At 61.3% G+C, this 56,258-nt stretch carries 54 protein-coding genes; 37 read left to right on the top strand and 17 right to left on the bottom strand.

The window, feature by feature from the left end; all coding sequences use genetic code 11:
* The first annotated feature begins 43 nt into the window (after positions 1-43).
* Complete coding sequence (locus BC360_RS08940) at positions 44-994, top strand: polysaccharide pyruvyl transferase family protein (protein WP_065794967.1); 951 nt, start codon at positions 44-46, stop codon at positions 992-994.
* Positions 995-1,041: 47 nt separating this feature from the next.
* Here the strand turns inward: BC360_RS08940 and BC360_RS08935 are convergent, their stop codons facing one another.
* A complete protein-coding gene (locus BC360_RS08935; RefSeq protein WP_065795028.1) occupies positions 1,042-2,061 on the bottom strand; it encodes a glycosyltransferase family 2 protein in 1,020 nt (339 codons plus the stop codon).
* Positions 2,062-2,213: 152 nt separating this feature from the next.
* Positions 2,214-2,498, bottom strand: coding sequence for an exopolysaccharide production repressor protein (locus BC360_RS08930; protein ID WP_065794966.1), 285 nt, complete (start codon positions 2,496-2,498; stop codon positions 2,214-2,216).
* 782 nt (positions 2,499-3,280) lie between these two features.
* On the opposite strand from BC360_RS08930, the gene BC360_RS08925 reads away from it, so the two are divergent.
* From BC360_RS08925 to BC360_RS08910, 4 genes are all read left to right on the top strand, one after another.
* Positions 3,281-3,961 carry a sugar transferase gene (locus BC360_RS08925; protein WP_065794965.1) on the top strand — a complete coding sequence of 227 codons (681 nt, stop codon included), beginning with the start codon at positions 3,281-3,283 and terminating at the stop codon, positions 3,959-3,961.
* A gap of 145 nt (positions 3,962-4,106) precedes the next feature.
* Complete coding sequence (locus tag BC360_RS08920; RefSeq protein ID WP_274533917.1) at positions 4,107-5,309, top strand: polysaccharide biosynthesis/export family protein; 1,203 nt, start codon at positions 4,107-4,109, stop codon at positions 5,307-5,309.
* A gap of 110 nt (positions 5,310-5,419) precedes the next feature.
* Entirely contained in the window at positions 5,420-6,703 is a 1,284-nt protein-coding gene (locus BC360_RS08915; RefSeq protein WP_065794963.1) for an O-antigen ligase family protein, read from the top strand.
* A 14-nt stretch (positions 6,704-6,717) separates the two neighbouring features.
* Positions 6,718-7,719, top strand: a complete 1,002-nt coding sequence (locus tag BC360_RS08910; protein WP_065795027.1) for an acyltransferase family protein — start codon at positions 6,718-6,720, stop codon at positions 7,717-7,719.
* Positions 7,720-7,759: 40 nt separating this feature from the next.
* Here BC360_RS08910 and galE read toward each other — a convergent pair whose 3' ends face one another.
* Complete coding sequence (galE, locus tag BC360_RS08905) at positions 7,760-8,746, bottom strand: UDP-glucose 4-epimerase GalE (protein WP_065783569.1); 987 nt, start codon at positions 8,744-8,746, stop codon at positions 7,760-7,762.
* A gap of 309 nt (positions 8,747-9,055) precedes the next feature.
* On the opposite strand from galE, the gene BC360_RS08900 reads away from it, so the two are divergent.
* The 7 genes from BC360_RS08900 to BC360_RS08870 all read left to right on the top strand — a co-directional run bounded on the left by BC360_RS08900 (position 9,056) and on the right by BC360_RS08870 (position 16,617).
* Positions 9,056-10,696 (top strand): TIGR04028 family ABC transporter substrate-binding protein, encoded by a 1,641-nt coding sequence (locus BC360_RS08900; protein WP_083222492.1) that lies wholly within the window; start codon positions 9,056-9,058, stop codon positions 10,694-10,696.
* A gap of 70 nt (positions 10,697-10,766) precedes the next feature.
* Complete coding sequence (locus tag BC360_RS08895; RefSeq protein ID WP_065794962.1) at positions 10,767-11,711, top strand: ABC transporter permease; 945 nt, start codon at positions 10,767-10,769, stop codon at positions 11,709-11,711.
* The gene (locus tag BC360_RS08890; RefSeq protein WP_065794961.1) at positions 11,708-12,592 is read left to right on the top strand and encodes an ABC transporter permease; all 885 of its coding nucleotides are present in this window, start codon (positions 11,708-11,710) and stop codon (positions 12,590-12,592) included. The genes BC360_RS08895 and BC360_RS08890 overlap by 4 nt, the downstream gene beginning before the upstream one ends.
* Complete coding sequence (locus tag BC360_RS08885) at positions 12,589-14,238, top strand: dipeptide ABC transporter ATP-binding protein (protein ID WP_065794960.1); 1,650 nt, start codon at positions 12,589-12,591, stop codon at positions 14,236-14,238. The genes BC360_RS08890 and BC360_RS08885 overlap by 4 nt, the downstream gene beginning before the upstream one ends.
* Before the next feature lie 29 nt (positions 14,239-14,267).
* Complete coding sequence (locus tag BC360_RS08880) at positions 14,268-15,314, top strand: putative FMN-dependent luciferase-like monooxygenase (RefSeq protein WP_065794959.1); 1,047 nt, start codon at positions 14,268-14,270, stop codon at positions 15,312-15,314.
* Between the two features lie 60 nt (positions 15,315-15,374).
* Positions 15,375-15,992 carry a CMD domain protein gene (locus tag BC360_RS08875; protein WP_065794958.1) on the top strand — a complete coding sequence of 206 codons (618 nt, stop codon included), beginning with the start codon at positions 15,375-15,377 and terminating at the stop codon, positions 15,990-15,992.
* Positions 15,993-16,011: 19 nt separating this feature from the next.
* Entirely contained in the window at positions 16,012-16,617 is a 606-nt protein-coding gene (locus BC360_RS08870) for an alkylhydroperoxidase domain protein (RefSeq protein WP_065794957.1), read from the top strand.
* A gap of 243 nt (positions 16,618-16,860) precedes the next feature.
* On the opposite strand, the gene BC360_RS08865 is transcribed toward BC360_RS08870, so the two are convergent.
* Both BC360_RS08865 and BC360_RS08860 read right to left on the bottom strand, forming a co-directional pair.
* The gene (locus BC360_RS08865) at positions 16,861-17,271 is read right to left on the bottom strand and encodes a DUF983 domain-containing protein (protein ID WP_053252046.1); all 411 of its coding nucleotides are present in this window, start codon (positions 17,269-17,271) and stop codon (positions 16,861-16,863) included.
* A gap of 187 nt (positions 17,272-17,458) precedes the next feature.
* Positions 17,459-18,856, bottom strand: coding sequence for a PLP-dependent aminotransferase family protein (locus BC360_RS08860; protein ID WP_065794956.1), 1,398 nt, complete (start codon positions 18,854-18,856; stop codon positions 17,459-17,461).
* A gap of 480 nt (positions 18,857-19,336) precedes the next feature.
* On the opposite strand from BC360_RS08860, the gene BC360_RS08855 reads away from it, so the two are divergent.
* On the top strand, positions 19,337-20,125 hold the full coding sequence (locus tag BC360_RS08855) for a pentapeptide repeat-containing protein (protein WP_083222491.1): 789 nt from the start codon (positions 19,337-19,339) through the stop codon (positions 20,123-20,125).
* A 15-nt stretch (positions 20,126-20,140) separates the two neighbouring features.
* Here the strand turns inward: BC360_RS08855 and BC360_RS08850 are convergent, their stop codons facing one another.
* Positions 20,141-20,716 (bottom strand): nucleoside 2-deoxyribosyltransferase, encoded by a 576-nt coding sequence (locus BC360_RS08850; RefSeq protein WP_065794955.1) that lies wholly within the window; start codon positions 20,714-20,716, stop codon positions 20,141-20,143.
* A gap of 223 nt (positions 20,717-20,939) precedes the next feature.
* Here BC360_RS08850 and BC360_RS08845 point away from each other — a divergent pair, with 223 nt between their 5' ends.
* Positions 20,940-21,359 carry an acyl-CoA thioesterase gene (locus BC360_RS08845; RefSeq protein ID WP_065794954.1) on the top strand — a complete coding sequence of 140 codons (420 nt, stop codon included), beginning with the start codon at positions 20,940-20,942 and terminating at the stop codon, positions 21,357-21,359.
* 22 nt (positions 21,360-21,381) lie between these two features.
* Here BC360_RS08845 and BC360_RS08840 read toward each other — a convergent pair whose 3' ends face one another.
* A complete protein-coding gene (locus tag BC360_RS08840) occupies positions 21,382-22,341 on the bottom strand; it encodes a LysR family transcriptional regulator (RefSeq protein WP_065783579.1) in 960 nt (319 codons plus the stop codon).
* A gap of 141 nt (positions 22,342-22,482) precedes the next feature.
* On the opposite strand from BC360_RS08840, the gene BC360_RS08835 reads away from it, so the two are divergent.
* From BC360_RS08835 to BC360_RS08795, 9 genes are all read left to right on the top strand, one after another.
* Complete coding sequence (locus BC360_RS08835) at positions 22,483-23,265, top strand: ABC transporter substrate-binding protein (RefSeq protein ID WP_065783580.1); 783 nt, start codon at positions 22,483-22,485, stop codon at positions 23,263-23,265.
* Between the two features lie 79 nt (positions 23,266-23,344).
* On the top strand, positions 23,345-23,992 hold the full coding sequence (locus BC360_RS08830; RefSeq protein ID WP_065794953.1) for an amino acid ABC transporter permease: 648 nt from the start codon (positions 23,345-23,347) through the stop codon (positions 23,990-23,992).
* Positions 23,993-24,005: 13 nt separating this feature from the next.
* Positions 24,006-24,665, top strand: coding sequence for an amino acid ABC transporter permease (locus BC360_RS08825; RefSeq protein WP_065794952.1), 660 nt, complete (start codon positions 24,006-24,008; stop codon positions 24,663-24,665).
* A complete protein-coding gene (locus tag BC360_RS08820) occupies positions 24,662-25,426 on the top strand; it encodes an amino acid ABC transporter ATP-binding protein (protein ID WP_065794951.1) in 765 nt (254 codons plus the stop codon). The genes BC360_RS08825 and BC360_RS08820 overlap by 4 nt, the downstream gene beginning before the upstream one ends.
* Positions 25,427-25,434: 8 nt before the next feature.
* Positions 25,435-27,072 carry a N,N-dimethylformamidase beta subunit family domain-containing protein gene (locus tag BC360_RS08815; protein ID WP_065795024.1) on the top strand — a complete coding sequence of 546 codons (1,638 nt, stop codon included), beginning with the start codon at positions 25,435-25,437 and terminating at the stop codon, positions 27,070-27,072.
* 12 nt (positions 27,073-27,084) lie between these two features.
* Positions 27,085-28,452, top strand: coding sequence for an aspartate aminotransferase family protein (locus BC360_RS08810; protein WP_065794950.1), 1,368 nt, complete (start codon positions 27,085-27,087; stop codon positions 28,450-28,452).
* 10 nt (positions 28,453-28,462) lie between these two features.
* A complete protein-coding gene (locus BC360_RS08805) occupies positions 28,463-29,410 on the top strand; it encodes a 3-keto-5-aminohexanoate cleavage protein (RefSeq protein ID WP_065794949.1) in 948 nt (315 codons plus the stop codon).
* A gap of 81 nt (positions 29,411-29,491) precedes the next feature.
* Positions 29,492-29,986, top strand: a complete 495-nt coding sequence (locus BC360_RS08800) for a GNAT family N-acetyltransferase (RefSeq protein ID WP_065794948.1) — start codon at positions 29,492-29,494, stop codon at positions 29,984-29,986.
* 22 nt (positions 29,987-30,008) lie between these two features.
* Positions 30,009-31,040 (top strand): histone deacetylase family protein, encoded by a 1,032-nt coding sequence (locus BC360_RS08795; protein ID WP_065794947.1) that lies wholly within the window; start codon positions 30,009-30,011, stop codon positions 31,038-31,040.
* A 159-nt stretch (positions 31,041-31,199) separates the two neighbouring features.
* Here the strand turns inward: BC360_RS08795 and BC360_RS32660 are convergent, their stop codons facing one another.
* A complete protein-coding gene (locus BC360_RS32660; protein ID WP_244512694.1) occupies positions 31,200-31,673 on the bottom strand; it encodes a hypothetical protein in 474 nt (157 codons plus the stop codon).
* 127 nt (positions 31,674-31,800) lie between these two features.
* Here BC360_RS32660 and BC360_RS32655 point away from each other — a divergent pair, with 127 nt between their 5' ends.
* From BC360_RS32655 to BC360_RS08755, 8 genes are all read left to right on the top strand, one after another.
* Complete coding sequence (locus BC360_RS32655; protein ID WP_244512693.1) at positions 31,801-32,226, top strand: HlyD family efflux transporter periplasmic adaptor subunit; 426 nt, start codon at positions 31,801-31,803, stop codon at positions 32,224-32,226.
* A 416-nt stretch (positions 32,227-32,642) separates the two neighbouring features.
* Positions 32,643-34,205, top strand: a complete 1,563-nt coding sequence (locus BC360_RS08785; RefSeq protein ID WP_065794946.1) for an ABC transporter substrate-binding protein — start codon at positions 32,643-32,645, stop codon at positions 34,203-34,205.
* 59 nt (positions 34,206-34,264) lie between these two features.
* Complete coding sequence (locus BC360_RS08780; RefSeq protein ID WP_065783587.1) at positions 34,265-35,236, top strand: ABC transporter permease; 972 nt, start codon at positions 34,265-34,267, stop codon at positions 35,234-35,236.
* 9 nt (positions 35,237-35,245) lie between these two features.
* Positions 35,246-36,196 carry an ABC transporter permease gene (locus tag BC360_RS08775; RefSeq protein WP_065794945.1) on the top strand — a complete coding sequence of 317 codons (951 nt, stop codon included), beginning with the start codon at positions 35,246-35,248 and terminating at the stop codon, positions 36,194-36,196.
* 3 nt (positions 36,197-36,199) lie between these two features.
* On the top strand, positions 36,200-37,393 hold the full coding sequence (locus BC360_RS08770) for an amidohydrolase family protein (protein WP_065794944.1): 1,194 nt from the start codon (positions 36,200-36,202) through the stop codon (positions 37,391-37,393).
* The gene (locus tag BC360_RS08765) at positions 37,390-38,880 is read left to right on the top strand and encodes an amidohydrolase family protein (protein ID WP_065794943.1); all 1,491 of its coding nucleotides are present in this window, start codon (positions 37,390-37,392) and stop codon (positions 38,878-38,880) included. Before BC360_RS08770 ends, BC360_RS08765 begins: the two co-directional genes overlap by 4 nt.
* Positions 38,873-39,859: an ABC transporter ATP-binding protein gene (locus tag BC360_RS08760; protein ID WP_065783591.1), complete on the top strand. Its 987-nt coding sequence runs from the start codon at positions 38,873-38,875 to the stop codon at positions 39,857-39,859. Before BC360_RS08765 ends, BC360_RS08760 begins: the two co-directional genes overlap by 8 nt.
* Entirely contained in the window at positions 39,856-40,848 is a 993-nt protein-coding gene (locus BC360_RS08755) for an ABC transporter ATP-binding protein (RefSeq protein WP_065794942.1), read from the top strand. The genes BC360_RS08760 and BC360_RS08755 overlap by 4 nt, the downstream gene beginning before the upstream one ends.
* 84 nt (positions 40,849-40,932) lie before the next feature.
* On the opposite strand, the gene BC360_RS08750 is transcribed toward BC360_RS08755, so the two are convergent.
* A complete protein-coding gene (locus BC360_RS08750) occupies positions 40,933-41,667 on the bottom strand; it encodes an aspartate/glutamate racemase family protein (RefSeq protein WP_065794941.1) in 735 nt (244 codons plus the stop codon).
* A gap of 3 nt (positions 41,668-41,670) precedes the next feature.
* The gene (locus BC360_RS08745) at positions 41,671-42,306 is read right to left on the bottom strand and encodes a flavin reductase family protein (RefSeq protein ID WP_065794940.1); all 636 of its coding nucleotides are present in this window, start codon (positions 42,304-42,306) and stop codon (positions 41,671-41,673) included.
* A gap of 192 nt (positions 42,307-42,498) precedes the next feature.
* Between BC360_RS08745 and BC360_RS08740 the strand changes: the two genes are divergently transcribed.
* Complete coding sequence (locus BC360_RS08740) at positions 42,499-43,185, top strand: GntR family transcriptional regulator (RefSeq protein WP_065783595.1); 687 nt, start codon at positions 42,499-42,501, stop codon at positions 43,183-43,185.
* 75 nt (positions 43,186-43,260) lie between these two features.
* On the top strand, positions 43,261-44,088 hold the full coding sequence (locus BC360_RS08735; RefSeq protein ID WP_065794939.1) for a bifunctional allantoicase/(S)-ureidoglycine aminohydrolase: 828 nt from the start codon (positions 43,261-43,263) through the stop codon (positions 44,086-44,088).
* 111 nt (positions 44,089-44,199) lie between these two features.
* On the opposite strand, the gene BC360_RS08730 is transcribed toward BC360_RS08735, so the two are convergent.
* Entirely contained in the window at positions 44,200-46,008 is a 1,809-nt protein-coding gene (locus tag BC360_RS08730; RefSeq protein WP_065795023.1) for an ABC transporter ATP-binding protein/permease, read from the bottom strand.
* 271 nt (positions 46,009-46,279) lie between these two features.
* Here BC360_RS08730 and BC360_RS08725 point away from each other — a divergent pair, with 271 nt between their 5' ends.
* Positions 46,280-47,764, top strand: a complete 1,485-nt coding sequence (locus BC360_RS08725; RefSeq protein ID WP_065794938.1) for a pyridoxal phosphate-dependent decarboxylase family protein — start codon at positions 46,280-46,282, stop codon at positions 47,762-47,764.
* Positions 47,765-47,799: 35 nt separating this feature from the next.
* Here the strand turns inward: BC360_RS08725 and BC360_RS08720 are convergent, their stop codons facing one another.
* Together BC360_RS08720 and BC360_RS08715 are read right to left on the bottom strand one after the other, a co-directional pair.
* A complete protein-coding gene (locus BC360_RS08720; RefSeq protein ID WP_065794937.1) occupies positions 47,800-49,098 on the bottom strand; it encodes a S41 family peptidase in 1,299 nt (432 codons plus the stop codon).
* Positions 49,099-49,301: 203 nt separating this feature from the next.
* Positions 49,302-50,198: a LysR family transcriptional regulator gene (locus BC360_RS08715; RefSeq protein ID WP_065794936.1), complete on the bottom strand. Its 897-nt coding sequence runs from the start codon at positions 50,196-50,198 to the stop codon at positions 49,302-49,304.
* Positions 50,199-50,313: 115 nt separating this feature from the next.
* Here BC360_RS08715 and BC360_RS08710 point away from each other — a divergent pair, with 115 nt between their 5' ends.
* Positions 50,314-51,300, top strand: a complete 987-nt coding sequence (locus tag BC360_RS08710) for a cyclase family protein (protein WP_083222488.1) — start codon at positions 50,314-50,316, stop codon at positions 51,298-51,300.
* 217 nt (positions 51,301-51,517) lie between these two features.
* Here BC360_RS08710 and BC360_RS08705 read toward each other — a convergent pair whose 3' ends face one another.
* Together BC360_RS08705 and BC360_RS08700 are read right to left on the bottom strand one after the other, a co-directional pair.
* Positions 51,518-51,835 carry a FliM/FliN family flagellar motor switch protein gene (locus tag BC360_RS08705; RefSeq protein WP_161491368.1) on the bottom strand — a complete coding sequence of 106 codons (318 nt, stop codon included), beginning with the start codon at positions 51,833-51,835 and terminating at the stop codon, positions 51,518-51,520.
* A 160-nt stretch (positions 51,836-51,995) separates the two neighbouring features.
* On the bottom strand, positions 51,996-52,352 hold the full coding sequence (locus tag BC360_RS08700) for a hypothetical protein (protein WP_065794934.1): 357 nt from the start codon (positions 52,350-52,352) through the stop codon (positions 51,996-51,998).
* A 905-nt stretch (positions 52,353-53,257) separates the two neighbouring features.
* Here BC360_RS08700 and BC360_RS08695 point away from each other — a divergent pair.
* Together BC360_RS08695 and BC360_RS08690 are read left to right on the top strand one after the other, a co-directional pair.
* Positions 53,258-53,695 carry an NUDIX domain-containing protein gene (locus BC360_RS08695; protein ID WP_065794933.1) on the top strand — a complete coding sequence of 146 codons (438 nt, stop codon included), beginning with the start codon at positions 53,258-53,260 and terminating at the stop codon, positions 53,693-53,695.
* 225 nt (positions 53,696-53,920) lie between these two features.
* On the top strand, positions 53,921-54,301 hold the full coding sequence (locus tag BC360_RS08690) for a DUF4440 domain-containing protein (protein ID WP_065795021.1): 381 nt from the start codon (positions 53,921-53,923) through the stop codon (positions 54,299-54,301).
* 145 nt (positions 54,302-54,446) lie between these two features.
* On the opposite strand, the gene BC360_RS08685 is transcribed toward BC360_RS08690, so the two are convergent.
* Both BC360_RS08685 and BC360_RS08680 read right to left on the bottom strand, forming a co-directional pair.
* The gene (locus tag BC360_RS08685) at positions 54,447-54,755 is read right to left on the bottom strand and encodes a hypothetical protein (RefSeq protein WP_065794932.1); all 309 of its coding nucleotides are present in this window, start codon (positions 54,753-54,755) and stop codon (positions 54,447-54,449) included.
* The gene (locus BC360_RS08680) at positions 54,752-55,963 is read right to left on the bottom strand and encodes a tyrosine-type recombinase/integrase (protein WP_065794931.1); all 1,212 of its coding nucleotides are present in this window, start codon (positions 55,961-55,963) and stop codon (positions 54,752-54,754) included. Before BC360_RS08680 ends, BC360_RS08685 begins: the two co-directional genes overlap by 4 nt.
* Positions 55,964-56,258: the final 295 nt, after the last annotated feature.

Genomic DNA, 56,258 nt, shown 5'->3' with positions numbered 1-56,258 from the left:
TTGCGGCGCCGGACACATTTTCATTTGAGAGAAGGGACCGCTTATGAAGCCCTATTACTGGGAATCACATCACGGAAATTTCGGAGACGACCTCAATCTTTGGCTCTGGGATTTCCTCTTGCCTGGTTTCCGCGACAGCCATGACGACATCCTGCTCGTCGGCGTCGGTACGGTGCTCAATCGAGCGTTATTACCCGATGGCATACGAAAGCTGGTGCTCGGCAGCGGCTTTGGCTATGGCACGCTTCCGGATATGCGCGATACCGCGGAATGGGACATTCGCAGTGTGCGCGGTCCGCTGACAGCCGAAAAGGTCGGCATCGAGCCCGAACGCGGTATTATCGATCCGGCCGTGATGGTTGCCGAGATGCCGGAGTTCCAGAACTTGCCCAAGATCCACAAGCGCAGCTTCGTGCCGCATTGGGAGAGTGCGATTGCCGGCATGTGGCCGACGACCTGCGGCACTGTCGGCCTGCACTATATCGACCCGCGCGGCGAGGCCGGAGCCGTGATCCGGGAGATCGCTCAGTCCGAGCTGATCGTGGCGGAATCGATGCACGGCGCCATCCTTGCGGACGCCTTTCGCGTCCCGTGGGTTGCGGTCTCGACCTCGAACAGCATCAACAGCTTCAAGTGGAACGATTGGGCCCGGACGGTCGGGGTGACCTATCGCCCCCGCCATGTCCCGGTTTCCAGCCGGGCCGAAGCGATGATCAAGGGCACCCGGTTCTGGGGCATGGGGTTCGACATACCGGAAACCTATGGCGAAGATCCGAACCGCCGGCAGATAGATGGAGGCCTGGTCGTCGACGCGAAGCAGCCTAGACAAACGTTTCTACGCGGAGCGGCCAAGCAGCTGTTGGCGGCGCCGTCGACGCTGGCATTGTGGCAGGCAAGCAGAGCGCAACCGCAACTGAGTGAAGACCGTGTTCTTGCCGAGCGCAAGGTGCGCTTCCGCGATGTCCTCGAGACGGTTCGTCGCGACTATCTCTGAAGGTAGAGGTGAAACGGCGCCCCCAGTGGGCGCCGTTTCACTGGCGATTAGCCCAATTCAGCGGAAGCCGGCAGCAGGTAACGCAGCCGTCCCGAGCCGCCGAGCGCCGCCAAGGCATCGGGCTTGCTCCGTGTCATGCGCTCGGTCTTATCAGCAAAGATCCCGCCGGCGACTGCCGGAACGGCTGCCGGTTTGCCGAGCAGGTAGGTGACGGCGGCGATCGGCCCGCCCTGGCGTTTCAGGTCGAGAAAATGGCGATGTTCGTAGCGCCCACGAATATGGCGTTCGTGCCGGCGGATCATGGCGGACGCCTCTGCACTCAATTGATTGTCCGCAAGGATCGCCCGGTCGGCCTCATAAAGCCTCTTCAGGTCTTCGGTGCGGTGACTGCCGCTCAGCGAATTGCCGCGTACGATGGCCGCATAACCGCAGCTGTGGATGATCTTGTAGCGCGCGCCTTTGGCAAGTGCTCGTAGATAGAGGTCGTAATCTTCGCCGAGACGAAGGGTCTCGTTGTAGGCGAGCTGATGGGTGGAAAGAAACTCACGCCGCATGAGGGGCTTGAGAAAACCGATCTCTCCCCGCCTGACGCCGCGGCGCGAGATGTTACCCTCGACGAAGCCGGCGAGATCGAGAAGGCGTGGCTCCGGTTGGAACCGGTCCACTTCGTCCGCTGCATCAGCGGCGGCCGCCTCGTCCATGAAGGCGATGTTGTCGGCGACGAAATCCCAATCAGAAACGTCCAGAAGCTGGCCAAGTCTGCCGGGCAGAAAGAAATCATCGGCATCGAGGATGGCGAGGATAGGTGAGCGGCTGATCGATATCGCGTGGTTTCGTGCTGCAGCCGGTCCTCTATTCTTCTCGAAGCGCACGATGTTCAGCCGTCCGGTATCGTCGGCAACGGACAGGGCGGCCGACGCGGTCGTGTCGGTCGAACCATCGTCGATGACGATGACCTCGGCGGTCTCGGGCTCGGCCAAGGCCGAGGCGACGGCCCTTGCAATCGTTTCGGCGGCATTTTTTGCGGCGATGATGACACAGACGTCCATCCTTGCAGCTGCGGTCATTGTGGCCTCCAGCGTTACCTCGGGCATGGCCGGCATCGGTGTTGCTTGCCGGTTTGCTGCACGATGCAACGGGATCATGTCGCAACCGCGTCAAAACGTTGACTTTTTTGTTGATGGTATCGCCAGCGGAGAGGGAGGCCGTCTTTCGCGCGTCAGGGGTTGATGTGGCCTGACCTGTTCAAGCGCCCCGTCGAAACCTTGCCGGGCTGCTTTTCGTCGGTCGTCGCGCGTGCGCTCTCGGCTGCCTGCCGCTCGCGCTCGCGGGCCTTCTTCCAGACGAGAAAAACGACAGCCAGGAAATAGCCGACCTGCATCAGGACGGCGCAGATCAAGGTTTGAATAAGGGTCGAGGTCAGCGAACCGTTCAGCAGATAGGTGACGATGGCAAACACCGTCAAAGCGCCAATCATGCTCGCAAAGACACGGGGTGCGAACATCGCTCTACCTAGCCATCGGGTCTGTTGTTGGTGTCTCCATCGGAGCTAAAGCCCTTCCAACCACGGAGTTTCAATATATTGGCGGTTATCCCTCGGTTCAACCGACAATAACCGCAGATGCAATATAAGCCGCTATAGCCCCGAAAATGTTTATGTCGCCTTTCGAACAGGCCGTCGCCGATCAAATTCCGTTGATTGGATGGGCCGGGGCGGATCGAGGGAATCGGTTTGCACCGCGGCCATATCGCGGCCAGTCGGGGCCTGACGGGCCGAAATGTGTTGCTCGATATTCCACCCTTCGTGGGTTTCGCCTTGTTTCGTTCGTCTCGAGGTTGGCCTCGCTCTCCTCTTGTTATCAACTTTTGTTACAAGATTCGCGTTTGTGAACGCTTTGCGCGTGCAATGCAAAAGATTGCTGCGCCGCAAAATACATCGGCGAATTTGACGGATCTCAATTTACAGAGCGGGAAAATCTTCGGACGCAAGACGAAGGCAAACATCACTAGTTCAAGGTAAGGTCAATTTTTTCATGAGTAATTTCGGTTTGCCCGGAAACTACATCGAAACCGACCGGAAGCCACTTGGCTCGCCATGAATAGATGATCTTCTGGATCAAGGAAATATTACATATTCGCGATCGATGATATACGTCAGTGAACCGCGGGCACGGCGCCGGTCATCATTTCGCCTTTAAAAAACAAATTCTAACCATACACTCATTCTTGGATACGAGTGCGCCCCAAGGGGACCGACCAATCGCCAACGTAAATGGAGTCTTCTCTATGAAGTCTGCGACTCGATCGGCCAATTCGCCGTTTTACAGTGCCGCAGAGTCGGGAGCATTTCGTCCGGTAGGAGGAATTTCGAAGCGTGGCTTCGATATCTTCACCGCTTCGCTAGCTCTCGCCTTTCTCAGTCCGCTCTTCCTGCTCTTGATGATGCTCGTCAAGTTTTCCGACGGCGGTTCCGTTTTTTACGGTCACCGCCGTATCGGCCATAATGGCCGTTCATTCCGCTGCCTGAAGTTCCGCACGATGCGGGCGGATGGGGATCGGCTCTTGCAGGAATATCTCCGCAACAATCCCGCCGCCTACGAGGAATGGCGTGCAACGCGCAAGCTGCAGGACGACCCGCGGGTGACCGTTGTCGGCAGCGTGTTGCGCAAACTCAGCCTCGACGAACTGCCGCAGCTCATCAACATCCTGCGCGGCGAAATGAGCATCGTCGGCCCGCGCCCCGTCGTCGAAGACGAACTCGAACTCTACGATGCTGCAGCTGTGTTCTACCTGCAGTCCCGCCCGGGCCTGACGGGTCTTTGGCAGATCAGCGGCAGGAATGACGTTTCCTATGCCGCTCGCGTCGCCTTCGACACGCATTATGTTCAGAACTGGTCGCTGATCCGCGACTTCTCCATCGTCGTCAAGACGATCCCCGCAGTCTGCTTTTCTCGCGGCAGCTATTGACGAACGCTGCGCCACGGAGCCTGACGGCCTCAGTCGTCGGACGCCGGCGCGGGCGACCAGCAACCGGGAAATTTTAATGAAACATCAAGTTACCAAAGGGAGATCGCGTATCTCCCTCCCCAAGCCGTATTCCCTAAGGGTCGCCATGCTGGCGGCCATAACAGTGTTCGGTGCGCTGCCGGCACATGCTGACGAGTACCATCTCGGTGTCATGGACAAGTTGAAGATCCGCGTGGCCGAATGGCAAACCGCCGAAGGCGCGGTGCGCGACTGGTCGGTGGTAAGCGGCGAATATACCGTTGGTGCCTCCGGCATGGTCTCCATCCCCTTCATCGGCGACTTGCCGGCGGCCGGCAAGACGACGAACGAGATGAGCGAGGCGATCGGCGTCAAGATGCAGACACTGTTCGGCCTGCGTGACCGGCCCTCGGCTTCCGTCGAACTCGCTCAGTACCGTCCGGTCTATCTTTCAGGCGAGATCCAGAAACCTGGCGAATATCCCTTTGCGCCGAATCTGACAGTGCTCAAGGCCATCAGCCTTGGTGGCGGCTTGAGGCGTTCGGAGAGCGGACAGCGTTTTGCACGCGACTATATCAATGCCCGTGGAGATTCGAGCGTGCAGGTTTCCGAGCGCAACCGGCTCTTGATCCGGCGCGCGCGCCTGCAGGCGGAGATCGCCGGCAAGGAAAAGATCGAACTGCCGAAGGAATTGAAGGATGCGCCTGACGTCGCCGGCTTGCTCGAAAGCGAGGCTGCATTGATGGTTTCGCGCGACAAGAGACAGAAGCGCCAGCTGGCGTCGCTGGCCGATCTCAAGTCACTGCTCGAAAGCGAAATCCAGGCGCTGGCGAAAAAGTCGGAAACGCAGAACCGTCAATTGGACCTGGTGACCGAAGACCGGGACAAGATCGAGGGGCTTGCCGAAAAGGGACTGGCGCTGAGTGCGCGCAAGCTCGCGCTGGAACAGCGCGTGGCGGAGCTGCAATCAGCCGTTCTTGATATCGACACGGCGTCTCTGAAGGCAAAACAGGATGTCAGCAAGGCGACCCAGGACGATACCAACCTGCGCAACGATTGGGATGCCCAGCTTGCCCAGGACCTGCAAAACACCGAGGCAGAGCTCGATACGCTTGCGATCAAGCTTGGCACCAGTCGCGACCTTATGACCGAGGCGCTATTGCAATCGGCCGAGGCGGCACAGACCAAGGACAACATGTCGGAGGCGGTCGTCAGCTATTCGATCGTCCGCGAGAAGGACGGCAAGGCACAGCAGATCGCGGCTGACGAGAACACGCCGGTTCTGCCCGGCGATGTCATCAAGGTCGAAGCCAACCTGGCCATGCGCTAGAGATTTCCAGGAAAAGTGCGAAGCGGTTTTCCGTCTGGAAATGCGTAGAAACAAGGAGATAGAGCGTTTCTGTGACTCCGTTTAACCCGGAAACGCTCTAAAGGATCGCGATGAGGATTTCCAAGGCAAGCCTCGTTTCTCCTGGTGGAAACCAGGCCTACGGTACGTTTGCGCTGGCGATATCGTTCTTCGTCTTTGCCTATTCCTCTCGGTTCGGGCAGGCGTCGATCCTCGTCTACTACGCGCTGTGGCTGCCGCTGGTCCTCGTCGACTATCGAAGGGTGCTCGGCAATTACGGCAAATACATCTGGATCCTCGCTTTTGCCGTCTTTGCCTGCCTGTCCGTCTTCTGGTCGGCAGTACCTGGGATGACCGCAAGGACCGGGGTTCAATATCTCTCGCATGTCATTTGCGCCCTGATTGCCATGCGCACGATCGACATCCGGACGCTCGTGCACGGCGCACTGGCGGGTGTCGGCATCGTGCTCACCTATTCGCTGCTGTTCGGCGTCTACCACCTCGATCCACTGGACGGAACTTTTAGCTTCGTCGGTGCCTTTGCGTCGAAGAACCAGCTTGGCTTTTATGCGTCCCTCGGGATTTACTTCGCCTTCATCGCTCCAGTCGCGCTCGGGGAACGCAGGCTTTGGCTCGGCGCCGCCGGGTTGGTTGGGCTGATATCCGCCTATTCGCTGTTTGCCTCGCAATCGGCGACGTCGGTCCTGACTGCCGTCGCCATCATCGGCTGCTGGCTCGGCATGCGCGCCGTCGGCATGCTGTCGCCCGGTCATCGCAAGGGTCTGTTCCTGGCCGCCGTCGTCGTAGGGGGCGTCACCGCTCTGGCCGCGGTCTATGGCGGTGGCGTCGATCTTGTTCTCGGTCTTTTCGGCAAGGATTCGACGCTCACCGGGCGGACCTACCTTTGGCAGCAGGGGATAGAGGCCGCGCTGTCATCGCCTCTCGTCGGCGTCGGCTACCAGGCCTATTGGGTCCAGGGCTTCTCGGAACCAGAGCGTCTCTGGGAGGAGTTCTTCATCGCGACCCGCTCGGGCTTCCATTTCCACAACACCTTCATCGAGGCGATGGTGGAGACTGGTGCGATTGGGCTCGTACTCCTTTGTACCGTGCTAATGGTCACCGTCTTCGGCCATATCAAACGGTTGCTGGCCTTCGACCATCACACGGAATCCTCGGTGCTCTTCGGTGTGGCCATGCTGCTTCTGGTGCGGGCCTTCGTCGAGATCGACATCATGAATCCCTATCACGTCGGCTCCTTCCTGCTCTACTTCGCTGCCGGCAAGCTGACGATCAGGCAAGGCCGGCGCATCGTCAGCGAGCGTCGCCTCGCAGAAGGCAGGGTCTTGGCGAGCCACCATCCGCAGTTGAGGTTCTGATGGCCCAGACGCCGATGAAAACCATCCACGGCATTCAGTATCTGCGTGCGCTTGCGGCGCTGGGGGTCGTGCTGTTTCATGCGGCCGAGCGGACAGGTCATCATTTCGCGATCGGTGCGGCCGGCGTCGATGTCTTCTTTGTCATCAGCGGCTTCATCATGTGGGTGATCAGCGACCGTCGCCCGGTCGCGCCGCTTTCCTTCCTTAAGGAGCGGCTGCGCCGGATCGCGCCGATCTATTGGCTCGCCACAATCGTGATGATCGGGGGAGGCGTTGCCGGCCTGTTCCCGAACCTCGTTCTGACGGTCGAGCATGTTCTGGCGTCACTGGCGTTTATCCCGGCGCGCTCGCCGAGCAGCGGCGAGGTCTGGCCGGTGCTCGTGCAAGGCTGGACGCTCAATTTCGAGATGTTCTTCTATGTCGTCTTCGCGGCATCGTTGCTGCTGCCGAGACATCGCCGGCTGCCGATGATGGCGGCATTGTTTCTGGTGCTGGTGTTGCTCGGCCTTGCGATCGATACCGAAAATCCGCTTCTCTTGACCTACACCCGCCCGGTCATCCTGGAATTCGTCGCCGGCATGATTGTCGCTGAATGCTGGTTGCGGGGCAGGGTCGTTGGACCGCGCGTCGGCATGGCGCTTTTCCTCGGGGCACTAGCCGGATTTGCAGCGCTTGCCGTGCTGCGCCTGCCGTTTGACGAAAGGATATTGGGCCCGCTGGCGGTCCTGCTCGTCGTCGCCACCCTTGCGCTTGAAGCCGGCGGCTGGTTTCAAAAATGGGCGTTGCCGACCCTGCTCGGCGATGCCTCCTACTCGATCTACCTCTGGCACACCTTCGCCATATCGGTCATCGTCAAGGCGGCTGCGATGATGGGTACGAATTCAGCGCTGACTCTCGTCTGCGCTTTCTCCGTCGGCACGATTGCCGGCGTCGTTGCCTATCTCATACTCGAGCGTCCGCTGCTTCGGCGTGCCCGCTCCAGATTGCCTCTGAACCGGGCGCGCCAGGCATCCTAGACATCTAAGCCAGGGATGCGGTCAGCCGAAGTGCCTGATGTCAACCGCCCTGGTTGCGGCGGGAATGCCAGTTCCAGGCGGTTCGCGTAATAGCCGCCAGGTCATATTGCGGCTCCCAGCCAAGCACTTCGCGGGCTTTGTCGTTATTAGCAACGAGTGTGGTCGAATCACCCTCGCGGCGATCGACATAGTCGATGCCGAAACTGCGGCCTGAGACTTCGGTGATCGCGCTCAGCAGTTCCTTCACCGTCGTGCCGGTGCCCGTGCCGAGATTGAGTTCGACGCTGTCGCCGCCTTCAAGCAGATATTCGACGGCGCGGACATGGGCATCGGCGAGGTCAAGCACGTGGATATAGTCGCGCACGCAGGTGCCGTCGCGGGTGTCGTAATCCGTCCCGAAGACCTTGAAGCCGTCACGGCGACCGAGGGCGGCATCGATCGCCAGCGGGATCGCATGGGTCTCAGGCTCGTGCCACTCGCCGATCCGCCCTTCCGGGTCAGCACCGGCGGCATTGAAGTAACGCAGGATGACCGAGCGCAAGCCCTTGTACTGCCCATAGTCCTTCAGCGCCTGTTCGCAGACCCATTTGGTGCGGCCATAGGGGTTGATCGGCGCCTGGCGGTGCTGTTCGTCGATCGGCACGCTTTCCGGCAAGCCGTAGGTGGCGCAGGTCGACGAAAACACGAAGGCCTCGATGCCGGCGGAAAGTGCTGCCGACAGAAGGGTCAAGGTCCCGATCACGTTGTTGTCATAGAACGAGACCGGATCCTTGACGGACTCCCCGACCTCGATCATCGCTGCAAAATGCAGGATCGCCCGCGGTTTGTGGCGCGCAAGCACCTCATCGAGCCGCTGCCGGTCCCGGATGTCACCCTTTTCCAGAACGCCCCATTTGACGAACTCCTCATGGCCGTTCGACAGATTGTCGTAGACCACGGGTTCGAACCCCTTGGACGCAAGCTGAAGGCAGGTGTGCGAGCCGATATAGCCGGCGCCGCCGACGACGAGAACCTTGTTGTTTGTCATGATTATCTCAATCTCGAGCTTGGAAGGAATTGGCAAAGTTTTCAATGAATAATGGCCAAATTGTCAATGGCTCGTGAAGCGTTTCGCGCATGGGAGGGCGTTCTATTTCCGCGCCCTGATCCGCAGGCAACTTGAGACCAGCAAAACAAGGCAAGGAAACGGCCTCGGGAGAAATATCTCCATCGGCTCGGAGGCGGAGATGCTTCTTTCGCTTCGCTCGAAACATATAGTATATTAATTTACTAGATTTAGTTGATAAGCCGACGATTGGTCGTACGATAGCCTTCAGACATCTAAAGGAAGGCTCCCATGACGACGAAACTGAAACGGCTCGCGCTGACGCTGGCGGCACTGAGCGCCTCCGGCTTTTTCCTGCCTAGCGCTTTTGCGGAGGGCGCGGGCGACCCGGTCAAGGGTGGGACGCTGATCTATCTCGAGCAGCAGGCCCATACCAATCTCTATCCGCCGGCCGGCGGCTTTTACCCGAATGGTGGCATCCTCAATCAGATCACCGACAAGCTGACCTACCAGAACCCGAAGACGCTCGAAATCGAGCCGTGGATCGCAGAATCCTGGACGGTCAATGCTGGTGCGACCGAGTACACATTCAAGATCCGTCCCGGCGTCACCTTCTCCGACGGCACGCCGCTCGATGCAGCCGCGGTCGCGAAGAACTACGACGTCTTCGGGCTCGGCAACAAGGAGCTGAAACAGCCGGTTTCTGAGGTCATCAACAACTACGAGCGCAGCGAAGTGATCGATCCGCTGACGGTCAAGTTCTACTTCAAGAAACCGTCGCCGGGCTTCCTGCAGGGCACGTCGGTGATCGGCTCCGGGCTCGTCGCCGCAAGCGCGCTGGCGCTTCCGTTCGAACAGCTGGGGGATGCCACCAAGATCATCGGCTCCGGTCCGTTCGTCGTCGACAGCGAGACCATCGGCAAGGAACTGAACCTGAAGGCGCGCGAAGAATACGCCTGGGGTCCGGCAAAGCTCACGCATCAGGGTCGCGCCTATCTCGATGGCATCAAATACATCATCACCGGTGAGGACAGCGTGCGTATCGGCGCTCTGCTGGCTGGCCAGGCAGACTTCATCCGGCAGGTCCAGGCCTATGACGAAAAGCAGGTCGAGGCACAGGCTTATCAGATCTACGCGCCCTCGACGCGTGGTGTGAACAACAGCGTCGTCTTCCGGCCGGACAATCCGTTGGTCGCCGACGTGAAGGTGCGCAAGGCGCTGCTGCACGCTACCGACGCGAAGGAAATCGTCACGACGCTGTTTTCCGCCAACTACCCAAAGGCGACGTCGATCATCGCCTCGACCGCTCTCGGCTACCGCGATATTTCGGCAAAGCTCGCCTTTGATCCCGAGAAGGCAAAGGCCCTTCTTGATGAAGCCGGCTGGACGATCGGTGGCAACGGTCTGCGGCAGAAGGATGGCAAGGAACTGGTGCTGATGGCCTACGAATCCCTGCCGCAGCCGCAGAACAAGGAAACGCTGCAACTGGTGGCGCAGCAGTGGGGCAAGCTTGGCGTCAAGCTGACCGTCCTTGCCGGTGACAGCGGCAGCAGGATCGTCGACGATCTCGACCCGTTGAAGACGCCGGTTTCGCCGGCCATGGTCGGCCGCGCCGATCCTGATGTGATCAAGAGCCAGTACTATCCGAAAAACCGCGACGTCCTGCGCCAGAAGGGCGGACAGAGCGACAAGGTGCAGAGCTTCGCCGACGACAAGCTGAACGGTCTGCTCGAGGCGCTTGCCTCGGAACCGGATCGTCAGAAGCGGCTGGCGATTGCCGGCGAGGTGCAGGACTACGTCGTCGACCAGGCCTATGCGATCCCGATCTTTGAAGAGCCGCAAGCCTTTGCCGGGGCGCCTTATGTCCAGGGTATCGCCTTCGAGGCGGTCGGCCGACCGAGCTTCTACAGCACCTGGCTTGCCGAACACTGACACTGGCCCAACCGGCCACGCGCATCGCCGTGGCCGGCTTTCGCAATGAGACCAAGCAGAGGAACGGCAAATGTCCGGATATTTGCTCAATCGCCTGGGGCAGGCATTGTTCGTCCTATGGGCGGCTTTCACCATCTCCTTCGTGTTGCTTCAGGCGATGCCCGGTGACGCCATCCTCATCAAGTTTCAGAACCCGGAACTCGGGCTCAACCCGCAGCAGATTGCCAATATCCGGGCTTCCTATGCCGCCGACAGTGCCATCTGGGTGCAGTATGTCCAGACGATCGGCCGGTTCTCCACCGGCAACTTCGGCTATTCCGTTCAAGCCGGCGTTCCCGTCAGCACGATGCTTGCGGCGCACCTGCCGGCGACGCTCAAACTCGCATCGCTTGGCTTCGTTCTTGCCGCTGTCCTTGCTGTTGCCATCGCCTTCGTATCGAGCCTCACGCCCTTCGCCTGGCTCCGTGGCGCGCTCCAGTCCGTGCCCTCGCTTTTCATCTCGATCCCGACTTTCTGGCTCGGAATCATGCTGATCCAGATCTTTTCCTTTCGCCTGAAACTCGTGCCGGTCATCAATCCCGGTCCCTGGCAGGAGCTCATCCTGCCCGTCGTCACCCTGGCCGTGCCGATCTCCGCGCCGCTTGCCCAGGTGCTGGTGCGCAACATCGACGACGTGCTCACACGCCCCTTCGTTGCGGTTGCTCGCGCCAAGGGGGCGACCCGCCACTGGGTTCTGTGGCGACACGTTGCCAAGAACGCGCTGCTGCCGACGCTGACCATCGCCGGCGTGCTCTTCGGCGAGCTCATCGCCGGCGCGGTCGTCACCGAAACGGTCTTCGGCCTCAACGGTATCGGAGGACTGACGGAAAGGGCCGTCGGCAGCCAGGACGCTGCCGTGCTCCAGGCAATCGTCGTGCTCTCGGCCCTAGCCTTCGTCGTCATCAATCTCATCGTGGATCTGCTCTTTCCTGTGCTCGATCCGCGTCTTCGGACAAAAGCAGGAGCCACGGCATGACTACCTTCGACACGATCCACGACGACGTCATCGCGTCAGGGCGCGGGCAGCGGACCGGCAGGCGCTTGTCGCTGCCCCTCCTCATGCGCCGGTTGCCGCCGGGCCTCGTTTTGTCCTGGCTGGTTCTGGGTATTGCCTTCCTCTGGGCGGTCGCCCCGTGGCTTTTCACCAGCTACAACCCGCTCGAAGGGGTCGGCGGTGAACAGCTGCGGCGGCCGGATGCGGGCCATCTGCTGGGCACCGACGCGCTCGGGCGCGATCTCTACGCCCGCATCGTCTATGGCGCTGTCCACTCGCTTGCCGGCGCCTTCGTCGCCGTTGCCCTTGGTCTTGTCATCGGCATCGGCCTCGGTGTGGTGGCTGGTTCGGTCCGGCGCCGGCTTGACGACGCGATCATGCGGCTTGTCGACGTGTTGCTGTCGATCCCGCCCTTGCTACTGTCGCTCAGCGTCATCATTTTGCTCGGCTTCGGCACGGTCAATGCGGCGATTGCCGTTGGCCTCACTTCGGTTGCCGGCTTCGCGCGCCTGGCACGCTCGGAAGTGGTGCGTGTCCGGCGCAGCGATTATGTCGAGGCGGCTTTCGGCAGCGGCGGCACATTCTCCGCTGTGCTCTGGCGGCATGTGTTGCCGAATTCGCTGACTTCTGTCCTTGGCATCGCGGCGTTGCAGTTCGGCTCGGCGGTGCTGCAGATCTCGACCCTTGGATTCCTAGGCTACGGCGCGCCGCCGCCGACACCGGAATGGGGGCTGCTGATTGCCGAGGGCCGCAACTACATCTCAACGGCCTGGTGGCTGACGACCGCGCCAGGCGTCGTCGTTGTCTTGGTGGTTCTGGCCGCCAATCGCGTCAGCCAATCCTTCGGCAAGGTGGCGGCATGAGTACGTCAGCCGCTGCATCCCCGCCGGTGCTCGAAGTCGAGAACCTGTCGATCTCCTACCATGACGGCATCGCCCATCACCGTGCCGTTCACGATGTTTCGTTTCGGATCGAGCCCGGCGAGGTTGTCGCGCTGGTCGGCGAGTCAGGCTCCGGCAAGACGACGACGGCGCAGTCGATCATCGGTCTGCTCCAGGCCAACGGCCGCATCGATGGCGGCAGCATCAAGCTCAACGGCACGGACATTGCGCGTTGGTCGGATCGCCAGCTCGATGTCGTGCGAGGCGCCAAGATCAGTCTGGTGCCGCAGGATCCGGCAAGCTCGCTCAATCCCGTCAAGACGATCGGGGCGCAGGTCAGCGAGATTCTTCGGATCCATGGCGCCGCAAGCGGTCATGCTCTGGAAGCGCAGGTGATTTCACTTCTGGAGCGCGTCGGGCTGAGCGAACCTGCGCTCAGGGTGCGGCAATATCCGCATGAGCTTTCGGGCGGCATGCGCCAGCGCGTGTTGATTGCCATCGCTGTCGCGCTGAAGCCACAGCTCATCATCGCCGACGAGCCGACAAGCGCGCTCGATGTCACGGTCCAGAGACGCATTCTCGACCTGATCGATGAATTGCGCACCGAATTCGGCACCTCGGTGCTGCTCGTGACGCACGACCTCGGTGTTGCCGCTGACCGCGCCGACCGGCTTGTCGTGTTGCAGGGCGGGCGGGTTCAGGAGCTCGGGGCGACCAAAATTGTCCTGGCCGCACCGCGCAGCGCGTACACCCGGCAGTTGATTGCCGACGCGCCGTCGTTCTCGGCCGTTGCCCGCAAAACTCCGGCGACCGCCCGCGAAAAGGCTGCGCCTTCGGACAACGACGTCGTCATCGTTGATGGCCTTGTGCAGGACTTCGTGCGGCCGGACGGCGATGGCAAACCGTTTCGTGCTGTCGACGGCCTCAGTTTCCGGGTCCGCCGCGGCACCACCCATGCCATCGTCGGTGAATCGGGTTCCGGCAAGACCACCAGCATTCGCGCCATCGTCGGGTTTCAGAAACCGACGGCGGGTCGCATCGAGATCGACGGCACCGATCTCTCGCAGCTTCGCGGCGAAACACTGCGTCAGTTCAGGCGCAAGATCCAGCTTGTCTACCAGAACCCCTATGGTTCGCTCGATCCACGCCAAACAGTGTTCGATATCGTTGCCGAGCCGTTGTTGAATTTTGGAAGGCTCGCCCGCCCGGCGCGCGAAGCGAAGGCCCGGGCGATCCTCAGCCGCGTTGGCCTGCCGGAAGCGGCCCTCAGTCGCCGTCCGCATGCACTTTCAGGCGGCCAACGGCAACGTGTGGCGATTGCGCGCGCACTCGTGCTCGACCCCGACGTTGTCGTTCTCGACGAGGCGGTCTCGGCCCTCGACGTGACGGTGCAGGCCCGCATCCTCGATCTTCTCGATGAACTCCAGCACGATCTCGGGCTGACCTACCTGTTCGTATCTCATGACCTCGCGGTCGTGCGGCAGATCTCGGACACGGTGTCCGTGCTGAAGGACGGCCGTCTGGTCGACGGAGGAGCGGTCGAGGATGTCTTCGAACGGCCGGGCAGCGACTACACCCGTGAACTCATCAACGCCATTCCCGGACAAAATCGAGCAGCCCTCGTCTGACGGCGCAGGAATGAATGACAGGACAAAAAATGACTAAGACGACGCCACGTAAGCGACTAGGGTTCTTCACGCGTCTCCTCGACGATGTGCCTGCCGGCGCGCGCTATCATTATGCGGCCGAGCAGATCGCCACCGCCGAGCGCTTCGGCTTTGATACGGCCTGGGTGGCCCAGCATCATTTCCATGCCGACGAAGGCGGCCTGCCGGCGCCGCTCGTCTTTCTGGCGCATGTGGCTGCGCAGACGTCGCGGATCAGGCTCGGCACAGGCGTCATAACCCTGCCGCTCGAAAATCCGATCCGCGTTGCCGAGGATGCGGCGGTGCTCGACCTTCTCTCCTGCGGGCGTGTCGAAATCGGCTTCGGTACCGGTGGTACGCCATCGTCCTTTACCGCCTTCGGTCTCGAGAGTGCCGAGCGCGGAGACATTTTTGCGCGACATCTGCGCGTGGTTCTCGATGCCTGGGCGGGGCGTAGCCTTGCGGGTGGAGACCAGCTTTATCCGACCGCACCGCAATTGCTCGACCGGATCTGGCAGGCGACATTCTCGGTCGCCGGCGGGGAGAGGGCAGGGCGCGCCGGAGACGGCCTCATGCTGTCCCGCACCCAGCCCCGGACCGTAGAACGCCCGGATGCGCCACTCGCCGAACTTCAGAATCCGATCATCGACGCCTATCTCGCCGGATTGCCGGCAGGTCAGACGCCGCGGATCCTGGGATCCCGTAGCCTCTTCGTGGCTGACAGCCGTGCTGAGGCACTGCGCCTGGCCGATATCGGTTTGCACCGCGGCGCGGAACGGCTGATTGCAGCGGGTCACAAACCTGCCGGCAACTCGCTCGCCGAGTTGATCGCCGCCTTCGACGTCCACGTCGGCACGCCCGACGACGTGATCGAAAGCCTTCGCGCCGACACGACCCTCGATCGGGTCACCGACCTCGTATTCCAGGTGCACTCCATCGATCCGCCACACCCGCTGATCCTGCGCTCGATCGAGCTGATCGCGACCAGGGTCGCGCCGGCGCTCGGATGGGCACGGGAGGAAAAGTTCGCACCGCGCCGTATCGGAGCCGTCGGCTGACCGCACCGATCGCAGCAGCGACGCCTGCAGCGCCACCCAATTGAAGGAAGGAGACTTACCATGACCACATCAACACCCGATATCATCGACCTGCTCGCCGGCATCAAGCCGGGCTCATCGCTCGATCGTATCCGCACCCAACGTCCGGAAACGCGCGAGCAGGCGCAGAAGAGCTATCTCGCACTTTTTGAACCCGACAATTTCGGCGATGTTTCGCTGGTCGAACGCCAGGCAATCGCCAGCTTCGTCGCCGGGCTGCATCGGCAAGCGGATATTTTCGAGCTCTACGTCAGTCCCTTGGAGGAAAGCGGAGCAAACCGCTGGCTGGTCGAGGTGTTGAAGGCCGAGATCGGCGCAGCGCAGGCCGTCGGGCCCTATGGGCAATATCCAGCCGGCCCTTTGAGCGTCGAGGATGCATCCGGCCCGATCTATCAGGTGTCGAATGCGGGCCGCGAAGCGCTCGGAGCAAAGCGCGCAGCAGCGCTCGAACATGCGCATCTGCTTGTCTTTCATCTGCGTGACGCGAGCCCGAAAGCGTTGCAGGTGCTCCTTGATGCCGGCTGGACGACGAACGGCATCGTGACGCTGTCGCAGCTTGTCGCATTCGTTGCGTTCCAGATCCGGGTGATCACCGGCCTTGGTTTGCTGGCTGCCTCCAACAGGCGTGCGGCCGCCTGAGCCTCTGAAGGAGTTTTTCATGACTGACCACATCATCACGCCCACGATCGAAAATCGCCCTGTCGAGTTCACGCAGGCGGAGATCGGCTGGACACCCTGGCTTGAGCCGCTTGCAGAGGACGAGCTGACGGAGGCGCATCTTGCCGGTCTCGTCGAGGCGTCGCGAGCCAAATCGCCTTACTTCCGCTTGCTCGTTCGCGATCCCGCGGTTCTCGAAGCCCGGACGAAGACCGACAAGGATATCTTCTACAACACGCGCACCGGCCTGCCGCGCGCCGACCGCGAACTCGCAGCGACGGCGGCGTCGCGGTCGAACGGCTGTATTTTCTGCGCGTCCGTACATTCGCGTTTCGCCTCGCACCATTCCAAGCGCGGCGACGACGTGCAGAAGCTGCTCGATGAGGGGGTGGAGGCCGATCTCGGCGAGCGCTGGAACGCGATCGTTGCAGCCTCGGTGGCGTTGACCGCGACGCCACCGACATTCGGCGATGATCATATCGAACGGCTTTCTGCAGCCGGCCTCGACGAACTCGAGATCGCCGACGTCATCCACGGCGCCGCCTTCTTCAACTGGGCAAACCGCCTGATGCTTTCGCTCGGCGAGCCGACAGCGGCGGTGCAATGATCTGAGATTGAGGGGCCGGGGGCCGGCATGGTGTACGGCCCAGCCAGATGCCCTCACGCGATCGTTCCGTGGCCAAAGGCTCAGCGCTGTGAAGAAGCTAATGGCTTTGACGGTATCGCGCAGCCTCTTTGAGGACCAACCGAACAAGGCGCGAGCATTGCCCGCGCCTTGTTGGTATTCGTTATTGGTCTCGACCACTGCGGCGGGCCATCTGATGCTTAACGTCAATCCGGCGAACGACGCCTATTGGGTCGGGGCGAGCGGTGGTTCGACCTGTCTGCGCACCAGCTTCCCTTCCTCTGCCTTGTAGAAGAACTGGCTCGAGACCAGCCATCCCTTCAGCGGCCGAAGAGGTGGAATGCACGTCAACAACATGAACGGACCGGTCACCAGAAGGTGCATCCAAAGCGGCGCGCTGTACTGTACCTCCAGCCATACGCCGAGCAGTACGCTCGGCACGCAGCCGAAGCAAATCACGAAGAAGGCGGGGCCGTCAGCGGGGTCGGCAAAGGAGTAATCGAGATCGCAGACCTCGCACTTCTTGCGCATCTTGAGGAAACCTTCGAACAGATGCCCCTGGCCGCAACGCGGACAACGGCCGCGCAGGCCGGTTTGCATCGGGGGAATGGGAGGCCAATCGTGATCCGAAGACATATGCGTTCCTTTCAGGCGTCTGCGGCGCAGCCTTTGCCTGTGCGCCTGCTGATATGCCTGGGTGCGGTCGACGGAAGTTCCGTGCCGCCTCAGGCCTGCAGGGATTAAAGCGCTCAAAACCATACATTGTCAATTTATTGTATGCATACATTGCTGCGACAATTTCGCCGACAGCAATCGGAACGGCTCACACAACGAGGCTCGATGCGGCTGGGGATTGCTCGATCAGGTCCGCAATCGTCATCAGGCTGCGCTGCAATTCCTCGTGCGTTCGCGCCGCGCCAAGGCCAAGGCGTACCGCCTCCGGGGCCGGACCGATCGCGAAGGCATCGCTGGCAACGACGCTGATGCCCGATGCCCGCAGCCGGCCGGAAAAATCGCCTCGCGTCCACGGCGGCGGCAGGTGTAGCCACAGGTGGAAGCCTTCCTGGTCCGTCTGAACAATGTCCTTTGGCAACAATCGGCTGACCATCGCCTGCCGGATTGTCACTTCGCGGCGGATGGCGCTAAGGACTTCACTTGCTGTGCCGTCCTCGATCCAGCGCGTCGCGACCGCGGCGTTGAAGGGGGGCGCCATGCCGCTCGTGGCGCGTATCGCGCCTTCGAGCCGGACGCTGCTCTGGCGATCCGGAACGACGAGATAGGCAATCCGCAACGCCGGCGACAGGCACTTGGCGAGACCTGCGATGTGGTAGACGAGGTCAGGCGCGAGCGCCGCCAATGGCGTCGGCGCAGAAACTGGAAGCGCGCCATAGGCGTCATCTTCGATGATCGTCACGTCATGGCTGCGCGCAATGGCGACGATCGCCGTGCGGCGCTCAAGCGACAGCGTCGATGTGGTCGGGTTGTGAAGCGTGGGATTACAATAAAGCACCTTTAATTTTCTGCTTCTGCAAACGGCCTCAAACTGCTCTGGCATCATGCCATTTCTGTCGACGGCAACACCGATGAGTTCGATGCCGAGATGGGCGGCGAGCGCCCGCAGGCCGGGATAGGCGATAGCCTCCGACGCGATCGCCTCGCCGGGCTTTGCAAGGCTGCTGATCGCTGCGAGCAGGGCGCTTTGCGCACCCGCGCAGATCAGCACGCGCTCGGGCGGGATTTCTCCGAGGCGCGGTCGCAGCCAGCCCGCGCCGACTGCGCGATTGTGCAGTGCGCCGCCTGCCGCCTGATACCGCATCAGCAGGTCGAGGCCGTGTTCGCCCTGCAGGCTGCTGATGTCGCCCCACAACCGCCTCGTCAGTGCGGCATCGTCGAAAAGCGGCGGCAGATTCATGCTCATGTCGACAAGGCCATCGGCTGCCGGCTGCAGACCCTTCATCCTTCGCGCCTTGACATAAGTACCCTGGCCGACGCGCCCTTCCACCAATCCGCGGTGCCGGGCCTCGTTGTAGGCCCGGCTCACCGTGGTGAAGTCGATGCCCAAGGCGCTGGCGAGCGCCCGCTGGGGCGGCAGCCGCGTGCCTTCGGACAGGCGACCTTCGGCGATATCTGCGGCGATGGCGTCGGCAATGGCGATATAGAGCGGTCCGTTTGCCTTCCTGATCGCCGGTAGCCAGGTTGTATCCGATGCGTCCGCAGTCATGGCACCACCTCAAATCAATATTGTATGGATATTGCATGTTTTCATACATTGGCGCAAGCTGCTGTATCTCGTAGCGGTGCCAGCTTGTTCGCCGCCTCCGCATCGGCGTGGAGAGCGGTAGAAACAGTTGCGCCGTTTCCGTTGTTGCGGAAACCCTGGGAGCTTCTGGACGTTCAACTTACCCGGAGACTTCAGAACCGGGCGCTGGTTGCAGACACGCGGTTGCAATTGTCTTGAGTGCGCACCCGGTGACCAATGTCCCATCGTGGCGCGCGTTGCCGTCGAGACAGGTAGGTTTCAGTCTCTTGTCATCAGCGCGAATCTTGTTTGCCATATCGCGCGGCTGTCATTTGCGCGAACAGCAACAATGTCATACGCTTAAGCCGTGACGCGCCATCCTGCGGCTATTTTTCGCCGCCAAGGCGCGCAAATGAGAAATGCAACAGAACCGGTCCACGTTAAGGGCCGTGGAGCAGCGCCATGCAGATCCCCAAGCCAAAGCCCATTCGATCATCTGTCGCAACCGGGGAGGGTGGGTTCGGCGACACAGTCGGGATCAAACACGTCGTGCGCGCCTGCGGCAAACGTTCGGCCATCGGATTGTCTGCATTCCTGGTGACGCTCACCCTCTCGAATTTTGCCTATGCCGCGAACTGCAAGGGGACGTCGGCGCCGGGCGTCGACTGGAGCGATTGCAACAAGAAACAATTGATGCTCGGCGGCATCGACCTTGAGGGTGGCAATCTCGTCAGTACCGACTTTACCCTGACGGATCTGAGGGACGCCAATCTTACGGCGGCAAACCTGGAAAAGGCGACACTGGTGCGTTCGTCATTGGCCGGCGCCAGAGCCGACAAGGCGAATTTCGCCAAGGTCGAGGCCTACCGAAGCAGTTTCGCCGGCATCTCGGCGGAAGGCGCTTCCTTCAATAGTTCCGAGCTGCAGCGGACGAATTTCAGCGGCGCCAAGTTGACGGGCGCCGACTTCGAGAAGGCCGAACTCGGGCGCGCCAATTTCGAGAAGGCGGTTCTGACGGGCACACGTTTCCCGATGGCCAACCTGTCGCGCGCCACATTCAGCGGCTCCACCTTCGAAGGCCCGATCGACTTCACCGATGCGTTCATGTTCCTGACGCGTATCGAAGGTGTGGACCTGTCTGCCGCGACCGGGCTCGAGCAAGAGCAGGTCAACCTGACATGCGGCGACAGTGCCACCAAACTGCCGGCCGGGCTATCCGTTCCGGCTAATTGGCCTTGCCCGGTCGACTGAGCGAGGGCGATCATCTCAGCTGAGATGACGCTTGGCGGCGAGCGCCAGGCACTCTTTGAATGCCTCGAGGTCGGTCAGGCGGTCGGCTTCGGCCACCTCGCGCTTCACGAAGGTTCCGCCCCGCGCCAGAATGCCGCCATCGAGCATCAGATTATCGGCCATGTCGAAATCCTCGATGCTCAGGCCGTCCGGTCCAGCCATGCGGCCGTCCGGGCGCATGGCGGCCTTGCCACCGTAATGGCCGTGGAGGATGCGGTCATAATAGCTTCGCGAGGTGTTGGTGTAGGCATAGACATGGCGGCCACGGCCGCACATGAAGCCGACCTCAAAGACCGTGCCGACGTCGGCGCTGATGCCGCGAAACGGCGTCAGATTGGCGATGATCATGTCGCTGGCCAGCATCATGCCTTCATCCACACCGTAGATGGCGACGCCGCGGGCATGCTTGGTTTCGGCCGGCGGAATTTCCAGGTCGCCGGGCACGAGCGGCGTAAAGCCGGCCGCACGAGCAAGCTCGGCTTTGCGCGCCTGGATCTCCACGGCATTGCTCAGGAACACTTCGGGCCCGGCCAGATATACTTTCACGATCATGCTCCTTGCAGACTTCCCAGTTCGTCTGGGGAGCGCAGCCTAGGGAGGTCGCAGGTGAGCGCCTAGGGGGTGTGTTCGCGTGGCCGGCCCTTACCCACCGATATTTCCATACCTGTCCGCCGCGCGCAGGAGCAGTTGGCGCGGGCACGGCATGGACAGGCGGCTTTGTCATCCGCTATCTCTCAGCCGTTTCGTCCAGACTATCCTTCAGCGAGGTCCGCAGATGCCAAGCCAGCCTTTGACCACCTATGTCGGCGTTGCGCATCCGTGGATGTGCGACACGATGGGGCACATGAACGTCCGCCACTATGCGGCGATGTTCGATGATGCGAGCTTCCAGCTGCTCGGCCATATTGCCGGGCTCGATGCTCAAAGCGAGCCGGTCAAGGGCTGGGCGGACGTGCGGTCGGAAGTGGAATACAAGCACGAGACGAAGGCCGGCACGCTGATCACCATCCGTTCGCGGGTCGTCAAGCTTGGTCGTTCCTCGGTGACCTTCGAGCAGATCATGTCGGGCACGCTGGATGACGTTGTCCATGCCGTCAACCGAACCGTGACCGTTCGCTTCGACCTTTCGGCGCGCACGGCAATGGCTTTGGAGCCGACGGCTCGCGCCCGTGCAGAAGCATTGCTTCAAGCGTGATCTGTCATTGGCCGACGGTTCGTCAGTCCGGGTAGATCCGCTCTTCGACCGGGGTTTCCGCGATCAGCATCTGCAGCCCGGTGATCAACGCCTTTTCGGCGCGGTTCATCGCCTTGTCGGGATTTGTCAGCATGAAGATGTCGATGGCAGGCGGTGCTTCATAAGGCGGCAGCCGCCACAGCACACCATCGGCCACGTCGCGGCGCGCCACATGCAGCGGCAAAGGACCGACGCCGAGGCCCGCTATGATCATGCGGCGAACCTCTTCAAGGCTGGAGGAGACGCCAACGACATTGGCGTTAAGCTTGGCTTCGCTGCGCAGAAGCGCAACGGGTCGCAGTGCGTCGGCGATATGATCGGTATGAAACGAGACGGACGTTTCGCCCTTGAGGTCGCCGAGTTTCAAACCCTTCGCCCCGAACAGCCGGTGGTGCGGGCCGCAGAAGAAGCCGAAGAACTCTCGAAAGACCAGGAGATAATCCAGCGCCGGGTCGCGCACGCTGACGAGGCAGAGGCCGAAGGAAGCCCTTTTCTCCCGCACCTGGCGCGTGACTTCGCCGCTTGCTGCCACCGAGATGTTCAGCGTCGCGCGCGGATAGTTGCGGTGGAACTCCATCAGTGCACGGTCGAAGATCGGCGACACCACATGGCTGGCGACGGCGATCGTCACATGCCCGGTCACATCGTCGCTGACCCCGCGCACCAGTTGCGGCAGCTGGGATATGGTCCCGAAGACTTCGACCGCCTGCTCGTAGAGAAGTTGGCCGACTTCGGTCAGGTCGAAGCGTGTCGCATCGCGCTCGACGAGCCGGCGCCCGACCCGGTCCTCCAGCCGTTTTAACGCGTTGCTGACGCTCGGTTGCTTCAGGTTCAGCCGCTCCGCCGCACGCGTAATGCTTTTCACCTCCGCGATCACCACGAAGGTGCGCAGGAGGTTCCAGTCGAGCTCCCATACGAGCCGTTCAGATCGGGGTGTTACCATTCCTGAAATCTATGCCCTCTATTCCCATTATCTATTTGCGCAATGCTGATGCAAAGGCAATCATGAAATTCGGAAGGCGCCTCGATGCCCGTCCCAAGCGCACGAGAAGGCGCATTCGTCCAGAGGAGCAAGGAACATTTCATGAAGACCATTTTCTCCGGCCTTTTGGCCGCAACGCTTACCATTGCCGCAACTTTCTCCGCAGTGTCGGCGCGCGCTGACGACCTCGAGGCCGTGAAGTCTGCGGGCGAACTGAAGATCGCGATGAGCGGGCAATATCCACCCTTCAACTTCGTCAACGAACAGAACCAGGTCGTCGGCTTCGACGCCTCGATCGGCCAGGCGATCGCTGAACGCGTCGGCGTCAAGGGCACGCTGGTAACGACGGCATGGGACGGCATCATCGCGGGCCTGCTCGCCAACAAATACGACACGGTCGTCGGCTCCATGACCATCACGCCGGAGCGCGAGAAGGTCGTCGATTTCGTCGGCCCGTACTATCATGCCGGCCGCGCCGTCTTCGTCGCCGAAGGCTCCGCCGTTCAGAAACTCGACGAACTCAAGGGCAAGACGCTCGGCGTGACGCTCGGTGAAACCCACGAGAAGTGGGCCCGCGAACAGGGCGGCTGGGACGTGCGCACCTATAAGGGCCTGCCCGAGTTGATGATGGAACTGAAGAGCGGCCGCGTCGATGCGATCGTCGTCGACAACATTCCTGTCATGGTTGCCGTCAAGGAAACCGGTGAGAAGGTCCGTCGGCTCGAAACGCCGGACATCGAAGGCGGCAGCGTCGCCATCGGCATCGCCATCCGCAAGAACAACCCGGAACTGAAGGCTGCAATGCAGAAGGCGCTCGAGGATATGCTGGCAGACGGCTCCTACGAGAAGATCGCCATGGAATGGGTCGGCAGCGACATTCGCTAGTCCCTCGCTTCTAACGTCTCCGGCCGCCCGCTGACGGTCGCGGCCGGAGACCGTTACTTTCTCCCCCCGGAGTTTTCCAATGGACTTTTCGCTGGTGCAGCGCGTCTTCCCGTTCTTCGTGGAAGCGGCGTGGATCACGATCGAGATATCGGTGCTTTCGCTGGCCCTGGGGCTCGTCGTCGCCTTTCTCGTGGCGGCGGCAAAGATGTCGCGCTCTCTGCCGTTGCGCGCCTTCGGCTCCGCCTATGTCAGCCTGTTTCGCGGCACGCCGTGCCTGATTCAGCTTTTCGTCCTCTATTTCGGCGGACCACAGATCGGCATCAATCTGGAACCTTTCGCCGCCGGCGTGATCGGGCTCGGGCTCAACATCGGCGCCTATATGGCCGAAGCCATCCGCGGCGCGATCCTGTCGGTCGATCGCGGCCAGACCGAGGCTGCGCGTTCGATCGGCTTCAGCCGGTTCCAGACGATGCGCAAGGTCGTGTTGCCGCAGGCGGCAAGATTGATGATCCGGCCACTTGGCGTCAATGCCGTGGCATTGGTGAAGGGGTCGGCGCTGGTATCGACGATATCCGTGGTCGAGCTGACCTACACTGCCCAGCGCTATATCGGCTCGACCTACAAGCCGTTCGAGATCTTCGGCGTTGCCGCCGTACTCTACATGCTCATCGTCTATGTTGTCGCGCGGATCGTCGATCTCATCGACCGGCGCTACGCCATAGCCTGAGGGAGAAGCGCACATGCAAGGTCTCGATTTTAGCGTCGTTCCGCCCTATGCCGAAATCCTCTGGATGGGGGTTTGGTGGACTGTTGTCCTTACCGTCTCGGCGGCCGCAATCAGCTTCATATTCGGTGTCGTTTTTGCCCTCGTTGTCCTCTATGCGCCAAAAGCGGTGGCATTGCCGGTGCGGGCGTTCATGTGGCTCTTCATGGGCACGCCGCTGCTGCTGCAACTGTTCCTGATCTACTACGGGCTCGGGCAGCTCGGCTTCAAGATTCCGGCACTTGTCGCCGGCATCATTGGCCTCGGTCTGCATTTTGCCGTCTACAACGCCGACATTCTGCGCGCCGGTATCGTCGCGGTGGATGTCGGGCAGGCGGAAGGAGCGCGCAGCCTCGGCTTCGGCCGCTTTCAGACCCTGCGCTACTTCATCGTGCCGCAGGCCGTGCGCAACACCATTCCGGCCATGGGCAACAACCTGATCGTGCTCTTGAAGGAATCGTCACTGGTGTCGATCATCGGCATTGCCGAACTGGTCCACGCCGCGCAGCTCGCGATCAGCGAGACCTTCCGGCCGTTCGAGTTCTACATCACGGTCGCAGCACTCTATTACATCCTAAACCTCGTCCTCGAAGCGGGTCTGCGCCGGGTCGAACAGAACGTGGAGGTATCACGATGACCGCCCAGCGACCCATGGTCGAAGTCAAGGCTGCCCGCAAGGCCTATGGCGAACTTCAGGTCCTGAAGGGCATCGACCTGTCGGTGGCCCGCGGCCAGATCGTCGCCATCATCGGCCCAAGCGGCTCCGGCAAGAGCACGCTCCTGCGCTCGATCAATCATCTCGAAACGCTCAACGGCGGTGAGGTCTGGCTCGACGGTGTCCAGGTCAACCAGAACCTGCGCGGCCGGGCCTTCGAGCGCCACATCAATGCGGTTCGCCAGCAGATGGGCATGGTGTTTCAGCACTTCAATCTGTTCCCGCACCTCACGGTGAACGAAAACGTCACGATGGGGCCGATCATCCTGAAGGGCATGGCGAAGGCTGCTGCACGCGAGCTTGCTGTCGAGCTCCTGTCGAAAGTCGGGCTGGCGGAAAAGGTCGATGCCTATCCCTCGCGGCTTTCCGGCGGTCAGAAGCAACGTGTTGCCATTGCCCGGGCGCTCGCGATGCAGCCGAAGGTCATGCTCTTCGACGAGGCGACCTCGGCGCTCGACCCCGAGCTCGTCGACGAGGTTAATGCGGTAATGAAGCAGCTCGCTGCCGAGCACATGACCATGCTGATCGTCACGCATGAGATGCGCTTTGCCGGTGAGGTCGCCGACCGCGTGCTGTTCATGGATGGCGGCGTCGTTGTCGAGCAGGGCGCACCGGGTGAAATCTTCCGCGAGCCGAAACAGGAGCGCACGCGGGCCTTCTTGAAGAAGTATCTGGCGGCGTGATGGATGCGATGAAGACGACCAGCAATCAGTTCCCCGATTTCGGGCTGACGCCGGAGCAGCGCCGTGATGCGGTGCTCGGCCACTACTACGAATACCCCGGAATGGATGGCGAGCGTGGCGAAATCTGGTGTTACACCGACGCCTATGCCTACCCGCCGGGTGCGACCGTCCGGCTTCAGGCAAGCTCGACCGCAGCCCAATTCGAGCTGGAAATCGTGCGCGACGGCGCCGTCGAGACGGCGGTCCTGAAGCGGCAGGGCATCGCCGCGCGGTGGCAGGATACGCCGGATCAATGCTCGGTGGTCGGCTGCGGCTGGGAGACGACCTTTGAATTCCAAGTGGGCGAGGATTGGTCCTCCGGCGCCTATCGCATCACCTTGACAGCCGAAGGCCGCGACGGGGCGCCCACTCGCTGTCACCACCTCTTCATCGTCCGTCCCGAGGCCGGCCGCAAACCGGGTCGCGTACTGCAGGTGGCGGCGACGGGATCCTGGACGTCCTATAATACCTGGGGTGGCTCGAACCACTACCAGGGCATCACCGGCCCAAACCGCGATCAATATGCAACGACGGTCAGCATCGAGCGGCCGTTCTGCCGCGGCTTCGTAAAGCTGCCAGCCGATGCGCCGCGGGTGCCGCTCGAGATCTACTCGCCGATGGCAGTGGCGCCACGTTACCCGCATATGGAATGGGCCTATGCCAACGGCTACTCCAAGAAATATGCCTCTTCCGGCTGGGCGAGCTATGACAGCCATTTCTTCCGCTGGGCCGAGCGTGAAGGCTATGGCGTCGATCTCGCCAGCCAGCACGAACTGCATTTCAACCCGGAAATCCTCGACGGTTACGATTGCGTCGTCTTCGTCGGCCACGACGAATACTGGACCTGGGAGATGCGCGACGCGGTCGACACCTATGTCGAGCGGGGCGGCCATGCCGCGCGCTTTGCCGGCAACTTCATGTGGCAGACGCGCCTGGAGGACGGCGGCAAGCGGCAGGTGTGCTACAAATATCGTTCGCGCGCCGAAGACCCGGCCTACCGCTCCGCCGATCCGACACGAACCTCCGGTTCCTGGGAAGCGGCGGAGATCGGCCGCCCCGGCGCCTCGACCTTCGGGCTCAATGCCACGCGTGGGCTCTATGTCGGCTGGGGCGGCTGCGCCCCGCGCGGCGCCCGCGGCTTCCCGGTCTACCGGCCGGAGCATTGGGCCTTTGCCGGAACCGGCATCTATTATGGCGACATCCTCGGGGCGGAAGGTCATGCCTTCGGCTACGAGGTCGACGGCCTCGACTACGTCATCCGGGGTGGCCTGCCGGAAGCGACGCCAGATAGCGGCGCCCCGGACGGCCTGGAAATTTTGGCGCTCGGCATGTCGTCGCTGAAGGAAGAGAGTGCCGACATTCCCGCCGACGACCAGTTCCTCTCCGACGCGGACGCGAAGTTCGTCGCCGAAACGCTGATCGGCGATGCCGACGAGGCGGCCGTCGATCGGATCAAGCGCGGCTGCGGCATGATCGTCAATTTCCCGCGCGGCAAGGGCGAGGTGTTCCACGCCGGCAGCTGCGAATGGGTAGCAGCCCTGAAACGTGGCGACGCGATGGTCGAGCGCGTCACCGCCAATGTTCTTAACCGTTACCTCAAACGCTGACAGAGACCGGACATGCTCAAGACGACAGCTTCCAACGAACGGCCCGCTTCACACCTGTTCTACCAGTCGCGTCTTCGCCGGCCGCTGGTCGACCGGGCCGAGGGCATCTACCTCTGGGACCAGGATGGCCGTCGGGTAATCGACGGTTCGAGCGGTGCGATGGTGGTCAATATCGGCCACGGCAATCGCAACGTGCTCGAGGCGATGAAACGGCAGATGGATCGCGTGACCTTCGCCTATCGCCTTCACTTCGAAAACGAACCGGCGGAAGAATTGGCCCGTCGCGCTGCCGAAAAGCTGCCCGAAGGCATGGACAAGATCTTCTTCGTCTCCGGCGGGTCCGAAGCGGTCGAATCCTGCCTGAAGCTCGCCCGCCAATGGGCGGTTGCGACCGGCCAGAAGGATCGCTGGAAGGTGATCTCCCGTTTCCCGTCCTACCACGGCGGCACGCTCGGCGCTCTGGCGGTCACCGGCTATGCGGCGTTCTCCGATCCGTTCTCGCCAATGATGCGCGAAATGCCGAAAGTGCCGGCGCCGACCGCCTATCTCGATCGCGACAATCTCTCGATGGAGCAACGCGGCATCAAATATGCCGACATGCTGGAAGACAGGATCCAGTCCGAAGGCCCTGAAAGCGTGCTGGCCTTCATCATGGAGCCGATTGGCGGTGCGTCGACCGGCGCCCTGGTCGCACCCGACAGCTACTACAAGCGCATCCGCGAAATCTGCGACAAATACGGTATCCTGCTGATCCACGACGAGGTCATGAGCGGAGCCGGTCGCACCGGAAAATTCCTCGGCGGCGACCATTGGGGCTGCAGACCGGATCTGATCGCGCTGTCGAAGGGCTTCGCCTCGGGCTATTGCCCACTGGGCGCGATGGCAGCGCCGTCGAGGCTGGTTCAGCCGGTGCTCGACGCCGGCGGTTTCCAGCATGGCTTCACCTATGCCGGCAATCCGCTTGCCTGCGCTGCCGGGCTTGCGGTGCTCGACGAGATTGATCGGCTCGGCCTCATCGACAATGCAGCCGCCATGGGCGACGCGCTCAAGGCCGAACTGGTCGCGCTCTCCGAGCGGTTCCCCTTCATCGGTGACGTCAGAGGCAAGGGCCTGCTGCTCGCAGCCGAGTTCGTCTCGGACCCTGAGACGATGAAGCCCCTGCCGAAGGAATTGAACGCGCATCAGCGGGTCGTCGATCTCGCCTATGAGCGCGGGCTGATTATCTATTCCCGCCGCACCCGGGGCGGCGTCGAAGGCGATCATTTCCTGGTCTGCCCGCCGATGATCATCACCAGGGAGCAGATTGGCGAGATCGTCGCCATCCTCGGCGACGTGCTCGAGCAGCTTGCCGACGAGCTCAACCTTCCCGCCAACCGCTGAGATCGACATCATGACGAAAACCAAGACGTCGCGCAGGAAGGTCATCATCACCTGCGCGGTGACGGGCTCGGTGCACACGCCGACCATGTCGCCCCACCTGCCGATCACGCCGGACCAGATCGCCTCAGAGGCGATCGCAGCGGCCGAGGCCGGCGCCTCGATCCTGCACCTGCATGCGCGAAACCCGACTGACGGACGCCCGTCCGCCGACCCTTCGCTGTTCATGCAGTTTCTGCCGCGCATCAAGCAGTCGACCGACGCAGTCGTGAACATTTCTACCGGCGGCTCGTCCTTGATGGCGCTTGAAGATCGTCTGGCGGCGTCAATGCGGGCCGAGCCGGAAATGTGCTCGCTCAACATGGGATCCATGAACTTTGCCCTGTTTCCGGCGCTGGACAAACCGACCGCGTGGAAACACGATTGGGAGCCGGAACTGCTGGAGGCGACCCGCAGCTCGATCTTCAAGAACACCTTTGCCGACATGGAGTTCATCCTCACCCGGCTGGGTCAGGGATGCGGAACGCGGTTCGAATTCGAATGCTACGACGTCGGCCATCTCTATTCGCTGGCGCATTTCCGCGACCGTGGACTGGTCTCCGGCCATCTGTTCATTCAGTTCGTCTTCGGCATTCTGGGCGGCATCGGCGCCGACCCCGAAAACCTGACGCACATGAAGCGGATCGCCGACAAGCTCTTCGGCGACGACTACTCGTTCTCGGTACTTGCCGCCGGCCGGCATCAGATGCCGATGATCACCATGGCGGCGGCGATGGGCGGCAACGTGCGTGTGGGACTGGAAGACAGCCTCTACAATGGCCGCGGTCAACTTGCGACCAGCAACGCCGAACAGGTTCACCGTATCCGCACGGTTCTCGACGCCTTGTCACTGGAGGTTGCCAGCCCTAAGGAGGCGCGTGATCTTCTCGGCCTCAAAGGCGGAGATCAGGTGGCATTCTGACGCCGGCGGTTCGGGCACGCTTTGCCTGCGGTCGTCGGCCGCCGGCAGTGAAAGGGGATAGAAGTGACGACGACGCAGAGCATGATCGCGGATATCCGCATTCGAGCGGGTAAAATCGAGGACGCCGGCGCCATACACAGGGCGATCCTGGCGATGGGGCGCGGGCTCGATATGGCGGATAAAGTCACCTGTTCAGTGGACGACTACCGCCGGTTCGGCTTCGGTCCGGACGCTGCTTTCGGCAGTTTAATTGCCGAGGTGGATGGAGGCTTTGCCGGCCTTTGCCTGTTCTTTCCGATCTTCTCGACCTGGCGCGGGCGGCCGGGCGTCTTCGTGCAGGACCTGTATGTCGATGACCGCTTCCGTGGCCTTGGTATCGGCGAGCGCCTGCTTCGCGAAGTGGCGACATGGTCCAAGGCGCGCGGCGGGGACTATCTGCGGCTGGAAGTCGACGGAGAGAACGTGCCGGCGCAGCGCCTTTACGAGCGTCTCGGCATCATCTGGCAGACGAAAGATCGCGCGCATGCCGCCTATGGCGGGGCCTTCGTGGCACTCGCCGAGGGGCTAGAAATTTGAAGACGAAGGAGCTGGAGAGAGCATGAAAGCCTTCTACGCACAGGAACAGAAGCGACACGATCCGAAGGCTTTCCTTTCGAGTGGTGCGCCGCAGCCGAACCCGGAGCAGCCCGAGCGGGTGGAGCGGTTGCTGATTGGGGCCCGCGATGCCGGATGCACGATGCTTCGGCCGCGCGATCACGGCCTTGGCCCGATTGCCGCCGTGCATACGCCCGAATATCTCGACTTCCTCGAACATATCTACGCCCGTTGGCAGCGGATCGCCGAAGCTTCCGACGAGGTGATCCCGAACATCCACCCGCTGGCGCGTGATGGCAGATACCCGGCTTCCGCGGTGGGGCAGGCCGGATATCACATGGCGGACACCGCATGTCCGATCTCCGGAGAAACTTGGGAGAGCGTGCGCTGGAGCGCCTGGAGCGCGGTCGATGCTGCAGACGCCGTGATGGCTGGCGATCGCGCCGCCTATGCGCTCTGCCGCCCACCCGGACATCACGCTTTTGCCGACGTCGCCGGCGGCTTCTGCTTCCTCAACAATTCCGCCGTTGCGGCGCAGCGCTTTCTGTCGAATGCGGCGCGTGTCGTGATCCTCGATATCGACCTGCATCACGGCAACGGCACGCAGGGTATCTTCTACCAACGCTCCGACGTGCTGACGGTCTCGATCCATGCGGATCCCGTACGCTTCTACCCCTTCTTCTGGGGACATGCCGACGAGCGCGGCGAGGGGGCCGGCCTTAGCTACAACCTCAATCTGCCGCTGGAGCGCAAGTCCGGCGACGCGGAATTCCTTGCGGCCCTCGACGTCGCCTTCCGCCGGATCCGCGCCTACGCGCCGGACGCGCTGGTGGTGGCGCTCGGCCTCGATGCCTTCGAGGGCGACCCCTTCGGCGGCCTGTCGGTGTCGACATCAGGCTTCGCAAGAATCGGCGCGGCGATCGCCGACTTGCGCCTGCCGACGGCCATCGTTCAGGAGGGCGGCTATCTCTGCGATGCGCTGGCCGACAATCTGACGTCTTTTCTCACGGGCTTCGGCGCTGCCGCCAAGCTCTGAGGCTACCGTTACGTCAACGAACGGAAGCTTTAATCTATTGTGTCATAGATGATGCCGAATTTATTGTTTTTGCTATAGCTTTCTGAGAAGGAAGTGGCATGCGAAACGTCTCGCCAACGTCGGGAAACAGGCGGCTTGCCTCGTCGATGAAACCGCGGATCAGCGGCAAATGGCGGCGCTCCGCCAGGCAGATCGCATATTCGTCGATGATCTCTTTTGCATCGTCGATCGGCACGAAGGAATGCCTTCCCGCAAACGCTCGTGTCGCGCGCCGGAGATCCGGACCTTGCTGCAATGATGCACGCCGAGCAACAACTTTATGAAAGCCGCAGGGATGTGCGCGAGAGCAAGAAGCGACAACTGGAGCGGCGCGTGCAGCAGTTGAACGACGAGATCCGCGGCATGGAGGCCGAGCGGACCGCCAGCAGCCGCGAGCGAATCCTGATCAAAGAAGAACTCGGTCGTTACACCTTCCTGCACGACAAAGGGCTGATGGAAAAGAGCCGTCTCAGCACGCTCGAGCGCCAGGCAACCGATATCGACGGCGAGATGGGCAGGCTGCTGGCCGGCGGCGCCGGTGTGCACGAAAAGATCGCCGAGACATCGCTGCAGATCATTCAGGTTGACGAGCAATGGGCCGAGGAGGTCAGAACGGACCTGCGTGAAATGGATGCCCGGATCGGCGAATATGTCGAGCGCAAGGTTGCGGCCGAAGACCAGCTGAAGCGGGTCGATATCATTGCGCCACAGAACGGCATCTGTGCACCAGCTCGCCGTTCACACCGTTGGCGGCGTGGTTGCTCCCGGCGAGCCGATCATGATGATCGTGCCGGACATCGACAAGCTCGTCGTGGAGGCCAAGGTGGTGCCGCAGGATATCGACCAGATCTATTCCGGGCAAAGGGCGATCCTGCGTTTCTCCGCCTTCAGCCAGAAGACGACGCCGGAAATTTTTGGCGCGGTCGAACGGGTGTCCGCCGATGTGTCGGTCGACCAGCGGACTGGTGCGAGCTACTACTTCGCGCGGATCGCGATCGCGCCGGAAGAGATCCAAAGGCTTGGCAATGTCTCCCTGATGCCCGGCATGCCGGTCGAAACGTTCATTACCACGGGCGAGCGCAGTGTTGCGTCCTATTTCATCAAGCCGCTGATGGATCAGGTCAGTCGAGCTTTTCGCGAAAGCTGAGCCAGCCCTCGATTCGCGATCGATCGGCCGTTTCGAACGAATTACAGCCCGTCCCGTCCGGTCATCCGACCATGGCGGGGCGGGCTGTTTTTGTGTCGCGGCCGCATGCGGTCTGCCGAGATGGCTCTTCGCTCAGCCCATCGTGCCTTTCGTTAACGGCACCCTGCCGGGAAAAGTAGGCTGGCAACCCGCGTCGCGCGTCAGGTCTGCAAGAGGCCGCCGCTTCAAAGCCGCTGAATTCGCGCCGCTTTTCCCCATAAAACGGCACCCGTTAATTCTTGCCAACAAAATTGTCGACAAAATAGTTGACATTAACGCCAACAACTTCAAATCTAGCGTTGTCAGCCTCAGCGATCGAGGGATCGCGGACCGACAGGGTCGGCACGGCGACGGATGAGAAAAACAGAGGGAACCACATGAAACTGAGAAAGCATCTCCTTGCGGGGTTGGCATTCGCCTTTCTCGCCTCGACGGCATCGGCCGAAACGCTGCGCTGGGGCAGCCCGCGGGATATCTTCTCGCTCGACCCATATTCCTACGGCAGCACGTCGAACCTGGCCTTCCTCAATCACGTCTATGAGGGTCTGGCGCGCTACACGCCGGAATTCGTCGTTGAGCCGGCACTCGCCACCAAGTGGGAACTGGTCTCCGAAAAGGTCTGGCGCTTTCACCTGCGCAAGGGCGTGAAGTTCCAGAACGGCGCCGATTTTACCGCCGACGACGTCCTTGCCTCGATGGCACGCGTCAGCCACCCGACGTCGCCCCTGCGCGGCAACATTCCGGCCTATGTCTCCACGACGAAGGTGGACGATTACACAGTCGATATCGAAGTGAATTCGCCGAGCCCGCTGTTCCTCAACGACATGACCAACATCTTCATGTTCGACAAGGACTGGCTGATCGAGAACAAATCCGAATTGCCGACCGATGTCGGCGGCAAGGTCGAGGGTTACACCACCTATCACACCAACGGCACCGGGCCGTTCATCGTTGAATCGCGTGTGCCGGACAGCAAGACCGTGCTCGTCAAGAATAACGGCTGGTGGGATACGCCGAAGCACAATCTCGATCGCATCGAATTCACGCCGATCACGTCGGCCGCGACCCGCGTCGCCGCCCTCCTGTCGGGCGAGATCGACCTTACCGACGGCGCGCCCGTGCAGGATCTCGATCGGTTGAAGAGCGATCCGAACATCAAGGTTGTCGAGCGCTCCGACCTGCGCACGATCCACCTCGTCTTCAACCGTAAGGACAAGCTCGCTGACGGCCGCGAAAACTTCTTCAACGACATCAAGGTCCGCCAGGCGATCGATCACGCGATAGACCGGCAATTGATCTTCAAGCGCGTGATGCGCGGCAAGTCGCACGTGGCCGGCACCATGGTCGCGCCGGAAATCCCGGGCTACAGCGCCGAACTCGACGTGCCGACCGCCTACGATCCGGAACTGTCGAAGAAGCTTTTGGAAGAAGCGGGGGCCGTCGGCACCGAGTTCACGCTCGTCTGCATGAACGACGAAAGCGTCAACGAGGAAGACGTCTGCAGCGCGCTCGTTTCGATGCTGTCGCGTGTCGGCCTCAAGCCAACGCTCGATATCGGTCCGCGCGCTGTGCAGGCGCCGAAGCGCGCCGGCGGCAAGTCCGACGCTTTCATGATCGGCTGGGCCAACGAGCCGACGCTCGATGCCTATTCGATCCTGATCCAGGTGCTTTCGACCCGCGAAGGTGCGGCCGGCGTCGCCAACTATGGCGGTTGGTCCTATCCCGAACTCGACGCAATGGTGAAGAAGGCCGCCGTCGAAATGGATCGCGACAAGCGATTGGCAATCGAAACCGAAGCGCTGAAATTTGCCAAGGATCAGGTCATCATGATCCCCTTGCATCAGCAGCCGATGGCATGGGCTATGTCCAAGGAAGTGACCGACGTCACCATCCGCGCCGACAACAAGCCGCGCCACTGGCTGACCCGTATCGGTGATTGAGCCCACATTGCCCCGGCAGAGCCTGCTCTGTCGGGGTTTCTCATTGAGCGGGAAACCCAATGATTGTCTTTCTCATCAAGCGGCTGGCTAATGCCGTGCTGGTCATGCTTGCCGTCGCGCTGATGGCCTTCATGATCTTTCGTTTCGCCGGCGACCCGGTCGAATTGATGGCCAACGAACAGATGTCGCAGGCCGACCGGCTCGAACTGCGCGAAAAGCTCGGTCTGAACGATCCGTTCCTGAGCCAGTATGTGCGCTTCGTCGTCAACGCGGCCCAAGGCGATTTCGGCATCAGCTACCGCAACGGCCAGGACGTGATGACGCTGATCGCCGAACGTTTCCCTGCCACCATCGAACTGGCTCTGGTGGCCACGGTCCTGTCGCTGCTGATCGGCATTCCGCTCGGCGTTCTGACGGCGATCCATCGCGGCCGCTGGTATTCGGAGGGCCTGCAGTTCGTGAGCATTATCGGTGTCTCCCTGCCGAGTTTTGTCGTTGGCATTCTGCTGATCCTTGTCTTTGCCGTTTCGCTTGGTCTGGTGCCGGCCTTTGGCCGCGGCGACGTCGTCCAGATCGGCTGGTGGAGCACCGGCCTCTTGACCGCATCCGGGCGCGCTTCCTTGCTTCTGCCGTCCTTTGCGCTTGCGCTCTATCAGATCACCCTCGTCATGCGGCTCGTTCGCGCCGAGATGATGGAGGTGCTGCGCTCGGATTTCGTGAAGTTCGCCCGTGCCCGCGGCGTACCGCGGTGGCGCATCAACTTCCGGCACGCGCTTCGAAACTGTCTGATGCCGGTCGTCACCATGACCGCGATGAATGTCGGATCGCTGATCGCCTTCGCCCTGATCACCGAGACCGTATTCCAATGGCCGGGAATGGGCATGCTGTTCATCCAGGCGGTGACCTTCCTCGATATCCCGGTGATGGCAGGCTACCTGTGCATCGTCTCTTTCATCTTCGTCACGCTGAACACGCTCGTCGATATCGCCTATGCGGTCATCGATCCGCGTCTTCGCGATGCCACACGCTGAGGCCGCCCCATGACTGACCAGGCTCAGGAAACAACCACGATAGCCAAGACCGGCCGGCTCACGCGCTGGCGCCAGAGCGATCTCTGGTGGTCTTTCACCCGCAGCCCGTCGGCAATCGCCGGCGCGCTGATCCTGCTCGCTCTTATCGCCGCGGCCTTCGCCGCACCCTTGATCGCGCCGCAGAACCCGTTCGATCCGGCCCAGCTCGATCTCTGGAATTCGGAGTTGCCGCCGATCTGGCAGGCCGATGGTCAATGGCCGTTCATCCTCGGCACAGACACCCAGGGCCGCGACATGCTGTCGGCCATCCTCTACGGTTCACGTATTTCGATCCTGATCGGGGTCTGTTCGGTGATCCTGTCGCTGACAGTCGGCCTCAGCCTCGGTCTCATCGCCGGCTATTTCGGCGGGATCATCGACAATATCCTGATGCGCATCGGCGATGTTCTGCTCTCGATCCCAACGATCCTGATCGCCATTCTCGTCAGCGCGGTTGCCCGACAGATGCTGCCGCCGGAGCTGCGCGATGTCGGATCGGGCGCTGTCCTCGTGCTGGCGATCACGCTCAGCGCCTGGGTTCAATATGCCCGAACCGTGCGCGCCCAGACGATCGTCGAGCGCGGCAAGGAATATGTGCAGGCGGCCCGGCTCCTGAAGACGCCGGCGCGGCGCATCATGCTCAACCATATCCTGCCGAACACGCTGACGCCGATCATGGTCGCCGCCACGCTGAACTTCGGCATGGCGATCCTGACGGAAGCGACACTCTCCTTCCTCGGCATCGGCATGCCGCCGAGCCAGCCCAGCCTCGGGACGCTCATCCGCCTCGGCAACCAGTTCCTCTTCTCCGGTGTCTGGTGGGTCGTCCTGTTCCCGGTGCTGCAGCTTTGCCTTCTCGTCGTCTCGGTCAACCTTCTGGGTGACTGGCTGCGCGACGCACTCAATCCGAAACTGAGGTGAACGATGTCCAATCTTCTGATCCGTAACGTCCGTCCCCACGGCGGGGCACTGACGGATATCCTGATCCGCGACGGCAAGATCGACGCGATCGGTGAGAACCTTGAGGCCGACGGCGTGGCGATCGAGGATGGCCGTGGCCACATCGCCATTCCCGGTCTGGTCGAGGCCCACACCCATCTCGACAAGTCCGTCTGGGGCATGCCCTGGCACGAAAATGCCAAGGTCGCGACGCTGCGCGAACGTATCGATTTCGAGCGCGAGAAGCGGCTTGAGATCGGCATCGATCCGCATCGCCAGTCCATGCGCCAGGCAGTCCTGCTGGCGGCAAACGGCGCCAGCCATATTCGCAGCCATGTCGACATCGATACCACCCATGGCCTGCGCCTGATGGAAGGCCTCATTGAGACCCGCGAGGCGCTCGATGGCATCATCGACATCGAGATCGTCGCCTTTCCGCAGTCGGGATTGGTAACGCGCCCAGGCACCGTCGAACTTCTCGACCAGGCTCTGAGCAATGGCGCGGAAGTCCTTGGCGGAATTGATCCTTGCGGTATCGACCGCGATCCGAAGGGGCACCTCGATGCCGTCTTCGGGCTCGCCGAAAGACATGGCAAGCCAATCGATATCCACTTGCATGAAGCCGGCGAACTCGGCGCCTTCAGCATGGAAATGATGTTCGAGCGCATTCGCGCGCTCGGCATGCAGGGGCGGGTTGCAATCAGCCACGCCTTTGCGCTCGGCGCTCCCGATTACCTGCGGGTCGCCGGCCTTATCGAGCAGATCGCCGATCTCGATGTGCGCATCGTCACGACAGGCTCGCCGTCCTCGACGGTACCGTCGATCATGCGCCTCAAGGAGGCTGGCGTGAAAGTGGCCGCCGGTTGCGATGGCATTCGCGATACCTGGGGACCCTGGGGCCAACCCGACATGATGGATCGCGCTCGCATCCTCGGCATGAAGAACGGGCTGCGCCGTGACGTCGATCTGGAGCACGCGCTTCATGTCTGCTCGACCGGTGGAGCTGACGTCATGGACATTGCCGGCTATGGCCTCGACGTCGGTTGCAATGCCGATTTCACCCTGCTGGTCGGCGAAACGCTCGCCCATGCCGTCGTCGAAGTCGCACCGCGTCCGCTTGTCGTCAAGCGCGGTCGCGTCATTGCCCGTAACGGTGTCGCGGAGGTGGCCATCCCATGATCGATCTCAAGGATTTGAAGCTCGGCGCGCGCGCCGAAGGCCGCACGCTGCTGACTGCCCAATGGGTGCTCGGCCATCGTGACGGTAGTCATCGTCTGATCCCGAATGGCGAAGTGGTCATAGAAGGCGGCAGCCTGCTATATGTTGGGCCGCACTTCGAGGGCGAGGTGGCTCGCAGGATCGATTTCGGCGCGGCGATGATCAGCCCCGGCCTGATCGACCTCGACGCCCTGTCGGATCTCGACACGACGATTCTTGCGGTCGACCATCAACCCGGCTGGGCCAAGGGCCGGGTCTGGCCGCGATCCTACGTCGAGCGCGGTCCCTATGAAATGTACACGCAGGAGGAGCTGGCGTTTCAGAAGCGCTTTTCCTTCGCCCAGCTGCTGCTCAACGGCATCACGACTGCGGCGCCAATCGCGTCGTTGTTCTACCGCGAGTGGGGCGAGACGGTCGAGGAATTCGCCGCAGCCTCCGATGCTGCCGGCGATCTCGGCCTGCGCGTCTATCTCAGCCCCGCCTACCGATCCGGCGGCATGGTGCTGGAAGCGCCGGGACAGCTCGAAGCCGTGTTCGACGAGGCGAGGGGGCTGCAGGGCCTCAACGACGCCATCGGCTTCATCCGCGATCATGACGGCCGCCATGGCGGCCTGGTTCGCGGCCTGCTGGCGCCCGACCGGGTCGAGACGTGCACGGAACGCCTGCTCAGGCAAACGGCGGATGCCGCGCGTGAACTTGATTGCCCGATCAGGCTTCACGCCGCGCAAGGGACAATGGAGGTCGACACGGTTCGCCGCCTTCACGGCAAGACGGCGCCGGAGTGGATGGCGAGTCTCGGCTTCCTGAGTTCGCGGCTGATCGCACCCCACGCCACGCAGGCAACCTCGAACGACCTGCAGCTCTATGCCGACAACGGCGTCAGCATCGTCCATTGCCCGCTGGTCTCGGCACGGGGCGGCAGCACGCTCAACTCCTTCCGCTCGGTCAAGGAGCGCGGCATCAACATCGCCATGGGCACCGACACGACGCCGCCTGACATGCTGATGAACCTGCTTGTCGGCCTCATCACCTGCCGCGTCGTCGAGGGCGATACCGCAGCCGTCAGCTGTGCCGATCTCTTCGATGCCGCCACCCTGGGCGGAGCGAAGGCCTTGGGACGCAGCGATCTCGGGCGGCTTGAGGCAGGCGCTCGGGCTGACATCGCGGTCTTCGACCTGATGGATCACCATATGGCGCCGGCGATCGATCCGATCACGACGCTGGTCGTGGGCGGCTCGGGGCGTGTCACCAAGACAGTCTTCGTCGACGGTCGGTTGTCCATGCATGAAGGCAAAGTGGCCGGCATCGACATGGATGCGGCACGCCGGCAGGCGCAGCGGCAGTTCGATGGGCTGATTGCCAAGTACCCCGAACGCAGCTGGGCACACCCACCCGTCAGCGAAATCTTCCCACCCAGCTATCCCTTGGAGGTACTGCGGCATGAGTGAGCTCGTAACATCGCCGGTTCTCGACGTGCGAGGACTTTGCGTCGAGTTTCCCGGACGGCACGGCACTGTTGCGGCATTGTCTGATGTCTCGCTCAGCATTCGGCCAGGCGAGATCCTGGGCGTGGTCGGCGAATCCGGCGCCGGCAAGTCGATGACCGGCCTTGCCGTGCAGGGCCTGCTCGAACCGCCGGGGCGGATATCCGGCGGCGAGGTCTGGCTTTCGGGCCGCCGCATCGACCAGCTTTCCGACACGGAGATGCAGGGCGTGCGCGGCCGGCAGATCGGCGCGATCTTTCAGGATCCGCTGACATCGCTGAACCCGCTCTTTACCGTCGGCGCGCAGCTGGTCGAGACGATCCGCCTTCACCTGAAGCTGTCGAAGCAGGGTGCCAAGGAACGCGCCATCCACCTGCTCAAGGAAGTGGGCATTCCAGCACCGGAGGCCCGCTTCGATCACTATCCGCACCAGTTCTCGGGCGGCATGCGGCAGCGTGTGGTCATTGCCCTTGCGCTTGCGGCGGAGCCGAAGCTGATCATCGCCGATGAACCGACGACGGCTCTTGATGTGTCGATCCAGGCGCAGATCACCTCTCTCCTGCGTCGTCTCTGCGACGACCATGGCACATCCGTCATGCTCGTGACCCATGACATGGGCGTGATCGCCGAGACAGCCGATCGCGTCGCGGTGATGTATGCCGGGCGATTGGTCGAGATCGGCCCGGTGGAAGAAGTGCTGCGCAATGCACGTCATCCCTATACGCGCGGGCTGATGGGCTCGATCCCGGCGCTCGGCCGTCGGGTCGAGCGGCTGAACCAGATCGACGGCTCGATGCCGCGTCTGAACGCCATCCCGCGCGGCTGCGCCTTCAATCCGCGTTGTCCCGAAGCGGGGCGGCGTTGCCGTGAAGATCGCCCGGAGCCGACCCCGGTCGGCCTCGGTGTCAGTGCTTGCTGGCTCAATGCAGGAGGAGTTCTATGAGTGACGCCCTGACCGTCAACGATCTGACGTGCAATTTCGATGTGTCGGCCCCGTGGCTGAACCGGGTCCTGGAGCGCAAGCCACGCCAGTTCGTGCGAGCGGTCGACGACATCAGCTTCACTGTGCCGATGGGTGGCTGCCTCAGCTTGGTGGGTGAATCCGGCTGCGGCAAGTCGACCGTCGCCCGGCTTGTCACGGGTCTCTATCACGCCTCGGAGGGAGAGGTACGCTTCGCTCCCGGGCGTTCGGGCGAGCCACTTTCCGCCCAGATGATCTTCCAGGATCCCTTCGCCAGCCTCAATCCGCGCTGGCGGGTAAAGAACATCATCGCCGAGCCGCTGCGCGAACTGAAGCTGCGCAACTCGGAAGCAGAGGTGATGGAGCGTGTGGGCGAGTTGCTGCGTATCGTCGGCCTTGCGCCTTCGGACGGTTCGAAATTCCCACACGAGTTCTCCGGTGGTCAGCGTCAGCGTATTTCGATTGCGCGCGCACTTGCCGGCGAGCCGGAGTTCCTCGTCTGCGACGAACCGACCTCGGCGCTCGACGTTTCGGTGCAGGCTCAGATCCTCAACCTGATGCGCAAATTGCAGGATGAGATGGGACTCACCTATCTCTTCATCAGCCACGACATGAGCGTGGTCCGCCATATGTCGGATCGGATTGCGGTGATGTACCTCGGCCGCATCGTCGAGGAGGCGGACACGGAGACGCTTTTCGCCAATCCGCGCCATCCCTATACGCGGTTGTTGCTGGAGACGATTCCTGACATTGCCGAACCAAAGCGCCAGCGCAGCATCACGGCAAGCGAAGTGCCGAGCCCGCTCAATCCGCCGTCGGGCTGCACCTTTCACCCGCGTTGTCCGTTGGCTGATGCCCGTTGCAAGAGCGAACGCCCCGCGATGAGAGGCTTTTCCGATGGTTCCCGTGCGGCGTGCCACCGCGTCGAGGAAGCTCTGGCGTCACCGGCCAAGCCAACGCAGGCGGCATAGTCCAAGCGTCATCAGCAGAATAAGAAAAGCTCCGGAGGGTCGTTCCTCCGGAGCTTTTTGTTTTCAGTTACTTGCAGATGTTTCTTAAGCTACTGAATCCACAATGCGGGCGATTGTCGGAGCCTTGACTCTCGGATAGTCATAGGCACCCACCTTGGAGGTGGAGTAGCCGGCACCAACCAGCGCTTCGGCGAGCTTGATTGCAGCGGTTACGCCATCGATCACCGGCATGCCGGTCCTCAGCTTCAGCCGGTCGCACAGTTCCGACATGCCCGCACAGCCGAGAATGATCGCTTCGGTGCCGTCCTCATGCCTGGCGCGCAGGATTTCCCGCACGAGCATTTCTTCCGTATGGGCGAGGTCCTCCTCAAGCGCCAGCACGGGCATGTCCACCGAGCGCACCTTGCGACAACGATGGCCGGCACCGTAGGCATCGACCAGGTCCTCGATGATCGGCACCGAGCGCGGTAAGGTCGTGATGATGGAAAAACGCGTGGCGATGTTCATCGCCACCTGTATGGCCGCCTGACAGATGCCGATGACCGGTCCGCGTGCGATTTCACGCGCAGCGCCAAGGCCCGGATCGTCGAAGCAGGCGATGACATAGGCATCGACCCCGCGCGCCTCGCCGGCGCGGATTTCGGCAAGCATCGCAGGCACAGCCATGGCCTCGTCTGCATGACCTTCGATGCTGGCGGGGCTTGTGGTCGGGTTGACGGACTCCACCAGCGTTGAGGGTGCGGCAACCCTCTCGGCGCTACGGTGCGCCTGTTCGGTCATCGAGGCGGTGGAGTTCGGGTTGACGACAAGGATGCGCATGGATCAGTTCGTTTTCGATTTGGGAGCGGCAAAGGACGCGATGTCGGGTGCCCGCATCTCGAACTGTCGATCGGAGGTGATGTAGTTGTTTGCGTGAAGGCGCGCGATTGGTTGATAGCTCGACGGATCGACATAGTGGCCGTTGTCATCCAGGCAGTCCTTGCGCACATGCATGTGGACGACCTCGCCCAGGACAATGACCCGCCGGTCGTACTCGATCAGCCGTTCGACCCGGCACTCCATAGAACAAGGCGATTCGACGATGCGGCGGGCACCGACCTTGACGCCATCGGCCCCTGTGAGCCCCGCCATCGCCACCTCGTCGACATCCGGTTCGAAGGTGAGGCCGCAGACGAGCATCTGGTCGGCGATCGCCATGTCGACCATGTTGACGACGAACTCGTTTGTGCGTCGGATGTTGCTGACCGTGTCCTTCTCTTCGCCGTTCGGTCGTGTCTGGATGCCCAGGATCACGATGGGCGGATCATGCGAGAACACGTTGAAGAAGCTCATCGGCGCGGCGTTGTCCTGGCCGCTTGGCGAGAGCGTGGACACGAGCGCGATCGGGCGCGGACCGATGAAATTTGTCAGCAACCGGTAGCGGTCCTGGGCGGGCAGTTCGGTGAAGTCGAAGTCCATCAATGAGCTCTCGGGTCGGGTACGGTCGGCTGTCAAACCGGTCGATGGCCGTTGTTTAAGTGGTTGCCACAGCATACCAAGTTACGGTACACAATATTGTCTACAATTTTGTAGTCAATATCAAACTGCAGTGAGTGGAATTGACTTTGAGAGCTGGCCGGCCAGAGTATGCGAACGGCTATGGGAGATTTCATGTACAATGCGGACGAAACCGCCGGGGCGCCGACGGCTATCATTTGTGAGAAGATCTGGCTTGCGATCGCGGAGCGGCGGCTGCGTCCCGGCACCCGCCTCAAGGAAGAGCAGCTTGCCGAGATTTTCTCCGTCAGTCGAGCCCGTATCCGCCAGGCGCTGACCGCGCTGGAACGGGATGGGCTGGTCACGATCATGCCAAACCGTGGCGCCTTCGTGTCCGAGCCGTCTGTGGACGAAGCGCGGGACGTCTTCGTCACGAGAAGGGCGATCGAACAACGCGTCGTCGAGCGCCTGTGCGAGCGCGCCACGGTGGAAGACATCGAGCGCATGCGCTCTCATGTCGATGAAGAACGGGTTGCGGGCAGGGCAGGTGATCTCTCTGCAATCGTTCGTCTTTCCGGCGGATTCCACCTGCTTCTGGCGGAACTCTCCGGCTCCGCCTTCCTCTTCGGCATCCTGCGGGACTTGGTTTCGAGAACTTCGCTGATCACCGCCATGTACCGGTCGAACCACCTGCACAACTGCGGGCCGGACGAACATATGGCGGTCGTCGACCGCATCGCGGCGAGGGATGTGGACACGGCGATCAAGGAGATGGCCGAACATCTGCACCACGTAGAGGCGGAACTGGATCTCGATGAAGAGAAGGATCAGCCGCGCGACCTGCGCGCCGCGCTGCTTTGACATTCCATTGGCAATAACCCCAACCGCGCCGCTCTTGTGAGGAGGCGGCGCCTGTTTGAGAACTGAAGGACGGAAATGACTGGTCGTAACTACTACGCGCCCCATGGCGGCGCTCCGGAACAAACGCAGCTCCTGACGGACCGCGCGGTCTTCACCGAGGCTTATGCGGTGATTCCGAAGGGTGTGATGATGGACATCGTCACCAGCTATCTGCCGTTCTGGGACAAAACCCGCCTGTGGATATTGTCACGTCCATTGTCCGGTTTTGCTGAAACATTTTCGCAGTACATCATGGAAATCGCTCCCGGCGGCGGCAGCGACCGGCCGGAACTCGACGAGGGTGCTGAGGGTGCGCTGTTCGTCGTCGAGGGCGAGCTGACCGTCACGCTCGACGGTAAGGAGCACCGGATGCTGCCCGGCGGATTCGCCTTCATTCCGCCTGCGAGCAACTGGACGGCGCATAACAGAAGCGAAGCGCCTGTTCGCTTCCATTGGGTCCGCAAGGCCTATGAGTACGTCGATGGTCTTCCTACCCCTGAAGCCTTCTTCACCAACGAAGCCGATATCACGCCTTCAGCCATGCCCGGCACGGAAGGCAAGTGGGCAACGACTCGTTTCGTCGACCCGACCGATCTCCGGCACGACATGCACATGACCATCGTGACCTTCGAACCGGGCGCGATCATTCCCTTTGCCGAAACCCACGTCATGGAGCATGGCCTCTACGTGCTCGAGGGCAAGGCCGTCTATCGGCTTAACCAGGACTGGGTCGAAGTCGAAGCCGGCGACTACATGTGGCTTCGCGCATTCTGCCCGCAGGCCTGCTACGCCGGCGGCCCCGGCAAGTTCCGCTACCTGCTCTACAAGGACGTCAACCGTCACATGAAGCTGCGCGCGCGCTAAGATCCGCGGCAACATTGCCTACCGAAACAGCGCCTTCCATGAAGGCGCTGTTTCTTGTTAATCAAATGGATGCGTCAGCAATTTAATGTGCCGCCTTCAGCGCAGACGCTGTCAATCAACCAATTGCGGATTGGTCGGGCGCAGGCTCTTTGGACGGATCAGACGCAACGAACCGCCGGCGGCGTCCTTCTCGAGCTCCAACACGCGGGTGAAGAAGCCGTTGGCGCGTTCTTTGCGGCCGATGTTGACGATTGCCGCCTTACCCATTTCGCGGTCGAGAAAGGTCATGACCTTGCGATAGGCATCGTCCTCAAGCGTGTCCAATGCCTCGTCGATGATCAGCCACCGAGGCTTGTGCAGGCCAAGGCGGGCGATTGCCAGAAGGCGCATTTCGACTTCGCTCAGATTGAGCTTCTTTCGCATGTCCTGATCGAGGCGGTCGGCGAGGCGGCCGAGGCCGACCTTGGAAAGCACGCCGCCAAGTTCGCCGTTCTTGAAGCTGTCTGGTGTCTTCGGGTAGGCGAGCACCTCCTCCAACGTACCCGGCGCAAAATACGGCGAGCGGGGAACGAAGGCGAGGCCATCATCGATCGGCAGCGAGATGCGGCCGTGCCCCCAGGGCCACAGGCCAGCAATGGCCCGGAAGAACGGAGCCTTATCAACCTCCGACGCACCGGTGACAAGCACCCGTTCGCCGGGATTGATCGTGACATTCGGCTCTGAGAGCTTGATGCAACCGGCAGCCGAGACGATCTCGATATGATCGAACATCATCTGCGGACCGTCCGCCGTAACGAACTCGATGCGCTTGTCACCTTCGTGCCGGTCGTCGATGACGAGAAGTGCCGAGCGGAAGGCCGCGACGCGCATCAATGTCGCGCGCCAGTCGGCAATGGCGCCGATATTGTCCACGAACCAGCGCAGTGAGGCATGTACCTGATTGAAGGCACCAACGGCCATCATCAGACCGCCGAAGCTGAGATCGCCGGCAAAATAGACGGGCGAGGCGATGACAATCGGCGCGACGACGGTGATCCAGCCATAACCGGCCGTCACCCACGTCAGTCGCGTGACGGCGAGCAGCAGGCTCTGGCTGATCTCAAGAACAGACGACAGATCGGCCTGCAGCCGGCGCTTCTCGTTGGCCTCGCCCGATGACAGCGACACGGCCTCGATGTGCTCGTTGATGCGCATCAGTGAGAAGCGCAACGACGCCTCGCGTGCGTAGTGTTCGCCGTTGAGCTTGACCAATGGACGCCCGACGAGCCAGCTCAACCATGAGGCCGTGCCGGCGTAGAGAATGGCGGCCCAGACCATATAGCCCGGAATGTCGATGGCCATGCCCGAGATGTGGAAGACGAATCCGTCCGACAGAGACCAGAGCACGCCGATGAAGCTTGCGAGCAGGATGCCGGATTGTATCAGCCCAATCGTCAGCCCCGCCGAAAGGTCCGAGAGATGGCGGGCGTCCTCGTGGATGCGCTGGTCGGGATTGATGCCGATGGCGCCGGCATTGGCCAGCCGGAATGCACGCGCCGGCTTCATCCATTCGTGGATGAGGTCGAGTGTCAGGCCTTCCCGTAGCTTCAGGCGGACAAGTTGGCCAAGCCATGTCTGCAGAACATTGAGAACGAGTAAGGCGCCGGCGATCTGGGCGAAGACGACGAGCTGGTGCAGGAATGCCTGCAGATCGCGTCTTTCCAGCGTGTCGTAGAACGGTTTGTACCATCGATTGAGGATGATCTGACCGAACGCAGTCGTCACGATCACCATCAGGATACCGAGGGCGAGCCAGATGATCCGGTTTCGGAGCGGCGAAGCCATGAAGGCTGCATGCATCATCCGCAACTGGGCGCCGAGGGGTTGTTCGTCGTTGGCCTCTACCCGACCATTGTTCTTGCCGTTTGTAGGGTTCGGCATCGATGCGAATCTCTCCGTCACGATCTCCATAGGGCAAATATAGCCTGCCAAGCCCGGTCTCCCTAGCGCCGATTATGGACGAGAGAGGGGCGGAGTGTTTCCATCCCCTGCGAATTTTATTGAAAGCGCGCGTCAGGAGTTCATATTGACGGCGTGGCAATGGCCATAAGAGGTAGGTGAGATCGCCGCCTAAACGGCCTTTTCGCTGACCTAATGCCGCACGCAGCCGTACCCCTTTCATGAAAGAATTTCGAGCAATCGGGAGGCACGAATGGAGGCATCACGAAAGACAGCCGCCGCCGGTGAAGAAACGCTGGATCCTGACGATTGGACGGATCTGCGCGCCTTGTCGCATCGGATCGTCGACGACGCCATCGATTACATCAGCGGTGTTCGTGATCGGCATGTCTGGCTGGACATGCCGGAGCCGGTCCGCGCGTCATTTGCCGCCTCGCTGCCCCAGTCGCCGACGCCGACGGACGAAGTCTACCGCGAGGTGGCTGCGAATGTCTTGGGTTACCCAATGGGTAACATCCATCCGCGTTTCTGGTCCTGGTACATGGGGTCGAGCAATTTCACCGGAGCACTCGGCGACTTTCTTGCCGCCATCCAGGGCTCCAATCTGGGCGGCGGCAATCATGCAGCAGCGCTCATGGATCAGCAGGTCGTCGATTGGTGCAAGGAGATGTTGGGATTTCCAGCCTCGTCCAGCGGCACGCTGGTCAGCGGCGGATCGGTTGCCAACATCATCGGCCTTGCCGTGGCTCGCAATGTCAAAGCCGGTGTCGATATCCGGGAGCTTGGTGTTGCGGCAATCGCGCGGCCGTTGCGCTACTATGGATCCGACCAGATCCACAGTTGTCACCGCAAGGCGATGGAGACGCTTGGGCTTGGAAACCAGGCGCTCCGGCGCATTCCGACCGACGCCGAGCTGCGCATCGATGTGGCTGCGCTGAGGCGTGCGATCACGGAAGATCGCGCGGCGGGATATATGCCTGCCTGCGTGATTGCGACCGCTGGCACCGTCAACACCGGCGCCATCGATGATCTGCAGGCACTCGCGGCGTTGGCGGCAGAAGAGGACCTCTGGCTGCACGTCGATGGCTGCATCGGCGCATTGATCGCCGTTGCTCCGCAGAACCGCTTTCGCGTCGCCGGGATCGAGAAGGCCAATTCGGTGGCGCTCGACCCGCACAAGTGGCTGCACGCGCCATTCGAGGCTGGCTGCGTGTTGATTCAGGATGCTTCGGCCCATCGCGGGACCTTCGCAGTGACGCCGGAATATCTGGTGGCAACGACGCGTGGTCTCGCGGCAGCACCCTGGCTTCATGACTATGGCCTGCAGACGTCACGTGGCTTCAGGGCGCTGAAAATCTGGATGTCACTGAAGGAGCACGGCATCGCCAAGTTCGGCCGGCTCGTCGACCAGAATATAGCCCAGGGGCGGTATCTGAGCGACCTGGTCGACGCGGAGCCTGCGCTCGAACTGGTGGCGCCGACCAACATCAATATCGTCTGTTTCCGTTACCGCTGCGAAGGCAAGGACGGCGACGAATTGAAGGCACTTAATACCGAGATCATGCTGCGCCTGCAGGATGAAGGGACCGCAGTTCTCTCCGACACGACCGTGCACGGTGAGCATTGCCTGAGGGTCGCGATCAACAATCACCGCACCAGACGGCAGGACTTGAAGCTGCTCGTCGATGAGGTCGTCCGGCTTGGTCGCGAAATCGTTTGGGGGAACGCGGCAGCCTGAATGGGCCTGCAAGGGGCAAGGTGTGACGTTCGTGATCACCGTGTCAGCGAGCGTTCTCCTGGCGTCACGGTGCGGTCCGAGGTGCCGTCGGCAATCAGCCGAAGCAGCTCTGAGACCGCGGCTTCCCGTTGTGGATCTCGGCCGGCGGCATAGGCCAGGGGAAAGTCGACACCAATGTCCGGGGCGATCCCGGTTCCTTCCAGCCGTACGTTGCCGTCGATGACCGCATCGGAGACGGCAATTTCCAGCAGACTGTCGTCGGGCAGGATATAGGCGCGGCCTGCCAACAGGGCGCCGGCGGTGCGCTCGCCCACAAGGGGAATGCCGTTTATCCTGAGCGCATAGGCGAAAAGCTCGAGACCGCTGCGCGTGCCCTCATCGACCAGCGCCACCACCGGACCGCGCCAGCGAACATTTGCGAGCGTCGCTTGCCCGCGCCGCGGGATCAACCGGAACGATGGCGTGTCGCCGACGAAGAGTTCCGCGGCGTCGGCCGCACCGCCACCCCAGCGTCCGCGAAGGTCCACGACCACACCGTCGACAGCGCTCAGGCGACCTTGCGAAAGCGCGCGTGCGACGATATCCAACCCGTCGCGCGTCGACAGCGTCCAGAACCTGACATAGCCGATCGTTCTTCCGTCGCGTTCGCTCACTGCGATGCTGTTCTCGATCGCCTTTTCGAACGTTGGGAGCGGGCGTAGCCTTTCGACCGCAACCTTGACACTTATTGGCGCCGCATCTGCCTTGCGGCGCAGGCGGATGTCGACCGACTGCCCGACCTTGCCTTGAAAGGCGGCGATTTCGCGATAGGGCAATCCATCGACGGCGAGGATCTCGTCGCCCATGATGACCCCGGCCTTTGCCGCCGGAGAACCATCATAGACAGCGCTCACGAACCTGGCATCGCCTATCACCTGCGTGACCATGCCGATGCCGGGATAACTGACGTCTCCCTCCGGCGGAAACAGCCGCCGCAGATCATCGCGGATGGCGAAGCGAAATATGTCGCTCAGCTCGAAGTAGGCGATTGTGTCGGGTTTGAAGCGGCCGTTGTGGGACGCGCGCAGGCTGGCAAGTGCCATGTCGATCGCAGCATCAACGCGTGCGGCAGAACCGGTTGTGGAAAGCGCCGGTCTCGCGCCTTCGATTTCTTTCCTCGCAGTTTCGTTGAAGCGGCCGAGCGCGGTTTCGTCGTGAAACTCGGAGTTCACCAACGCGATGACGCGGTCGAAGACTGCATCGCCCGACCGCGGCAGTTCCGCCGCGAATGTGCCCGCAGACATGAGCGCCAGCAGGAACGCAGTTTGCAATACCTTGGACATCGCGTTGTGCATCGGCGGTCTTTCGGTTCGTTTCCGCTCATTATCGGCCTAAGCGCGGCCGAGGCGAGGCGTCGCGTCGCAAAATTGCGTGATCGCCACATGCCAGGCACTGATTGCACCGCGCGCAGCACTCCATCGTCTCCGGCTTTGGGGAGTGCTACAGCGACCTTTGCGCGTCTGATAAGACGCGCGGCGCTGTAGGCGCGCAAGCCTGGTTAGAAACCGGCTTGCCGAAACTCGCCTGCGAGAAATTCGGTGAAGACCCTCACCTTGGGCAGAAGCAGGCGGTTGGTCGGATAGACCGCGTAGATGCTGCGCCGGGCGAGCTTGTGCTGCGGCAAGATCCGCAGGAGCTTGCCGTTGGCAAGGAGCGGGTTGGCGATGAAGGAGGGCAAGACGCCGATGCCAACGCCGGACTGGATCATCTCGCAAAGCATCAGGCTGTTGTCGACGACGAAGCGTGCAGGCACATCGATGCTCGCGGCACCGTCCGGGCCTTCCAGCACCCAGTTCCCGGGTTGGTCGGCGAGGCGGTAGGCCAAGCAATGGTGGTTCTTGAGATCGCCGACCTCTGTTGGCGTGCCGTTTGCCGAGAGGTAGGCGGGTGCTGCGCAGATGAATTGCTCGACCTCGCCCAGCCGCCTGGCAACCAGGGATGAATCCGCGAGCGTCGCGCGCACGCGGATGGACAGGTCGAAGCCCTCAGACACGACGTCGAGCACATGGTCGTCGAGCGTCATGTCCACCTTCAACTGCTGATGAAGCATCATGAAGCGGGCCAGCATCGGTGCGAGTACGGTCAGTCCGAAGGACAGGGGCGCATTGATCCGGAGCCGGCCATTGATCTCGCCGGCTTCCCCGGAGGTCGTCCGCTCCAGATGGTCTAGCTCATCGAGCAGCCGGCAACATTCGGCGAAATAGCTGTGCCCTGTCTCAGACAGGCTCATGCGGCGCGTCGTGCGCACGATCAGCACTGTGCCGAGGCGCGCCTCGAGCTGCCGGATCTGCTTGCTGATCGACGCGTTCGATTGCCCCCGCTCTTCCGCCGCCTTGTTGAAGCTCTGAAGTTCGACGACACGGCGGAAGGAGCGCATGGCGGCCAGCAGGTCCATATTTTCTCCAGAGTAAATTATGTTTTCGTTCTATCGCTGATTATTCGCGCAGGCGCCAGCAATAAGGTGGGCTCAGTTTCCCGATGTCAGGGAAAGCGAGAAGAAGGAGTTCATCATGTTCGACACTGCAGTTTTCAGCCGCGCCCTGGCTGTCACCTTCATCGCCGGTCTCGTCGGCAGCGCGGCTTCAGCGCAAGAGGTTGGCAAGAGCCCATGGGGGCCGAAGGATGAGATCGGACGGCTCAATCTGATCACGCCTGAATCCCGCGCCACGATCCTGTCGCGCATCGATGGTGGCAGATCCTACGATCTAGCGGTCGAGTATTTCATCGGCATGCCAAGCTGGGAGGCGGCCGGCGATCCGCCATACCAGATGTGGATGACCCACACACCGCATGGCACCGCAGTTTCCGACCCGATGAAAGTGGGCAGGGAAATGAACGATCATGTCAGTTACACCGGCTCCGCCGTGTCGATGTATGCACATATGGGTACGCATATCGATGCGCTGAACCATTTCGGTCTGAACGGCAAGATCTGGAACGGTTATGCCGCCGCCGATTACCTCGGCGATCAGGGCTGGACCGTCACGGGTGCGGAGAAGCTGCCGCCCATAATTGCGCGCGGGGTGATGATCGATGTCGCCGCAGCCAAGGGCATGCAGATGCTGCCGGACAACTATCGGGTGACGCGCAAGGATCTGCAGGCGGCGCTCGACAGCCAAGGTGTGAATCTACAGCAGGGCGATGTTGTGCTGATCCGCACCGGGCGCATGCAGCATTACGAGAACGCATCCGCCTATATGAGCAATCCTCCGGGACTGAGCATCGATGCCGCCAAATTCCTGGTCGAGGACGGTGGCGCCATGGTGGTGGGCGCCGACAACCTCAGCTTCGAGGCGTTTCCTGCCGAAACCGAGAACAATTATGTCCCGGTCCATACCTATCTGCTCGCCCAACAGGGCGCGCCGATTATCGAGCTCGTCAATCTTGAAGGGCTGTCGAAGGATCGTGTCTACGAGTTCGCGTTTGTCGGCGCCTCCTTGAAGTTCCGCGGTGCGGATGCGGCACCGATCCGCCCGGTGGCCCTGCCGTTGCGATAAAGGTTGGCTAGCGCTTGTCGACGACTGTCCGACAGAGACGCCGCGGGAAATGCCTGCGGCGTCTTGCAACGTCTTAACGACCTTCTTCCAGACCGTGATCCCCTTTTTTCGCCTGATGGGGGCTCAACGGGGAGGAGGCGATGGCTGCCGGCCAAGAGGCGGACCTGCCTCTCATTGCCGTTTCAACGCTGGCCCCAATTCAGGTCACAATCACCTTTTAGCGACGCCTGCCGTGAGAAATCTCGACGATCTTGACGCCGATGGCGGTCTTGGATTCGTCGAAAACAATCTCGCCTCGGCCAATGACCGTGCCATTGACCTTGAGGTCGACCGGGTCTCCGAAATTGGTGTCGAGATCTATGTGGTCGTCCCGATGCAGCTTGTAGAGTTGGGCCACAGTCAATCTTGCGCGACCGAGGACTGCCTCGATGACAAGCGGTATGCCCTGTACTGCATGCTCGCCGATCGGGGCGCTCTCCGGCGGAATGGGGCCATTTTCGATTTCCGGCAAGCCATTATGCAACGTTTCGTTCATCATCATGCACCACCCAAAACACTGGTTTACAAGTCCTTAACAAAAGGGTTGCGCCAGTTCGCCGTGACAGGCAATGGCGCCTGGGAGGGCAGGGGCGGTGCGTCTAATGCGAGCGTTAACATTCCGTTAACATCCACAAAGGCCGCACCGGAAACACCTTCTAGAGTGTCATTGCGGACCAACTTCCTTCCCGCTTCTCGAACCCGATCGCCCGACGACCGTCAGGCAGCTTGTCACCGAGTCGGACGATGTAGACGTAGCCGCCATAGACCATCAGGCTGCGGTCGCCGTCGCTGAACACGATCTCGAACTTCGGCGGGCTTGCCGTGCCTGTGCCGCTTGCCGGCGCGATCTCAGGCGCCGGTTCCATCGGAACGTCGTTCCACGGCAAACTTTGGTAAGACGCGACATAGAATATCGCGGTCACGGCTGTAACGGCGCAAATGGAAAGCGCTGCAATTTGCGAGTTGAAGCCGATAGACCCCATCAGGTTCGGCTGAAACGTGGCAGCGGCCAATGTGCATTCCTCCTATGTTCTGCTGATGATTGGGCTGAGTTGGGCCAATGGCGCGCTGAGGCGTTCGCCGCGTCGCAGCTTACGACCACTCAGCGGGGCTGCCTCGGACTCCGCTTCATGTGGCGACTCAGTGCCGCTTCAGCGCTCTTGGCGAAACATTCCATCCGGGCTCTGGTAGGACAACGCGATTGGGCTCGGTTTCCACATCTTTCGATTGCTTCCCGAAGACGGCCACACTCAAAGGCATGAGCAAGCAAACTTGCCGCAGTATCAAGGCACCTTGGAGTCCGAAGGGGCAACCGCCACGCGGCCGTGCTTCATGGCAGCGATCAGCTCGCGTCCGTGGCAGGAGCAGCCCTGGTGCACATTCTCTGGAATGCATCAGAGCGGTCCGATCTCAAGTCAAAGTGACGATGGCAACTGCAACGAAAGCTGGTGACGAATGCAGCGTCGGAGTGCCCATTTCACCGCTCGATCGTACCGGCTTAATCCGCTCCGAACCCACGCCGGCGTAGAGTGGTTATGGAGGATTGTAGTGTTTGTGAGGTGGGTGCCCGCCAAGTGTTGCGCTGGCGCCGTTCGTCACACAGCGCCAATTATTCCTGGGTCGAAAGAGTGCGGTTTCGGCACTGAAGCTGGATGAGTGAGTGATATTCATCCCTTGTATGGCATGTTATTTCGGCAGTCACCGGTTGGGATGGGTGTTGCAACACCAAAAATAGGCCATTTGTTGCTTTTCAAATCTGACAGGTTCGCAACATGGAAATCCTTGTTGCTGACTTCGAACCGTAGCTTTGTTGCTTTTGATGGCGACGTGAACGTTGACGCGAAGCTTGCGCACGGTGATCATCCCAATTAGTCCTCGGCTAATCAGATCAGCCTCTCTTCTTCAAGAAAGTAATCGAATGGCATCCTACGTAATGGAGCTTCGCGGTCTGATCGGGAACCGATTGCTTCTGCTTCCTTCCGTTGCGGCGGTGATTCATGACGCCAAAGGCAATCTGCTTTTGCAAGAGAAGGCCTCCGGGGAAGGATGGAGCCTGCCCGCCGGTGCAATTGAGCCGGGAGAGACGCCGCAGGAAGCTGTCACTCGGGAGGTGATGGAAGAGACTGGCTACACAGTGTCCTCTACAAGCATTTTAGGCGTCTTCGGCGGACACGAGTTTAGGTACACCTACCCGAACGGTCACCAAGTCGAGTATGTGGTCACCCTCTTCAAATGCCAAGTGCTGGCAGTGCGAGATTCCTGGACGGATAACGAGACGAGATCGCTTCGATATTTCGCGAAGAACGATATGCCTCCCCTTGCAGTCCCATATCCACTTTCGACCTTTTTCGATTAGCTAATTAAAGCGGAGGGCGGTGTTCCTCGCTAGGCTCGCTGGAGCTGCCGCGACTATCTCGTTGATGAGATCGATATCGCCGACGAGAACGCAGCCCACAAACGGGTGGGTTTGTTGTTTTTGGGATTGTACGCTTTCGCAACAACAGCAACGATGTTGCTTTACAGAACAATGTCCTTTGTTGCTCCCGACGTCTTGATGCCCATCCCATTGGAGTTACCAGCGATGACAAGCCTTCGTGCCGAACTTGCCGATATTCGATCACTTGAAGAGGCCCTTCATCGCCCGGAAGTCAGGCGGTCAAGAGATGCGGTCGAAGCTTTGCTTGCAGAAGGATTTGTTGAATTCGGAGCATCAGGAACCGTATATCGCCGAGCAGAGATCATCGATCTTTTGATTCAGGAAGATGACAACAATGATGGTGATCTCAGAACGGCCAATTACAGCCTTACTTCTATTTCTCGCGACGCGGTGCTTTTGACGTACGAAAGTCAGCGCACACAAGACGACGGGTCAAAGCGGTATGTTTTGCGAAGCTCAATCTGGAAGCACAACGGGGAGAAGTGGCAGATGCTCTTTCATCAGGGCACGATAAAGCGAAGCTGAGCGCATCATTCAAATCTTGGATACTTGCTCCATAGTGCCGCCATCTATCGGAGCTTTGGCGATGTGCGACCGACAGACGAAGCCATTGCCCTCCTGTCCGCCTAAACAGGGTATAAGGTAACCATTCGACGCAGGTTCGGAGAGATCAATGGAGAATAAGGGCGTTGGCGGCCTTCATGACCACAGTTGTTGGATCGAGTCGCTGGAACCAGTCGACCACAACGTGCTTCATAGCGATACTCAAAGCACCGAAAGCATCAAAGTCGATCACCCGTTCAAGGCCGTCTACGCAGATCAATATTCTGCCGCTTGACGATATGTCCCGGATCGAGTGCACCTCATTGTTGAAGTCGTCGAAGTATCTAACAACAGAAGGCAGGGACGGCAGCTTAGCGGTCAAGCTGGTGATCTCGTCGAGCAGCCCAAGTTCCAACTTGAATGCAGCAGCGTTCAATGCTCTCGCTCCGGATTGATGCGCCTCAAGGCGTCCACGAAGGTGTCAAGCGTCTCGTCCCACACCTCTGCAAGGGTGGTCTCGAAGTAGGATTTGGCGTAGAGGCGGGGCATGTTCGACTCTTCCGACCAGCCGAAGTATTCCCGCAAATTCTCCTGCGCCGTGTCCAGATCGAGGCCCCTGTCGCGATACCGCGTCATCCGGACCACGGCTGCCGTATGTCGTAGATCGTGACAAGAAACGCCTTCAAGCCCCTGTTTTTCTAACGACTTCTTCGCTTTCTCGGACAGCGATTTGCTCGCCACCTCGAATATCTCGTTCATCGAACGAAGCGACAGAGGCTTGGCTTTCTGAGAGATCAGAAGGTGCGGATAATTCGCTTTGCCCCGGAAGTTCCTGATATAGGTGGGAATTAGATCAACAATCTCCTTGGGCATCGGAAGCTGCCGCCGAGATTTCGCGGTTTTCAAGCTGGGTTGCTCGTAGCGCGGGTCGCCGTCCTGCGTCTCCTCGACGTCGAGCCAGTAGTCCATAGTTCCGGTGGTGAAGTTGAAGTCTTCCTTGAACGAGTTTCCGTGCAGCAACGCGGCTTCACCACGGCGCAATCCCAGGAACAGCAGCAGGAAGAAGATAACGAGGTTGCGCCAGCGAAGCGCTTCCGTCTTGAACGGATTGCGAGGAGAATCCGGCCGGAAGATTTCGTGGAGGTCCAGAACCACCGTTGACGGTAGCGCGCGGATGACCGGTGCGCTCGTCTCGGGGTTTGGAGCGAGCTGGCGGTAAAGCGCGTCAAGCTTGAGAAGTTTGGCCTCCATTTCGGCGACGCGAGCGCCTGACGAGTTTCCTGCACGCCGGAGCATGTCGATCACGAAGCTGACGGCCGAGGTCCAGGTCGAGTTCTTGTCGAAACCCGTGATGACGGCTTCGTTTCGTAGTTGGGCGAGGAAACCCAGTAGGACGTCCTCAAGTGCATCCGCGTCAGCTTCCGCGATCAAGCGGTCAAGGCACTCGCTGCCGCGTTGGCGCTTGGCCGCGTCGTAAAGCCGGTCCAAAGCGGTTAGATGCTTGCGCCTGGTCGACGGCTCCAACGGCGGTGTCAGTACGTCGATCCAGATGGTCGCCCAGAACCGAGGAATTCCGTAATGGTCGACGCTGGCCATGCCGCGTAAAGTTGGCGGCAGCAATGATGAAGCAAGATTGACCGGCATAGCTGACCCGCGCTCCTGAACCCGCGCAAATGTCGCTATGCCAATCTAAAAAAGCAACACTGGAAACCGCCGTTTATCGAGGAATTCCACAACAATGTAACCGGCGGTTTGGGATCAAAAAGCAACACGAGCAAAACCGCTCGGGTGTTCCATAACGTATATTATGTGACTTTTGAGTGTAGTGGCTATTTAGTAATGCGACAGTTGGGCCAGTTAGAGATGCGACACTCTCGCCTCTCGACGCGCTGGTCAATGTCAACGTTGGGAGCAAGGATGACGACCTTCCGCCTGGTGG

Source organism: Ensifer sp. LC163 (assembly GCF_001695855.1).
Taxonomy (GTDB): Bacteria; Pseudomonadota; Alphaproteobacteria; order Rhizobiales; family Rhizobiaceae; genus Ensifer.
This window is presented reverse-complemented; position numbering and strand designations above follow the sequence as displayed.

Bases quoted from the DNA above. Each gene is read 5' to 3' on its own strand.
- BC360_RS08900 (WP_083222492.1), top strand. From the start codon at position 9,056: ATGACGACGAAACTGAAACGGCTCGCGCTGACGCTGGCGGCACTGAGC.
- BC360_RS08870 (WP_065794957.1), top strand. From the start codon at position 16,012: ATGACTGACCACATCATCACGCCCACGATCGAAAATCGCCCTGTCGAG.
- BC360_RS08730 (WP_065795023.1), bottom strand. From the start codon at position 46,008: ATGCCGAACCCTACAAACGGCAAGAACAATGGTCGGGTAGAGGCCAAC.
- BC360_RS08755 (WP_065794942.1), top strand. From the start codon at position 39,856: ATGAGTGACGCCCTGACCGTCAACGATCTGACGTGCAATTTCGATGTG.
- BC360_RS08875 (WP_065794958.1), top strand. From the start codon at position 15,375: ATGACCACATCAACACCCGATATCATCGACCTGCTCGCCGGCATCAAG.
- BC360_RS08680 (WP_065794931.1), bottom strand. From the start codon at position 55,963: ATGCCGGTCAATCTTGCTTCATCATTGCTGCCGCCAACTTTACGCGGC.
- BC360_RS08710 (WP_083222488.1), top strand. From the start codon at position 50,314: ATGTTCGACACTGCAGTTTTCAGCCGCGCCCTGGCTGTCACCTTCATC.
- BC360_RS08880 (WP_065794959.1), top strand. From the start codon at position 14,268: ATGACTAAGACGACGCCACGTAAGCGACTAGGGTTCTTCACGCGTCTC.
- BC360_RS08925 (WP_065794965.1), top strand. From the start codon at position 3,281: ATGAAGTCTGCGACTCGATCGGCCAATTCGCCGTTTTACAGTGCCGCA.
- BC360_RS08740 (WP_065783595.1), top strand. From the start codon at position 42,499: ATGTACAATGCGGACGAAACCGCCGGGGCGCCGACGGCTATCATTTGT.
- BC360_RS08770 (WP_065794944.1), top strand. From the start codon at position 36,200: ATGTCCAATCTTCTGATCCGTAACGTCCGTCCCCACGGCGGGGCACTG.
- BC360_RS08930 (WP_065794966.1), bottom strand. From the start codon at position 2,498: ATGTTCGCACCCCGTGTCTTTGCGAGCATGATTGGCGCTTTGACGGTG.
- BC360_RS08835 (WP_065783580.1), top strand. From the start codon at position 22,483: ATGAAGACCATTTTCTCCGGCCTTTTGGCCGCAACGCTTACCATTGCC.
- BC360_RS08810 (WP_065794950.1), top strand. From the start codon at position 27,085: ATGCTCAAGACGACAGCTTCCAACGAACGGCCCGCTTCACACCTGTTC.
- BC360_RS08735 (WP_065794939.1), top strand. From the start codon at position 43,261: ATGACTGGTCGTAACTACTACGCGCCCCATGGCGGCGCTCCGGAACAA.
- galE (WP_065783569.1), bottom strand. From the start codon at position 8,746: ATGACAAACAACAAGGTTCTCGTCGTCGGCGGCGCCGGCTATATCGGC.
- BC360_RS08940 (WP_065794967.1), top strand. From the start codon at position 44: ATGAAGCCCTATTACTGGGAATCACATCACGGAAATTTCGGAGACGAC.
- BC360_RS08760 (WP_065783591.1), top strand. From the start codon at position 38,873: ATGAGTGAGCTCGTAACATCGCCGGTTCTCGACGTGCGAGGACTTTGC.
- BC360_RS08795 (WP_065794947.1), top strand. From the start codon at position 30,009: ATGAAAGCCTTCTACGCACAGGAACAGAAGCGACACGATCCGAAGGCT.
- BC360_RS08705 (WP_161491368.1), bottom strand. From the start codon at position 51,835: ATGAACGAAACGTTGCATAATGGCTTGCCGGAAATCGAAAATGGCCCC.
- BC360_RS08860 (WP_065794956.1), bottom strand. From the start codon at position 18,856: ATGACTGCGGACGCATCGGATACAACCTGGCTACCGGCGATCAGGAAG.
- BC360_RS08855 (WP_083222491.1), top strand. From the start codon at position 19,337: ATGCAGATCCCCAAGCCAAAGCCCATTCGATCATCTGTCGCAACCGGG.
- BC360_RS08895 (WP_065794962.1), top strand. From the start codon at position 10,767: ATGTCCGGATATTTGCTCAATCGCCTGGGGCAGGCATTGTTCGTCCTA.
- BC360_RS08915 (WP_065794963.1), top strand. From the start codon at position 5,420: ATGAGGATTTCCAAGGCAAGCCTCGTTTCTCCTGGTGGAAACCAGGCC.
- BC360_RS08890 (WP_065794961.1), top strand. From the start codon at position 11,708: ATGACTACCTTCGACACGATCCACGACGACGTCATCGCGTCAGGGCGC.
- BC360_RS08830 (WP_065794953.1), top strand. From the start codon at position 23,345: ATGGACTTTTCGCTGGTGCAGCGCGTCTTCCCGTTCTTCGTGGAAGCG.
- BC360_RS08745 (WP_065794940.1), bottom strand. From the start codon at position 42,306: ATGGACTTCGACTTCACCGAACTGCCCGCCCAGGACCGCTACCGGTTG.
- BC360_RS08785 (WP_065794946.1), top strand. From the start codon at position 32,643: ATGAAACTGAGAAAGCATCTCCTTGCGGGGTTGGCATTCGCCTTTCTC.
- BC360_RS08935 (WP_065795028.1), bottom strand. From the start codon at position 2,061: ATGACCGCAGCTGCAAGGATGGACGTCTGTGTCATCATCGCCGCAAAA.
- BC360_RS08715 (WP_065794936.1), bottom strand. From the start codon at position 50,198: ATGGACCTGCTGGCCGCCATGCGCTCCTTCCGCCGTGTCGTCGAACTT.
- BC360_RS08825 (WP_065794952.1), top strand. From the start codon at position 24,006: ATGCAAGGTCTCGATTTTAGCGTCGTTCCGCCCTATGCCGAAATCCTC.
- BC360_RS08765 (WP_065794943.1), top strand. From the start codon at position 37,390: ATGATCGATCTCAAGGATTTGAAGCTCGGCGCGCGCGCCGAAGGCCGC.
- BC360_RS08820 (WP_065794951.1), top strand. From the start codon at position 24,662: ATGACCGCCCAGCGACCCATGGTCGAAGTCAAGGCTGCCCGCAAGGCC.
- BC360_RS08920 (WP_274533917.1), top strand. From the start codon at position 4,107: ATGCTGGCGGCCATAACAGTGTTCGGTGCGCTGCCGGCACATGCTGAC.
- BC360_RS08910 (WP_065795027.1), top strand. From the start codon at position 6,718: ATGAAAACCATCCACGGCATTCAGTATCTGCGTGCGCTTGCGGCGCTG.
- BC360_RS08750 (WP_065794941.1), bottom strand. From the start codon at position 41,667: ATGCGCATCCTTGTCGTCAACCCGAACTCCACCGCCTCGATGACCGAA.
- BC360_RS08800 (WP_065794948.1), top strand. From the start codon at position 29,492: ATGATCGCGGATATCCGCATTCGAGCGGGTAAAATCGAGGACGCCGGC.
- BC360_RS08815 (WP_065795024.1), top strand. From the start codon at position 25,435: ATGAAGACGACCAGCAATCAGTTCCCCGATTTCGGGCTGACGCCGGAG.
- BC360_RS08780 (WP_065783587.1), top strand. From the start codon at position 34,265: ATGATTGTCTTTCTCATCAAGCGGCTGGCTAATGCCGTGCTGGTCATG.
- BC360_RS08840 (WP_065783579.1), bottom strand. From the start codon at position 22,341: ATGGTAACACCCCGATCTGAACGGCTCGTATGGGAGCTCGACTGGAAC.
- BC360_RS08885 (WP_065794960.1), top strand. From the start codon at position 12,589: ATGAGTACGTCAGCCGCTGCATCCCCGCCGGTGCTCGAAGTCGAGAAC.
- BC360_RS08775 (WP_065794945.1), top strand. From the start codon at position 35,246: ATGACTGACCAGGCTCAGGAAACAACCACGATAGCCAAGACCGGCCGG.
- BC360_RS08690 (WP_065795021.1), top strand. From the start codon at position 53,921: ATGACAAGCCTTCGTGCCGAACTTGCCGATATTCGATCACTTGAAGAG.
- BC360_RS08845 (WP_065794954.1), top strand. From the start codon at position 20,940: ATGCCAAGCCAGCCTTTGACCACCTATGTCGGCGTTGCGCATCCGTGG.
- BC360_RS08865 (WP_053252046.1), bottom strand. From the start codon at position 17,271: ATGTCTTCGGATCACGATTGGCCTCCCATTCCCCCGATGCAAACCGGC.
- BC360_RS08805 (WP_065794949.1), top strand. From the start codon at position 28,463: ATGACGAAAACCAAGACGTCGCGCAGGAAGGTCATCATCACCTGCGCG.
- BC360_RS08850 (WP_065794955.1), bottom strand. From the start codon at position 20,716: ATGATCGTGAAAGTATATCTGGCCGGGCCCGAAGTGTTCCTGAGCAAT.
- BC360_RS08725 (WP_065794938.1), top strand. From the start codon at position 46,280: ATGGAGGCATCACGAAAGACAGCCGCCGCCGGTGAAGAAACGCTGGAT.
- BC360_RS08720 (WP_065794937.1), bottom strand. From the start codon at position 49,098: ATGCACAACGCGATGTCCAAGGTATTGCAAACTGCGTTCCTGCTGGCG.
- BC360_RS08695 (WP_065794933.1), top strand. From the start codon at position 53,258: ATGGCATCCTACGTAATGGAGCTTCGCGGTCTGATCGGGAACCGATTG.